At 66.9% G+C, this 44,965-nt stretch carries 41 protein-coding genes and 1 pseudogene; 19 read left to right on the top strand and 23 right to left on the bottom strand.

Features of this window, described 5'->3' with window-relative positions; translation table 11 throughout:
- Positions 1–186 precede the first annotated feature (186 nt).
- The 4 genes from ACIPEK_RS18050 to ACIPEK_RS18035 all read right to left on the bottom strand — a co-directional run bounded on the left by ACIPEK_RS18050 (position 187) and on the right by ACIPEK_RS18035 (position 3,312).
- Positions 187–726: a GNAT family N-acetyltransferase gene (locus ACIPEK_RS18050; protein ID WP_401996880.1), complete on the bottom strand. Its 540-nt coding sequence runs from the start codon at positions 724–726 to the stop codon at positions 187–189.
- Between the two features lie 41 nt (positions 727–767).
- Complete coding sequence (locus tag ACIPEK_RS18045) at positions 768–1,292, bottom strand: LysR family transcriptional regulator (protein WP_401996878.1); 525 nt, start codon at positions 1,290–1,292, stop codon at positions 768–770.
- Complete coding sequence (locus tag ACIPEK_RS18040; protein WP_401996876.1) at positions 1,286–2,428, bottom strand: TnsA-like heteromeric transposase endonuclease subunit; 1,143 nt, start codon at positions 2,426–2,428, stop codon at positions 1,286–1,288. The genes ACIPEK_RS18045 and ACIPEK_RS18040 overlap by 7 nt, the downstream gene beginning before the upstream one ends.
- Before the next feature lie 314 nt (positions 2,429–2,742).
- Positions 2,743–3,312 (bottom strand): TetR/AcrR family transcriptional regulator, encoded by a 570-nt coding sequence (locus tag ACIPEK_RS18035; protein ID WP_401996874.1) that lies wholly within the window; start codon positions 3,310–3,312, stop codon positions 2,743–2,745.
- A 71-nt stretch (positions 3,313–3,383) separates the two neighbouring features.
- Between ACIPEK_RS18035 and ACIPEK_RS18030 the strand changes: the two genes are divergently transcribed.
- The 3 genes from ACIPEK_RS18030 to ACIPEK_RS18020 all read left to right on the top strand — a co-directional run bounded on the left by ACIPEK_RS18030 (position 3,384) and on the right by ACIPEK_RS18020 (position 6,495).
- A complete protein-coding gene (locus ACIPEK_RS18030) occupies positions 3,384–4,277 on the top strand; it encodes an NADP-dependent oxidoreductase (protein ID WP_401996871.1) in 894 nt (297 codons plus the stop codon).
- A 97-nt stretch (positions 4,278–4,374) separates the two neighbouring features.
- The gene (locus ACIPEK_RS18025) at positions 4,375–5,499 is read left to right on the top strand and encodes an FAD-dependent oxidoreductase (RefSeq protein WP_401996868.1); all 1,125 of its coding nucleotides are present in this window, start codon (positions 4,375–4,377) and stop codon (positions 5,497–5,499) included.
- 69 nt (positions 5,500–5,568) lie between these two features.
- Positions 5,569–6,495 carry an NADP-dependent oxidoreductase gene (locus ACIPEK_RS18020; RefSeq protein ID WP_401996865.1) on the top strand — a complete coding sequence of 309 codons (927 nt, stop codon included), beginning with the start codon at positions 5,569–5,571 and terminating at the stop codon, positions 6,493–6,495.
- Between the two features lie 83 nt (positions 6,496–6,578).
- On the opposite strand, the pseudogene ACIPEK_RS18015 reads toward ACIPEK_RS18020, so the two are convergent.
- From ACIPEK_RS18015 to dnaB, 3 genes and pseudogenes are all read right to left on the bottom strand, one after another.
- A pseudogene (locus ACIPEK_RS18015) lies at positions 6,579–6,755 on the bottom strand (AAA family ATPase); the annotation flags it as partial.
- A gap of 456 nt (positions 6,756–7,211) precedes the next feature.
- A complete protein-coding gene (locus ACIPEK_RS18010; RefSeq protein ID WP_401996863.1) occupies positions 7,212–7,955 on the bottom strand; it encodes a GNAT family N-acetyltransferase in 744 nt (247 codons plus the stop codon).
- Positions 7,956–8,202: 247 nt separating this feature from the next.
- Positions 8,203–9,681 carry a replicative DNA helicase gene (gene dnaB, locus ACIPEK_RS18005; RefSeq protein WP_401996860.1) on the bottom strand — a complete coding sequence of 493 codons (1,479 nt, stop codon included), beginning with the start codon at positions 9,679–9,681 and terminating at the stop codon, positions 8,203–8,205.
- A 459-nt stretch (positions 9,682–10,140) separates the two neighbouring features.
- On the opposite strand from dnaB, the gene ACIPEK_RS18000 reads away from it, so the two are divergent.
- Positions 10,141–11,478 carry an MATE family efflux transporter gene (locus ACIPEK_RS18000; RefSeq protein WP_401996857.1) on the top strand — a complete coding sequence of 446 codons (1,338 nt, stop codon included), beginning with the start codon at positions 10,141–10,143 and terminating at the stop codon, positions 11,476–11,478.
- A gap of 90 nt (positions 11,479–11,568) precedes the next feature.
- Here ACIPEK_RS18000 and rplI read toward each other — a convergent pair whose 3' ends face one another.
- The 4 genes from rplI to rpsF form a co-directional block, all read right to left on the bottom strand.
- A complete protein-coding gene (gene rplI / locus ACIPEK_RS17995) occupies positions 11,569–12,015 on the bottom strand; it encodes a 50S ribosomal protein L9 (RefSeq protein ID WP_093895069.1) in 447 nt (148 codons plus the stop codon).
- A gap of 18 nt (positions 12,016–12,033) precedes the next feature.
- Positions 12,034–12,270 carry a 30S ribosomal protein S18 gene (gene rpsR / locus ACIPEK_RS17990; RefSeq protein ID WP_003967857.1) on the bottom strand — a complete coding sequence of 79 codons (237 nt, stop codon included), beginning with the start codon at positions 12,268–12,270 and terminating at the stop codon, positions 12,034–12,036.
- A gap of 43 nt (positions 12,271–12,313) precedes the next feature.
- The gene (locus ACIPEK_RS17985) at positions 12,314–12,928 is read right to left on the bottom strand and encodes a single-stranded DNA-binding protein (protein WP_189276614.1); all 615 of its coding nucleotides are present in this window, start codon (positions 12,926–12,928) and stop codon (positions 12,314–12,316) included.
- A 74-nt stretch (positions 12,929–13,002) separates the two neighbouring features.
- Positions 13,003–13,293 carry a 30S ribosomal protein S6 gene (rpsF, locus tag ACIPEK_RS17980; protein ID WP_383071091.1) on the bottom strand — a complete coding sequence of 97 codons (291 nt, stop codon included), beginning with the start codon at positions 13,291–13,293 and terminating at the stop codon, positions 13,003–13,005.
- A gap of 277 nt (positions 13,294–13,570) precedes the next feature.
- Between rpsF and ACIPEK_RS17975 the strand changes: the two genes are divergently transcribed.
- The 3 genes from ACIPEK_RS17975 (at position 13,571) to ACIPEK_RS17965 (ending at position 16,380) form a co-directional block, all read left to right on the top strand.
- The gene (locus tag ACIPEK_RS17975; RefSeq protein ID WP_383071089.1) at positions 13,571–13,885 is read left to right on the top strand and encodes a hypothetical protein; all 315 of its coding nucleotides are present in this window, start codon (positions 13,571–13,573) and stop codon (positions 13,883–13,885) included.
- A gap of 239 nt (positions 13,886–14,124) precedes the next feature.
- Entirely contained in the window at positions 14,125–15,243 is a 1,119-nt protein-coding gene (locus ACIPEK_RS17970) for a lipid II:glycine glycyltransferase FemX (RefSeq protein WP_382899527.1), read from the top strand.
- A gap of 105 nt (positions 15,244–15,348) precedes the next feature.
- Positions 15,349–16,380 carry an alanine racemase gene (locus tag ACIPEK_RS17965; protein WP_401996851.1) on the top strand — a complete coding sequence of 344 codons (1,032 nt, stop codon included), beginning with the start codon at positions 15,349–15,351 and terminating at the stop codon, positions 16,378–16,380.
- A 51-nt stretch (positions 16,381–16,431) separates the two neighbouring features.
- On the opposite strand, the gene ACIPEK_RS17960 is transcribed toward ACIPEK_RS17965, so the two are convergent.
- Complete coding sequence (locus tag ACIPEK_RS17960; RefSeq protein WP_401996848.1) at positions 16,432–17,925, bottom strand: glycosyltransferase family 87 protein; 1,494 nt, start codon at positions 17,923–17,925, stop codon at positions 16,432–16,434.
- A gap of 118 nt (positions 17,926–18,043) precedes the next feature.
- On the bottom strand, positions 18,044–20,323 hold the full coding sequence (locus ACIPEK_RS17955; RefSeq protein ID WP_401996915.1) for a transglycosylase domain-containing protein: 2,280 nt from the start codon (positions 20,321–20,323) through the stop codon (positions 18,044–18,046).
- Positions 20,324–20,476: 153 nt separating this feature from the next.
- On the opposite strand from ACIPEK_RS17955, the gene ACIPEK_RS17950 reads away from it, so the two are divergent.
- The 4 genes from ACIPEK_RS17950 to ACIPEK_RS17935 all read left to right on the top strand — a co-directional run bounded on the left by ACIPEK_RS17950 (position 20,477) and on the right by ACIPEK_RS17935 (position 24,368).
- Positions 20,477–20,614: a hypothetical protein gene (locus tag ACIPEK_RS17950; RefSeq protein WP_401996845.1), complete on the top strand. Its 138-nt coding sequence runs from the start codon at positions 20,477–20,479 to the stop codon at positions 20,612–20,614.
- Between the two features lie 509 nt (positions 20,615–21,123).
- Positions 21,124–21,831, top strand: coding sequence for a helix-turn-helix transcriptional regulator (locus tag ACIPEK_RS17945; protein ID WP_401996843.1), 708 nt, complete (start codon positions 21,124–21,126; stop codon positions 21,829–21,831).
- 61 nt (positions 21,832–21,892) lie between these two features.
- A complete protein-coding gene (locus ACIPEK_RS17940) occupies positions 21,893–22,975 on the top strand; it encodes an inositol-3-phosphate synthase (protein ID WP_401996840.1) in 1,083 nt (360 codons plus the stop codon).
- A 124-nt stretch (positions 22,976–23,099) separates the two neighbouring features.
- Positions 23,100–24,368 (top strand): MFS transporter, encoded by a 1,269-nt coding sequence (locus tag ACIPEK_RS17935; protein WP_401996837.1) that lies wholly within the window; start codon positions 23,100–23,102, stop codon positions 24,366–24,368.
- Between the two features lie 132 nt (positions 24,369–24,500).
- Here ACIPEK_RS17935 and ACIPEK_RS17930 read toward each other — a convergent pair whose 3' ends face one another.
- Entirely contained in the window at positions 24,501–25,943 is a 1,443-nt protein-coding gene (locus ACIPEK_RS17930; RefSeq protein ID WP_401996834.1) for a CCA tRNA nucleotidyltransferase, read from the bottom strand.
- Between the two features lie 183 nt (positions 25,944–26,126).
- On the opposite strand from ACIPEK_RS17930, the gene ACIPEK_RS17925 reads away from it, so the two are divergent.
- The 7 genes from ACIPEK_RS17925 to trxA all read left to right on the top strand — a co-directional run bounded on the left by ACIPEK_RS17925 (position 26,127) and on the right by trxA (position 35,735).
- On the top strand, positions 26,127–28,412 hold the full coding sequence (locus ACIPEK_RS17925) for a DUF6049 family protein (RefSeq protein WP_401996831.1): 2,286 nt from the start codon (positions 26,127–26,129) through the stop codon (positions 28,410–28,412).
- Positions 28,413–28,461: 49 nt separating this feature from the next.
- The gene (gene murJ, locus ACIPEK_RS17920) at positions 28,462–30,621 is read left to right on the top strand and encodes a murein biosynthesis integral membrane protein MurJ (RefSeq protein ID WP_401996828.1); all 2,160 of its coding nucleotides are present in this window, start codon (positions 28,462–28,464) and stop codon (positions 30,619–30,621) included.
- Between the two features lie 127 nt (positions 30,622–30,748).
- On the top strand, positions 30,749–32,464 hold the full coding sequence (locus tag ACIPEK_RS17915) for a protein kinase family protein (protein WP_401996825.1): 1,716 nt from the start codon (positions 30,749–30,751) through the stop codon (positions 32,462–32,464).
- Positions 32,465–32,611: 147 nt separating this feature from the next.
- Positions 32,612–33,316 carry an RNA polymerase sigma factor SigM gene (sigM, locus tag ACIPEK_RS17910; RefSeq protein WP_401996822.1) on the top strand — a complete coding sequence of 235 codons (705 nt, stop codon included), beginning with the start codon at positions 32,612–32,614 and terminating at the stop codon, positions 33,314–33,316.
- A complete protein-coding gene (locus ACIPEK_RS17905) occupies positions 33,313–34,263 on the top strand; it encodes a hypothetical protein (RefSeq protein ID WP_401996819.1) in 951 nt (316 codons plus the stop codon). Before sigM ends, ACIPEK_RS17905 begins: the two co-directional genes overlap by 4 nt.
- A 133-nt stretch (positions 34,264–34,396) precedes the next feature.
- Complete coding sequence (gene trxB, locus ACIPEK_RS17900; RefSeq protein ID WP_401996816.1) at positions 34,397–35,359, top strand: thioredoxin-disulfide reductase; 963 nt, start codon at positions 34,397–34,399, stop codon at positions 35,357–35,359.
- Positions 35,360–35,402: 43 nt separating this feature from the next.
- Positions 35,403–35,735: a thioredoxin gene (gene trxA, locus ACIPEK_RS17895; RefSeq protein WP_383080274.1), complete on the top strand. Its 333-nt coding sequence runs from the start codon at positions 35,403–35,405 to the stop codon at positions 35,733–35,735.
- Between the two features lie 81 nt (positions 35,736–35,816).
- Here the strand turns inward: trxA and ACIPEK_RS17890 are convergent, their stop codons facing one another.
- The 9 genes from ACIPEK_RS17890 to rpmH form a co-directional block, all read right to left on the bottom strand.
- Positions 35,817–36,434: a GNAT family N-acetyltransferase gene (locus ACIPEK_RS17890; protein ID WP_401996813.1), complete on the bottom strand. Its 618-nt coding sequence runs from the start codon at positions 36,432–36,434 to the stop codon at positions 35,817–35,819.
- A gap of 301 nt (positions 36,435–36,735) precedes the next feature.
- Positions 36,736–37,836: a ParB/RepB/Spo0J family partition protein gene (locus tag ACIPEK_RS17885; RefSeq protein WP_401996810.1), complete on the bottom strand. Its 1,101-nt coding sequence runs from the start codon at positions 37,834–37,836 to the stop codon at positions 36,736–36,738.
- Positions 37,833–38,909, bottom strand: coding sequence for a ParA family protein (locus tag ACIPEK_RS17880; protein ID WP_383080295.1), 1,077 nt, complete (start codon positions 38,907–38,909; stop codon positions 37,833–37,835). The genes ACIPEK_RS17885 and ACIPEK_RS17880 overlap by 4 nt, the downstream gene beginning before the upstream one ends.
- 291 nt (positions 38,910–39,200) lie before the next feature.
- Complete coding sequence (gene rsmG / locus ACIPEK_RS17875) at positions 39,201–39,917, bottom strand: 16S rRNA (guanine(527)-N(7))-methyltransferase RsmG (protein ID WP_327274146.1); 717 nt, start codon at positions 39,915–39,917, stop codon at positions 39,201–39,203.
- A 109-nt stretch (positions 39,918–40,026) separates the two neighbouring features.
- Positions 40,027–40,536, bottom strand: a complete 510-nt coding sequence (locus ACIPEK_RS17870; protein WP_114245516.1) for a R3H domain-containing nucleic acid-binding protein — start codon at positions 40,534–40,536, stop codon at positions 40,027–40,029.
- Between the two features lie 14 nt (positions 40,537–40,550).
- Positions 40,551–41,816 (bottom strand): membrane protein insertase YidC, encoded by a 1,266-nt coding sequence (yidC, locus tag ACIPEK_RS17865; protein ID WP_401996807.1) that lies wholly within the window; start codon positions 41,814–41,816, stop codon positions 40,551–40,553.
- Between the two features lie 3 nt (positions 41,817–41,819).
- Entirely contained in the window at positions 41,820–42,179 is a 360-nt protein-coding gene (gene yidD / locus ACIPEK_RS17860) for a membrane protein insertion efficiency factor YidD (RefSeq protein ID WP_383080289.1), read from the bottom strand.
- Positions 42,176–42,547, bottom strand: a complete 372-nt coding sequence (gene rnpA, locus ACIPEK_RS17855) for a ribonuclease P protein component (protein ID WP_093895046.1) — start codon at positions 42,545–42,547, stop codon at positions 42,176–42,178. Before rnpA ends, yidD begins: the two co-directional genes overlap by 4 nt.
- 18 nt (positions 42,548–42,565) lie before the next feature.
- A complete protein-coding gene (gene rpmH / locus ACIPEK_RS17850) occupies positions 42,566–42,703 on the bottom strand; it encodes a 50S ribosomal protein L34 (RefSeq protein WP_030930485.1) in 138 nt (45 codons plus the stop codon).
- Positions 42,704–43,084: 381 nt separating this feature from the next.
- On the opposite strand from rpmH, the gene dnaA reads away from it, so the two are divergent.
- On the top strand, positions 43,085–44,887 hold the full coding sequence (gene dnaA / locus ACIPEK_RS17845) for a chromosomal replication initiator protein DnaA (protein ID WP_383080292.1): 1,803 nt from the start codon (positions 43,085–43,087) through the stop codon (positions 44,885–44,887).
- Positions 44,888–44,965 lie beyond the last annotated feature (78 nt).

Below are 44,965 nucleotides of genomic sequence, written 5' to 3'. Positions count from 1 at the left end.
TTCCCATTGATCGTCCTTGAGGTCCGAAGGATAGGCACGTCGCTCAGTCATAGAATGATCGAAACCGATGACCCAGGTGTCGCGCTACGAGATCACGGAAACAAGTCCGTCTCGCCGCAGCGCAGATCGGACAGATAGGGGGTTCCCCTATCGAACGCCCTCTCAGGAACGTGTCATTTCCTCAGATCAGAGATCGACGAGCATGAGGACTTCGTCGCGATCGTCGCCAGACCCGAAACGGAGGGCTCCTGGCCAGCGCCCGATCTCCTTCCAGCCGAGGCTTCCGTAGAAGGTCTCCAGCCCCTCTCCAGCACGTGCAGCCAGGTGCAGTTGCTCAAGGGCCATGTCCTCACGCGCGATGCGATGAGCTTCCTTCACCAAGGCGCTGCCGATCCCCTGTCCGCGTCTGCTGGTGGTGGTTTGAACGTGATGCAGCGTTCCCCAGTGGGCGATGAGGGCGTAGGTATCGCAGCGAATGTTGAGCCAGCCCACCAGTTCGTCATCGTCCAGGGCCATCAGGAGGCGGCTGGTTCGGGGGGCGAGGCTTTCGAGGATGGTCTCAAGGGCCGGGGCGGCATCCCGTTCGTCGATGGGAGGGAACGGGAAGCCGGCAGCGCCGCCGGCGTTGGAGACATCGATCCAGCAGTTGATGAGGGCCTGGCGCCGGTCTTGGCCGATGTCCTGCGCGGTGGTCGCCTGTGCGAAGCGGAGCGAGTCGGAATGCATGCAGGGAGGGTCCCAGCAACCACTGACAACGGACGGCTCCGTCACTTCCGGTGCTTCTTGACCGCATCAGCCACGCGTTTCCCGAATTGGGTGGGCTTCATGGGCCGTCCGCGTTCAGCGCGTTCGAGAAGGGGCTGTCCCAGCTCGCGTTCCAGGCGTGTGATCTGCGCGGTGAGAACAGGTTGGGTCGTGCCGAGGGCATCGGCTGCCTGCCGGAGGGTGGGGTAGGGCAGTGCAGCGGTGAACCGTTCGAGCCGATGCCAGCCTGAGGGGCTGCTGAGGGCGCCGCGGAGAAGTGCGGGTGTGCGGGGCGACCGATCGTTGGCGCGCAGGGCAGTGTCGTGGCTGGCTCCGCCGCGGGGCCGCAGTGGGATGTTGTGGGTGCGGGCCCAGCGGGCCGTGTTGGCGGTGCTCATGCCGGTTTCGCGGGCGAGGTCCGGCAGAGTTCGGCGGCGGTGGACGTACTGCTCGATGAGCCAGTCCCGTTCGACGGCGCCGTGGCGCTTGTAGTCCTGTGGACCCTCGCGGAGCAAGATGCCGTACTCCTCGGCGAGATCGGTCAGCACCCTGCGGGAGAAACCGGTGAGGTTGCCGATCTGCTGGAGGGCCGGTGTTCGTCGAGGTAGAGGTGGGTGAAGCGCTCTGCCGGGATGGCTTGCCGGGCTTGCTGCCGAATGCGGCCGGTGGCTCTGGCAGCGTTCTTCGTCAGCGGAGGTGCGGGGGCTGGGTGTTCGTCGAGGACATGCCGGATGGCCTCGACGGTCGTGCCCAGGACCTGGGCAGCGTGCTGAACGGGGTGCTTGCGCCTTCGGACGAGCTGGTGCAGGCGGGGCAGGTCGACGTGCGCCGGGTCAGGTCCGGGAAGGGAGAGCCCGGCCAGCAAGGTGGTAGGAGGCTGCCAGGTCACGGGCTCGTCGTGGATGTGGTGCGAGGCCAGGAAATCGAGGGCTTCCTGCTGGAGGGCGTGTGCGAGTTCGGGGGGCTGAAGCGCGGTGAACCGCAAGGACCTCGCCCGGAACTCTGCGCCGTCGAGCCCACCCAGGTCATCGGGGACGAACTCGGCAGGCAGGCCGCTGAGACGTCGGAAGAGCTGGCTGCGAGCGATAACGGTCGTCACGTGCCCGGACCACAGCAGGTGCAGCACCGCCGACTTCACCAGCGGGCGAGGACAGTCAGGCAGCAGCCGAAAGGCACTGGCCAGCAACATCCCGTCCAGATCCGCAGCCCTCAAGGCGCCGACCATGTCGGGGTCGAACAGCCAGTCGCGTCGGTGGCCAGCGAGAAACCGGATGTTCTCCAGCACGGCTGGGTCCGGCTCGCTCCACACCTTGTACCGCCACCCCCGCGAAGTGACCGCCTCCCGCGTCCAGAAGAACGTGAGGACGACCTCCGGCTTCTCCAGCCGGTGGCGAGGCTTGACGTCCACGACCAGCGGACCGGCATCGGTCAGCAGCAGGTACTCCGGGATGTGTTTGCGGACCTTGCCGTCGATATCGGCCTTGAGCAGGAACGGCTGGGCGACAATGTGCCGCACCTCCGGGGCGAAGTCGGCGAACAGCAGCCGCCCCAACTCCAGCCGGGACTCGTAGATCACATGATCGCGCACGGTCGCCGACCAGTACGTGCCTGAGTAGTGCTGCTGCCCCTTGTACCAGCGAATCGTCCGCCACGGCCGAGCCTCCTGCAGCAGTCCGAGCGGCACAGACTGTCACTCCAGGTCCTCCGCCATGGACTCGTCACTGCGCCGGACGCTCAGCCGTAGACGAGTTGGCTCGTGCGGAACCATTCGTGCTGAGGCCCCGTCCGGCTCTGGATTCACTGCTCGCTGGCAGCCTCACCGGATGGCTGCTGCCGGCCTTCGGCCAGTAGGTCCTTGGCTGTGCCGTTCCCCAGGCAGCTGGCCGGGCACCCTGCGCCGGCCCCGCCGGAGTAGTTGCTCTGCAGGAGATCCTGACGTCCTTGAGCCTGCCGCCAGGGTGGGCCCGACCTCGCGGGCAATGCTCGCAGAGTGGTAGGTCAGGTGACTTCCCAGGCCGCCTCGATCATCTGGAAGATCTCGTCCACCGCGGCCTGCGGATCGTCCGCCTCACGGGCCAGCGAATAGGCGTCGATCACGAACCTCGCGATCGTCCGGCAGGCCGTTGTGGTCTGTGACAGGCCGGGATCGGCAGCGATGGCCGTTGCCAGCGAGTCTGCATGACGCAGCCGCATCGACTCCTCGTACTCCCGCAGGGCACGTGACTCGTCGATCATGCGGTAGATCGGGACGGTGCCGTCCGCCGTGCAGTGCCGGACCATCTCCTGGATCTCGCGGCGCAGTGCGGGGATGAGCGGTTCGTGCGGTGCGCGGTTGGTGACCGCCTGCGTGAGGCGTTGCTCGAAGTTGTCGTCCTGCTCGAACACCAGGGCCTCTTTCGAGGCGAAGTGGGAGAAGAGCGTGGTGACGGCCACGTCGGCCTCGGCGGCCACATCGCGGATGCCCACCGCGTCGTACCCGCGATCCAGGAAGAGCCGCAGGGCGGTGTCGGCGATCTTCTGTCGGGTCGCGGCCTTCTTGCGCTCACGGCGTCCGGGCGGCTCGGTCATGTCGCTGACACTATCAAATCCAAAGGAGTAACTGTTTCTAAATAACAACCGTTAGTGTTACGGTCGGCTGCATGAAGAGAGTGAGCTTCGCCGAGTTCGGCGGTCCCGACTTTCTCCACCTCGAAGGCGCCGAGGAGCCCCACGCGGGCCCCGGCCAGATACGCATCGCCGTGCGGGCGGCGGGCGTGAACCCCGTCGACTGGAGAATCCGTGAAGGCCAGTTCCAGAAGGTCCGCCCGGTCGTCCTGCCCGCCGGAGTCGGGCAGGACGCCTCCGGGGTGGTGGACGAGGTCGGCGAGGGCGTCGAAGGAGTCGAGGTCGGCGACCACGTGTTCGGGCGAGGCTCGAGCACCTATGCCGAGTTCGCCGTGCTGTCGGCCTGGGCCCGAATGCCCGAGGGGCTGACCTTCGAAGAAGCGGCCGGATACCCCTCCGTGGTGGAGACCGCGCTGCGCATCATCCGCCAGGCCGGTGTGCAGCCCGGCCAGACGCTGCTGGTCAGCGGAGCGTCCGGCGGAGTCGGATCGGCGGTGCTGCAGATCGCCCGCGACCGCGGCATCACAGTGATCGGCACGGCCGGGGCCGCGAACCAGGACTACCTGCGCAGCCTGGGCGCCCTCGCCACGACATACGGCGAGGGCTGGGCCGAGCGGGTGCGGCAGCTCGGCCATGTCGACGGAGCGCTCGATCTGGCCGGCTCCGGCGTGATCCGCGAACTCGTCGAATTGACCGGGGACCCGCAGAAGGTGATCTCCATCGCCGATCTCGGCGCGCCGGAACACGGTGTCCGGTACTCCGGCGTGACCGGGAACGTACCGGAAGCCCTCGCCGAGGCCGTCGGCCTCATCGCGCGGGGAAAGCTCCACATCCCGGTCGAGAAGTCGTACACGCTCGCCGAGGCCGCGGCCGCGCACATCGACAGCCGGGCCGGTCACACGCGCGGGCGCCGGGTCATCGTCGTCTGAGCCGTTTCCTGCCCGATGGCACGGCCCGGCAAGCCGCCTTCCTTCCAGCGATCCTGCCCAGCCCCACCCGGCAGGTGGGCCACATGCAAGGAGCTTCATGCACACTCCTGTCACGATCACCGGCGCCGGACTCGGCGGCCTCGTCCTGGCCCGCGTCCTGCACCTCCACGGCATCCCCGTCACGGTCTACGAGGCGGAGTCCTCCCCGACGGCGCGTTCGCAGGGCGGGATGCTCGACATCCACGACCGCAACGGCCAACTCGCCCTCAAGGCTGCCGGTCTGACGGACGAGTTCCGCAGCATCGTCCTGGAGGGCCGCCAAGCAATACGGCTCCTCGGCCGAGACGGGACCGTCCTGTTCGACAAGGCCGACGACGGCACGGGCGGAAGTCCCGAGGTACAGCGCGGCGAACTGCGACAGATCCTGCTCGACGCACTCCCTGCCGGCACCGTCCGATGGGGCCACGAGGCCACCGGCGTCCGCGCCCTCACCAAGGGCCGCCACGAGGTGTCCTTCGCAGGTGGCGCCGCCGTCGCCACGAGCCTGCTGGTCGGCGCGGACGGTGCATGGTCACGAGTGCGACCGCTGCTCTGCGACACCACGCCCGCATACGTCGGCCGGTCCTTCGTCGAGACCCACCTGCACGACGCCGACACCCGACACCCGGCCACCGCGAAAGCGGTCGGCGACGGAACGCTTGTAGCGCTCGACCCGGACGGGAACGGGAAGTGGTTCGTGGCGCACCGGGAGAAGGGCGGGACCCTCCACACCTACATCACGCTGACCAAGCCACAGGACTGGTTCGCGACCATCGATTTCACCGATGCCGCCGCAGCCGCCGCGCGGATCGCGGAGGAGTACGACGGCTGGGCACCGGAACTCACCGCCCTGATCACCGCCGGCGAGACCGCGCCGGTCCTGCGCCCCCTGCACGCCCTGCCGGTCGGGCACCGCTGGGACCGGGTGCCGGGAGTGACCCTGCTCGGCGACGCCGCCCACCTCTCGACCCCCAACGGCGAGGGCGCCAACCTGGCCATGCAGGATGGCGCCGAACTCGGCAAGGCCCTCGCCGCACACCCCGATGACATCGAAACCGCCCTCACCGAGTACGAACGAGGGCTGTTCCCCCGCAGCGCCGCGGCCGCTGCCGCAGTCGCCCACAACCCCACGTCCCAGGAGGTGATCAAGTTCTTCACCGAACGAGAACCAGCGGGAACCTGACAGTGCCGCAGAGGTGAGCGACTGCAAGCTCTCCTGCTGAACGACTTGCTACGTATACGGAGTTTGCCCATGTTTGCTGTGCAATACCACCGCTACGGCGGTTCCGAGGTCCTCTGCGTGGAGGAGGTCGAAGAGCCGCACGCCGGGCCCGGTCAGGTCCGCATCGCGGTGCGTGCCACCGGCGTCACTCCTGTTGACTGCTACCTGCGTTCAGGGTTGCTGCGGGACATCGCCACCCTGGACTTCCCCCACATCCCCGGCATGGATGCCGCCGGAATGGTCGACGAGGTGGGAGAGGGGGTGACCGGCACCGCCGTGGGGGACGAGGTCTTTGGCCTCGTCCCCTTCGTAAATAAGGGAGGCGCTGCAGCCCAGTACGCCGTGTTGGAGGCATGGGCACCCAAGCCCCGGTCGTGGTCCTTCGAGGAAGCGGGCGGCGCCGCAGGCAACATCGACACGGCCACGCGGGTACTGGAGGCCCTGGAAGCCGCCGAGGGCATGACTTTGCTGATCGAGGGTGCCGCCGGAGGCGTCGGCACCATCACCGCACAACTCGCCCAGGCCCGCGGCCTCACCGTGATCGGCACCGCGAGCGAAGGCAACCACGGCTTCCTTGACCAGCTCGGCGTCGTACCGGTCACCTACGGGGCGGGGCTGGCCGATCGCCTTGCCCCACTGGCTCCGCGCGGCGTCGACATGGTTCTGGACGCGGCCGGTAAGGGCTCTCTGGCCGAACTGGTGGCCATCGCCGGCGATCCGCATCGCGTGGTGACCATCGCGGACTTCGACGCCGACCGACACGGAGTGCGGTTCTCCCGCTCCGAAGCAGGGGAGTCGCCGGGCTGGGCAGGGCTGCCACTGGCGGCCGATCTCGCCGACCAAGACCGCCTCACCGTCCCGCTGCACGCCGTGTTCCCGCTGAAGGAGGCCGCCACGGCTCACGACGTCAGCGCCACCGGCCATGCGCGCGGCAAGATCGTCATCGCCGTGCCCTGACAGCCGTGGGCCTGGTCGGGCTCGCCGCCTACCGCCCCTTTCCGTCAGCACCTGGAAGAGGAGCTCAGCGCCCCGGCGATCAAGCGGCGGCGGGCCCGGTCGTCGCACTCGGCCAGCAGCAGTTCCGCGAGGAAACCCCGGTACGACATCTGCTCACGCAACGCAGCCCCGGCGAGATCGGGAAACCGCCCTCGGGCGGTGGGGAGCCGCAGCATCCGGCATGCCTGGTCAATGACGGTAGGCGCGGCTTCCCCGGTCAGCCTCTCCTCGGACGGCCCGGGTAGGACCCGGCGGGGCGGGAGCACCGACTCGAACGGAACCCAGGACACCGCCGCCAGTACGGACTTCCTCAGTCCGCCGCCCTCACCGTCGGCCCACTCGACATCGACCAGACCCGGATCCATCGCCACCCCCGGCTCCGCGTACCTGCCGCAAACGACCGTGACAGGTACAGAGAGAACCGGGCCAGGCAAGTGGGATCAAACCCCAAGTACGAGGCAAACGCCGCCGCTCAGCGCGCGACGCAATGAGAATCCGACAGCACAAACGAGAAGCGGTGAGAATCCGACAACCTCAGTACGACAGGACAGGCATGTGTCCTGTCGCAGCGTAATTGGCGGGATCCACGATGCTGACCTGCGCTGTTGCCATGCCGTTTGAGAATCTCGGGCTCGCTGTTCTCAAACGATATGGCATTCGCGGAAGAGGACCCGTCCTTACCGGTCCTGGTCGACGGGGATGTCGCCAAGCCGAACGCTGAGCTGGGCACCCAGTTCCTGGAACCCCAGAGCTACAGCCACACGCTGTGATGGATAGGGCCGTGCTCTCCACTGCGGCAGCAACCTGGCATCGAGGGCATGGGCCACTGCTGCGGACGCCACGGCCCGGGCCAGGCGCCGGCCCCGATAGTGCGGGGCAACCAGCACACTCAGTTGGGCCACCGACCGCGGCCAGGACCGATACCCGGCCGCGGCTACTACCTCATCGCCCCGGCGAAGACAGAACGCGGGAGAAGAGATGTCCTCCAGACCGCTCTCGCCGACCTCCTCCTCCCCGGTCAGAGCCAGCAGCGCGGCCAGGCCGCCGTCACCGATCGGCAACTGCTCGACCCCGGTACCTTCATGCGCAGGAAGAAAGCCGTCCCGGCCGAGATAGAAGAGCGAAGCCGGCCCGAGGACATCGAGAACAGGCAGCACCGCACGCAAACGAGCGATGTCGACGAGCTCTTTGTGGGTCATCTTCCGCGCGGCGTCGTCCACCATCCTGGCAGCCCGCACGCTCGGCGCAGTGACGATGGCAGCGTCACCGATCCGTACGATCCCGGTCCACGACGGCGGAGACAACCGCGACCTGGGCGCGACCACAACCTTTGCCCCTTCTGAGGGACAGAACTCGACCGGTGTGTCCGCCAGCTCCACCCACAGCTCCCGGGCGCGAACGAGCAAGAGATCGTCAGCCACGGCCGCATCCTGACGCCTCTGCAGCCAGAGCGCGACCGGATTCCTCCCGGACGGACAGCCCGTACCGCAGAACTCGGCCCAGCCGCGACCCATTGAGAATCCGCCACGTCGCGTGAGATGTCACGAGAATCTGCCAACTTGCATGAGACAGGACAGCATGATTCTCACCTCCATGTCCTATTGGACACGCGGTGGACATCCCGGATGAGAAAAGGACACGGCATCTGAGACCCTACAGACCGCCTGCTCAGGTCTGTGCCATGTCCACGAAGCGCGAGTAGTGGCCCTGGAAGGCCACGGTGATCGTCGCCGTCGGGCCGTTACGGTGCTTGGCAACGATCAGGTCGGCCTCGCCGGCTCGGGGGGACTCCTTCTCGTACGCATCCTCGCGGTGCAGCAGGATCACCATGTCGGCGTCCTGTTCGATGGATCCGGATTCACGCAGGTCGGAGACCATCGGCTTCTTGTCCGTGCGCTGTTCGGGGCCACGGTTCAGCTGGGAGAGCGCGATGACCGGGAGCTGCAGCTCCTTCGCGAGCAGCTTGAGGTTTCGGGACATGTCCGAGACCTCCTGCTGGCGGCTCTCTGCACGCTTCGAGCCGCCGGACTGCATCAGCTGCAGATAGTCGATGACCACGAGCTTGAGGTCGTTGCGCTGCTTGAGCCGACGGCACTTCGCCCGGATCTCCATCATGGAGAGGTTCGGGGAGTCGTCGATGTAGAGGGGGGCTGCCGAGACATCCGGCATCCGGCGAGCCAGCCGCGTCCAGTCCTCGTCGGTCATGGTGCCGGAACGCATGTGGTGCAGCGCGACTCGCGCCTCGGCCGAGAGCAGTCGCATCGCGATCTCGTTGCGACCCATTTCGAGGGAGAAGATCACGCTGGGCAGGTTGCTCTTGATCGAACAGGCCCGTGCGAAATCCAGCGCCAGAGTGGACTTACCCATGGCCGGACGGGCCGCGATGACGACCATCTGGCCCGGGTGCAGGCCGTTCGTCAGGGCGTCGAGGTCGGTGAAACCGGTCGGCACCCCGGTCATCTCACCGCTGCGCGAACCGATCGCCTCGATCTCATCGAGAGCGCCTTCCATGATGTCGCCGAGCGGCAGGTAGTCCTCGCTGGTGCGCTGCTCGGTGACGGCGTAGATCTCGGCCTGCGCGGAGTTCACGATGTCGTCGACATCGCCGTCGGCCGCGTATCCCATCTGCGTGATCTTCGTCCCGGCTTCCACGAGCCGCCTGAGGACCGCCCGTTCGTGGACGATCTCCGCGTAGTACGAGGCATTGGCCGCGGTCGGCACGGACTGGACGAGGGTGTGCAGATACGGAGCTCCGCCCACCTTGGTGATCTCGCCCCGCTTGACCAGTTCGGCCGCCACCGTGATCGGGTCGGCCGGCTCCCCCTTGGCATAGAGGTCGAGGATCGCCTGGTAGACGGTCTCGTGGGCGGGGCGGTAGAAGTCGTGCCCCTTGATGATCTCCACGACGTCGGCGATGGCGTCCTTGGACAGGAGCATGCCGCCGAGAACCGACTGCTCGGCATCGAGGTCCTGGGGCGGCACCCGCTCGAAACCGGGGGAACCGCCCTCCCATCCGCTGCTCTCCCTGCCGCGTTCGTGCTGCTCGCCGCGGTCCCGGCCTTCGCCGCGGCGCTGGCGGGAAACGGGCAGACGGTCACTGGGACCGGTGTCGGCCCAGGGGTCGTCCAAAGGCTCGGAAATGCTCACCGGGCCACCTCCTCCCGTCCGCTCCGCGGACCTCACCGTGCCACTCTTTCTTACGGCACAGCACCGACAAACAAGACGCCCGACTCCGGTTCCGGCACGTCGAGTTCTGCGGGGTTCCAGGGCCGGAACGGGGTGCGGGCGCCGGACCACGGTAGGCCGCTCAGCACCGTCAGCCAATCTGGTTATCCACAGGGCATGTGGACGACGGACCAGATGCTGTGGAGAACTCTGCGGAACCTGTGCACGGAGCGGGGGACAGCACTGTGGACAAACTCATAGCACCCACACCATCAAGGCTCTGACCTGGAGTTTCTCCATCCACGGGCTGTGGGGGAGAAAAACTTTCCGAGTCAGCACAAGATCACGACAAACAGCGCACGAGAGAATGCCGGGTAGCAATAAATGTAAGGGCCGCATAGGCATTGCATCTATTACCTGTGGAAGATTAGATTGACCCCCGTGATCCAGGCCCCGGCACCTCTGCCGCCCAGTCGTCGACGGCACGACCGCGAGATCATCTCGCTGGCCGTCCCTGCCTTCGGCGCGCTCGTCGCCGAGCCGCTCTTCGTGATGGTCGACAGTGCCATCGTCGGCCATCTCGGCACACCGCAACTGGCCGGCCTGGCCGTCGCCGCAGCCCTGTTGACCACCGCCGTCAGCGTCTTCGTCTTTCTCGCGTACGCCACCACCGCGGCAGTGGCAAGGCGGGTCGGAGCGGGCGATCCGGCCGCCGCGATCCGGCAGGGCATGGACGGCATCTGGCTGGCCCTACTGCTCGGCATCTTCGTCATCGCCATCACGCTCCCCACAGCGCCCTGGCTCGTGGACGCCTTCGGCGCCTCCGACACCGCAGCCCCCTACGCCACCACATATCTGAGGATCTCCAGTCTCGGCATTCCGGCGATGCTCGTGGTGATGGCCGCGACCGGCGTACTCCGTGGCCTGCAGGACACCCGAACCCCGCTCTATGTCGCCATCGGAGGCTTCGCGGCCAACGGAGCCCTCAATGCAGGACTCGTCTACGGCGCCGGCCTCGGCATTGCCGGATCGGCCTGGGGCACTGTGATCGCACAGATCGCCATGGCCGCCGCATATCTCATCGTGGTGGTACGGGGAGCACGTCGGCACGGCGCTTCGCTGCGGCCCGACGCCGAAGGCATCAAGGCCAGCGCTCAGGCAGGCGTTCCGCTGCTGGTCCGTACGCTGTCGCTCCGTGCCGTGCTGATGATCGCCACAGCCGTCGCCGCACGCCTCGGCGACACCGAGATCGCCGCGCACCAGATCGTCCTCTCCCTCTGGACCCTGATGGCCTTCGCCCTCGACGCCATCGCCATTGCAGGGCAGGCCATCATCGGCCGCTACCTGGGAGCCGATGACGCCAAGGGCGCACGCGAGGCTTGCCGCCGCATGGTCCAGTGGGGCATCGCTTCCGGGGTCGTGTTCGGGGCACTGATCGTCCTTGCCCGGCCGTTGTTCGTGCCCCTGTTCACCGGCGACCAGACCGTTCAGGACACGCTGTTCCCGGCGCTGCTGGTGGTGGCGCTGTCCCAGCCGATCGCCGGCGTGGTCTTCGTCCTGGACGGAGTACTGATGGGTGCCGGAGACGGGCGGTATTTGGCCTGGGCCATGCTCGTGACTCTGGCCCTCTTCGCTCCGGTCGCCCTGCTGGTGCCGACGTTCAGCGGCGGCCTGGCCGCGCTGTGGTGGGCTATGGCCCTGATGATGACCGTCCGCATGGTGACGCTCTGGCTGCGCACCCGATCGGGCAAGTGGATCGTCACCGGAGCCACCCGCTGAGCCACCGACCGACGCCCCGTTTCACGTGAAACAGCAAAGGGCCGTACCCCGCGGGGTACGGCCCTTCACCTGCTCTGGTGAGCTCTGCCCTTAGGCAGCAACGACCTCGATGCCGAGCTTCGCCGCGACCTCGGGGTGCAGACGCACGGACACCTGGTGTCCGCCGAGCGTCTTGATCGGCGAGCCGAGCTCGACGCGACGCTTGTCGACGTCGGGGCCACCGGCAGCCTTGATCGCCGAGGCGATGTCGGCCGGGGTCACGGAGCCGAAGAGACGGCCGGCGTCGCCGGAGCGAACGGCCAGACGGACCTTCACGGCCTCGAGCTTGGTCTTGATCTCGTTGGCCTGCTCGATCGTGGCGATCTCGTGGATCTTGCGGGCGCGGCGGATCTGCGCCACGTCCTTCTCGCCACCCTTGGTCCAGCGGATGGCAAAGCCACGCGGAACCAGGTAGTTACGGGCGTACCCGTCCTTGACGTCGACGACGTCGCCCGCAGCACCGAGGCCGGAGACCTCGTGGGTGAGGATGATCTTCATGATTCGGTCACCCTTCCCTTATCGCGCGGTGGACGTGTAGGGCAGCAGCGCCATCTCACGGCTGTTCTTGACTGCCGTGGCGACGTCACGCTGGTGCTGCGTGCAGTTGCCGGTCACGCGGCGGGCACGGATCTTGCCGCGGTCGGAAATGAACTTCCGCAGCATGTTCGTGTCCTTGTAGTCCACGTACTGGGTCTTGTCCTTGCAGAACGCGCAGACCTTCTTCTTAGGCTTGCGCACAGGCGGCTTCGCCATGGTGTTTCTCCTGTGTGATCAAGAAGTGGGAGTACGAGCTGCCCTAGAAGGGAGGCTCGTCCGAGTAGCCGCCGCCGGAGCCGCCGGAGCCGCCGGAGCTTCCACCCCAACCGCCTCCGCCGCCCTGCTGGCCCCCGCCCTGCTGGCCGCCGGCAGGCGCGCTCGTGGCCCACGGGTCGTCGGCGGGAGCGCCGCCGCCACCCTGCTGGCCACCGCCGCCGGGACCGCCGCCCCAGTTGCCGCCGCCCTGCTGGCCGCCGCCGTATCCACCCTGGCCGCCCTGACCACCGCGACCAGTGGTCTTGGTGACCTTGGCCGTGGCGTTCTTGAGGCTGGGGCCGACTTCCTCGACGTCCAGCTCGTAGACCGTGCGCTTGACGCCCTCGCGGTCTTCGTACGACCGCTGCTTCAACCGGCCCTGCACGACTACGCGCATGCCTCGCTGAAGCGACTCGGCGACGTTCTCCGCCGCCTGCCGCCAGACCGAGCAGGTGAGGAACAGGCCTTCGCCGTCCTTCCACTCATTGGTCTGCCGGTCGAAGATGCGGGGAGTGGACGCGACACGGAACTTCGCGACCGCCGCACCGGACGGAGTGAAGCGCAGCTCGGGGTCGTCGACGAGATTGCCGACGACCGTGATGACGGTCTCGCCTGCCATGGGTGAACCTCTCGGCGGGGATTGCTTCTGGCTGCTTGCTGCTACTCGAACCCGATGACCGCTGAGCTAGATGCTCAGTGGTTCTCGGGACGGAGGACCTTGGTCCGGAGGACCGACTCGTTCAGGTTCATCTGGCGGTCGAGCTCCTTGACGACCGCAGGCTCGGCCTGCAGGTCGATGACCGAGTAGATGCCCTCGGGCTTCTTCTTGATCTCGTAAGCGAGACGACGACGGCCCCAGGTGTCGACCTTCTCAACCTTTCCGTCGCCCTCACGGACGACGGAGAGGAAGTTCTCGATCAGCGGGGAGACAGCGCGCTCCTCGAGATCGGGGTCGAGGATGACCATCACTTCGTAGTGACGCATGTGGAACCCACCTCCTTTGGACTCAGCGGCCACGGTCGTTCCGTGGCAGGAGGGTCGTGATGCGTAAGCAACAGTGTCTCCGAGTAAAACAGCCGCCACTGACAGCACCCTCTGTCGAGAGGGGCCGCCGTGCTGGCCTGGGCAGACACCGGTGCAGACGTTACAGACTACCCGCACACCGGCTTCCGGTTGAAATCCGGTGCTCAGGAGACGCAATCTGTACACATCGGGTGTGAGCGGCGCCACGATGCGCCGCCTTTCGGCCAGGAGGTACTCCATGGCACAGGCAATTCGACCCCGTCCTCCCGTCTCCCTTCTCGCCACGGACGGCAAGACCCATCCACTCCAGGAAGCCCTGGTGGTGGTGACTCTGGTCCTCGGTGCGCTCGCCTTCGTGACGGCGATGTTCCACAGCCTGCATCTGATCAGTTCGTGGGCCGGACTCATCGGGATCCTCACGGCTGCGTACGGGCAGTACGTCTCGGTGACCACGCGTGAGAGGTTCCCGCTGATCATCGGCCTGGGCGCATCCGCCATCGGGTTCTTCCTCGGCATGGCCCACGGCGGCCTCTTCGGCGGCCTGGTGGGCTGATTCGAGACAGACGCAACCAGGCACAACCAGACACAGCCGGACGTACGGGCCCGGCGCGAGGACCCCGTTCAGGGGCCTGGCGCCGCCCCCCGTACAAGGACGGGGCCATCCGGGTCCCGGCGGGACGGACCGGCAAGGGCCCATAGGGCCAGACGGCGCGCTCCCCGGTCGCAGTAGGCTTCGGCGCGAGAGCCGGAGCCCCTGACCGATGGGGACACACCTGCCGAGGAGCGCCCCGCATGAGCCTGACCCTGAGGACCATCAGCCGAGAGCAGCATCTGGCGTACATCCAGAATCTGCCTGCGGCGAGTCACTGCCAGGTCCCGGCGTGGGCTGATGTGAAGACCGAATGGCGCTCTGAGAATCTGGGATGGTTCGACAAGAGCGGCGAGTTGGTCGGTGCCGGTCTGGTGCTGTACCGCCAGCTGCCCAAGATCAAGCGGTACCTCGCGTACCTTCCCGAGGGCCCGGTCATCAACTGGCACGCCCCCAACCTGGACGACTGGCTCCAGCCCATGCTGGCGCATCTCAAGCAGCAGGGCGCCTTCTCCGTGAAGATGGGCCCGCCGGTCGTCATCCGCCGCTGGGACGCGGCCGCCATCAAGTCCGGTATCCAGGACCCCGATGTGAAGCGCCTGCGCGATGTCGAGGCCACCCACATCGAACCGCGCGCCTTCGAAGTCTCGGACCGGCTGCGGAAGATGGGCTGGCAGCAGGGCGAGGACGGCGGCGCCGGATTCGGTGACGTACAGCCGCGCTATGTCTTCCAGGTCCCGCTGGCCAACCGGTCGCTCGAAGATGTCCTCAAGGGCTTCAACCAGCTGTGGCGACGCAACATCAAGAAGGCCGAGAAGGCCGGTGTCGAGGTTGTCCAGGGCAGTTACGAGGACCTCGCCGAATGGCAGCGGCTGTACGAGATCACCGCGGTCCGCGACCGCTTCCGGCCGCGCCCGCTCTCTTATTTCCAGCGCATGTGGACGGTGCTCAATTCCGAGGACCCCAACCGCATGCGGCTCTATTTCGCCCGGCACAACGGCGTCAACCTGTCCGCGGCGACGATGCTCGTCGTCGGTGGCCACGTCTGGTACTCGTACGGCGCTTCCGACAACATCGGACGCGAGGTCCGGCCCTCGAACGCGATGCAGTGGCGCATGCTGCGCGACTCGTACGCGATGGGCGCGACCGTCTACGACCTGCGCGGTATCAGCGACTCGCTCGACGAGACGGACCACCTCTTCGGTCTGATCCAGTTCAAGGTCGGTACCGGGGGCGAGGCCGTCGAGTACATCGGCGAGTGGGACTTCCCGCTCAACAAGCTGCTGCACAAGGCCCTCGACATCTACATGTCGCGCCGCTGATACACGTCGTCCCGCTGACGAAACCGGATTCATTCGTTTCAATGGGGACTTCGACTCCGCACACCTCCCACACACCGCAGCCACCAGAAGGGTTCCGGACCGGCCATGGCGCTCTCCCTCTACGTCGACACCGCGCGCTGGCGGGCGCACCAGAAATCCGTCCTCGACCAGTTCCCCGGCCTCGTCCCGGTCTGCAAGGGCAACGGATACGGCTTCGGTCACGAGCGGCTCGCCGACGAGGCCATCCGCTTCGGTTCCGACACGCTCGCCGTCGGCACCACCTATGAGGCGGCCCGCATAAAGGACTGGTTCAGCGGCGATCTGCTGGTCCTCACCCCGTTCCGCCGGGGCGAGGAACCGGTGCCGCTGCCCGACCGTGTCATCCGGTCCGTCTCCTCCGTGGACGGCGTGCACGCCCTGGTGGGCGCACGGGTCGTCATCGAGTGCATGAGCTCGATGAAACGCCACGGTGTCAAGGAGGAGGAGCTCGGGCAGCTGCATGCCGCCATCGAGGACGTACGCCTCGAAGGCTTCGCCCTGCACCTGCCGCTGGACCGCACGGACGGCTCGGACGCGGTCGAGGAAGTCATCGGCTGGATGGACCGGCTGCGCGCGGCCCGGCTGCCGCTGCACACCATGTTCGTCAGCCATCTGCGCGCCGAGGAGCTGGGCCGTCTCCAGCAGCAGTTCCCGCAGACCCGTTTCCGCGCCCGCATCGGCACCCGGCTGTGGCTCGGCGACCATGAGGCGACGGAGTACCGGGGCGCCGTTCTGGACGTCACGCGCGTCGTCAAGGGCGACCGTTTCGGCTACCGCCAGCAGAAGGTCGCCTCGGACGGCTGGCTGGTGGTCGTCGCCGGCGGTACGTCGCACGGTGTGGGCCTGGAGGCCCCGAAGGCCCTGCACGGTGTGATGCCGCGCGCCAAGGGTGTCGCCCGCGCGGGCCTGGCCACCGTCAACCGCAACCTGTCACCGTTCGTCTGGGCCGGCAAGCAGCGCTGGTTCGCCGAACCGCCGCACATGCAGGTGTCGATCCTGTTCGTCCCCTCGGACGCGCAGGAGCCGAAGGTCGGCGACGAACTGGTGGCCCATCTGCGCCACACGACCACCCAGTTCGACCGCCTCGTGGACCGGTAGGAGGCGCCGGGACGCTCTTCAGGGGGCCTCGGCCCCCTGAAGAGACCCGTCTCAGTCGGCGGCCGGTCCGTGCCCCGCTCCCCATTCCACCCGCGGTCCTTCGACGGCGGGAACGGCATGCCGCGGCGGATGCGCCGCCCGCCTCAGCACGAATGCGTCCTCGGCCCCGTCCAGCACCCCGCCGGACGGATCGTCCGACCCGTCGCGCCGCACGACGTCCCGCTCCGGCATGAGGATGTCCCGTACGACAACGGCGCAGAGGTACAGCGTGCCCAGCAGATGCAGGATGATCGCCAGCTGATACCCCTCCGTGGGCAGCCCCTGGTGCTTGTCCCCGCTCATCGTGTACGCGAGGTACATCCAGATACCCAGGAAGTACATGACCTCGCACGTCTGCCAGATCAGGAAGTCGCGCCAGCGCGGCCTGGCCAGGGCGGCCAGGGGGATCAGCCACAGCACGTACTGCGGCGAATAGACCTTGTTGACGAGGATGAACGCTGCGACGACGAGAAAGGCGAGCTGCGCGAAGCGCGGCCTGCGCGGTGCCGTCAGCGTCAGCACGGCGATGGCCGCGCACAGCAGGGCCATCAACAGCTCCGAGACGTGGTTGACGGTCGGGGTCTCGATGGTCATGCCGGTGCGCTGGGTGATGATCAGCCAGAAGGAGCCGAAGTCGATGCCCCGTTCCTCGCTGAAACCGTAGAACTTGCTCCATCCCTCGGGCGCGAAGATCATCACCGGCAGATTCACCACCAGCCAGGAAACCGCCGCCCCGAACGTCGCCAGGCCGAACTCCCGCCATTTGCCCGCCCGCCAGCACAGCACGAAGACAGGCCCCAGCAGGAGCACGGGATAGAGCTTGGCGGCCGTGGCAAGCCCGATGAGGACGCCGAACGCCAGCACCCGCCCCCGGGACCACATGAGCATCGCCGCGGCCGTCAACGCGACGGCCAGCAGGTCCCAGTTGATCGTCGCGGTGAGCGCGAAGGCGGGCGCGAGAGCGACCAGCAGTCCGTCCCAGGGGCGGCGCCGGTGTGTACGGGCGACGCAGACGGCGATGATCACGGCGCAGATCATCAGCATGCCGGCGTTGACCATCCAGTACATCTGCTCGCGGTGCTGAATGGATCCGCCTGGTGTCAGCCAGGACGCGATCTGCATGAACACGCCCGTCAGGACGGGGTACTCCAGGTACTGCATGTCGCCGGGCAGCCGGTCCAAGTACGGCACGAGACCGTCGGAGAAGCCACGTCCGACATAGAGATGCGGAATGTCCGAGTAGCAGGCGTGCGTGTACTGCGAACTGGCACCCCTGAACCACGCCCAGTTGTAGCAGGGCAGCTTCTGCACCATGCCCAGCGCGAACATCCCGAGGGCCACCAGCGCGATGACGCCCACGGGCGTGAGTGCCGTGCTGCCGACCCGTGTCCAGCGTCCCGACCGGCCGCCGATCAGCTCGCTGCCTGCCTCGGCGATCTCGTCCTGGTGCGTGGGCCGTACGACGGGCCGTTCCTGGTGCACACTCGTGTCTTCTGCGCTTGGCATGCCGCTCATCCTGCCGTACGGGACTGTGGAAACGACGAGGGCCGCCGCACCATGTGGTGCGGCGGCCCTTGACCAGGTCCGGTCGGCCGGATCGCCGGTCTATCCGGCCGGAGGGACGTTAACCGGCCGGGCCCCCGAAGAATCCGCCGTTGCTGTTGCCGTTGCCGTTGCCGTTGCCGTTGCCACCGCCCGGTGGCGAGGAGGACGGCGGCGGGCTGGTGCCGGGACCGCCTGTGGCTCCGCCGTTGTCAGCGCCGGTGTTGGCCCCGCCGTTGGTGTTCTGGCAGTTCCAGTCCCATGCGCTACAGGTGTCGCTGGGGTCGGGCGCCGGCGGGGACGGGCTCATCGCGGGCGACTCGGTCGCCGACGTGGACGGCGAGGGCGACTCCACCGTGGTGGGCGACGGCTTGGGGCTCTGCGCGCCGCCACCGTAGACCTTCTCACCGATCGGCCCCGGCTTCGGGAATGTCACGACCGGCTTACCCTGCATCGCCTCCGCCATGTAGTCGTGCCAGATCTGGGCCGGGAACGAGGCACCGTGGATCGTCTTCTCACCACCCGTGCCGTACATCTTCTCGAACTTGCGGTTCGCGTTCTTCTCGTCGTCGTCCAGCCGGTACATGCTGATGGCCGTGGACAGCTGCGGGGTGTAGCCGACGAACCAGGCCGACTTGTTCTCGTCCGTCGTACCGGTCTTGCCCGCCACGTCGCGGCCGGGGAGCTGCGCGGGGGTACCGGTTCCCTTCTCGACGACGTTCTTCAGGACGTCGGTGACGTTGTCGGCGATGTCGGCATCGAAGGCGTGCTTGAAGACGTCCTTGTGCCGGTAGATGGTTTTGCCCTCGTGCTTCACCTCGGTGACCGAGTAGGGCTCGCGCTGCTGTCCGCTGGCGGCGAAGGTCGCGTACGCACCGGCCATACGGATCGCACTGGGCGAGGACGTACCGATCGAGAACGACGGCACATGTGAATCCGCCATGTTCTCGTCGTCCTTGAGACCGGCGGCAATGGCGATGTCCTTCACCTTGTCGGTGCCGACGTCCATGCCGAGCTGGACATACGGGGAGTTGGCGGACCACTGCATCGCCTCACGAAGGGTGATGTTGCCCTTCGACTCATGGCCGTCGTTGGCCTGCAGCCACTCCTTGCCGTTTTCGTCGGTCCAGATCTCGCCGTTGTACTTCTTGATCTTCAGCTTGTCGTCGGCGTTGTAGATGCTCAGCGGCGAGACCTTCTCACGCTGCGACAAGCCCTGGTCCGCGTCGAGCGAGGGGTCGCGCTTGCCGTACTCCATCGCTGCCGCCAGCACGAACGGCTTGAAGGTCGAACCGACCTGCGCACCCGTGGGGTTGGCATTGTTGGTGTAGTGCCTGGTCGCGTCCTGACCGCCGTAGATCGCCACGATGGCACCGGTCTTGGCATCCACCGACCCACCGCCGAACTGGACGTGGGTGTCCGTCTCGGGGCGCTTCTTCGGATTGATCTTGCTGTCGTAGACCTTCTGGACCGCGGCGTCGAGCTCCTTGACCTTCTTCTTGTTGAACGTGGTGTGGATCTCGTAGCCGCCCTGGGCCAGCTTGGCCGCCGTCATACCCTTGACGTTGTTCAGGGCGTACGACTTGGCGAGGTCGACCAGATAGCCGGTCTGACCGCCCAGCTGGGCGCTCTTCCTCGGCGGATCGGGCATCGGGAACTCGGTGTACTTGTCGCGCTCCGCCTGCGAAAGACGCTTGTCCTTCACCTCTTCATTGAGGATCCACTCCCACCGCTCCTTGGCCCGTTTGGTGTTCTTCGCCTTGGTGGCCTGCTTCGCATCCTCCTCGGGGACGCCCGCCGGGTCGAAGTAGGTAGGACCCTTGAGCAGCGTGGCCATGAACGCGCACTCGCTGGCGTTCAGGTCCTTGGCATCCTTGCCGTAGTACGTACGGGCCGCCGCCTGGATCCCTGAGGCACCTCGCCCGTAGTAGGAGATGTTCAGGTAGTCACGGATGATGTCCTTCTTGTCCTTCTCATTCGTGACCTTGAGCGTGATGAAGAGTTCCTGGAACTTCCGGCTCAGGGTCTGATCCTGAGAAAGGAACGAGTTCTTGACGTACTGCTGGGTGATCGTCGAGCCACCCTGGGTCTGGCCGCCCCTGGCCATGTTGAACAGGGCACGGGCGATGCCCATGGGGTCGATGCCGCTGTCGTGCTCGAAGGACTTGTTCTCCGCCGAGATGACGGCATTCCGCATGGCTTCGGGGATCTGCTCGTAGCCGATGATCTGGCGGTTGACCTCACCGCCCGTGGCGACCATCTGCGTGTCGTCGTCCCAGAAATAGACGTTGTTCTGCGCTTTCGCGGTGTCTTTCACAGTGGGCGTGTCGACCATCGCGTACGCGAGGCCGGCCAGGCCCATGAGCAGGCCCATGAAGCCGATACAGAGGCTGGAGACCAGCTTCCACGACGGCACCCAGCGCCGCACGCCGTACTTCCCGGCGCGCGGATAGTCGATGAAGCGCTTCTTGACAGGACGCTGACTACCGCGGCCACGCCCCCTGCCCGGGCCCTCGTGTCCGCTGTCGCCACCACCACCACGACGACGACCACCACCGCCGCCGCCACGGCTCCCGCCGCCGCGCTGGGCGGCTCGTCTCGCCTCGGCGCGTCCGCCGTACGGGCTGTCCCCGCCATGCGAACCGGAAGGTGACTCGGAAGTTACTCCGCGTGACGGAGCGGCGCGGCGTCCTGAGGACTGCTGGGCGGCTCGTCTGGCCGCTGCGCGCCCACCACCCTGCGGTTGCGGCGTTTTGCGACGGTGCTCGCTCATGGAACGACTACTCCTCGGGCAGGCGAGAACGCCTGGAAGCGGCAGTTGAGATCCGGTCCCCCCGAATTACGGACCAGCCCTGCGACAGGCTCATCCGCAGTGCATCCGGCTAGTCCGCGAAGACTGACGCGCACAGGCGTCTCACGGTTCCCGGTGGTCTGCATGCCGCACAGACTACGCACGGTCAAAACCCTCCTAGGGCCGAACTTCACCCCAAACGACGCAAGTCGGTGCCTACGAATTCACGATGTGACGCCGTTCACGATGACCCCTCTTGTCGCAGCGCGACGACCGATCTATCGTCATGATGTATCGAGTCGATACATCAGCTCGGCACATCAGCTCGGTACAGGGCTCCGCAGGAGCACTCGGAGAAGGAGGAGGCGAAATTGAGCAGACGCTCAGGCATCCTCGAATTCGCCGTTCTCGGTCTGCTCCGCGAGTCCCCGATGCACGGGTACGAGCTGCGCAAACGTCTCAACACCTCGTTGGGGATCTTCCGCGCCTTCAGCTACGGCACCCTCTACCCCTGCCTCAAGACGCTGGTCGCCAACGGCTGGTTGATCGAGGAGCCGGGAAGCTCCCCGGCCGACCTTCCGCCTGCTACCAGCCGTGCGGTCGCCCCCGCCTCCTCGCTGGCCGGGCGCCGCGCCAAGATCGTCTACCGGCTGACGGCAGAAGGTAAGGAGCACTTCGAGGAGCTGCTCTCCCACACCGGGCCCGACTCCTGGGAGGACGAGCACTTCGCAGCCCGTTTCGCCTTCTTCGGGCAGACGGAGCGCGAGGTGCGGATGCGGGTCCTGGAAGGCCGGCGCAGCCGGCTGGAGGAGCGCCTGGACAAGATGCGGGCCTCTCTGGCCCGCACCCGCGAGCGCCTCGACGACTACACACTTGAGCTGCAGCGACACGGCATGGAGTCCGTGGAGCGCGAAGTGCGCTGGCTGAACGAGCTCATCGAGAGCGAGCGGTCGGGACGGGATCAGCGACGGTCCTCGCCCGGGAGCGAAGCTCCGCAGAACACAGCAGGAGAGACGGACGGCCTGCCCCGGCACCGGGGTAACACCCCGCCGGATCCGTCCGACGACACCTCAAAGTGAGGTCCCCGCAGATCCGCGGGGCTTCATCGGGAACATCCATTACACACAGGGAGCAACCGGAATGGGTTCGGTTCGCGTAGCCATCGTCGGCGTGGGCAACTGCGCCGCCTCGCTGGTCCAGGGCGTCGAGTACTACAAGGACGCCGATCCGGCCGGCAAGGTGCCCGGTCTGATGCACGTCCAGTTCGGCGACTACCACGTGCGGGACGTCGAGTTCGTCGCCGCCTTCGACGTCGACGCGAAGAAGGTCGGCCTCGACCTCGCGGACGCCATCGGTGCCAGCGAGAACAACACCATCAAGCTCTGCGACGTGCCGAACGCCGGCGTCACCGTCCAGCGCGGCCACACCCACGACGGCCTGGGCAAGTACTACCGTCAGACCATCGAGGAGTCGACCGAGGCCCCGGTCGACATCGTCCAGGTCCTCAAGGACCGTAAGGTCGACGTCCTCGTCTGCTACCTGCCGGTCGGATCCGAGGTCGCTGCGAAGTTCTACGCGCAGTGCGCCATCGACGCCAAGGTCGCGTTCGTCAACGCTCTCCCGGTCTTCATCGCCGGCACCAAGGAGTGGGCGGACAAGTTCACCGAGGCCGGTGTCCCGATCGTCGGCGACGACATCAAGTCGCAGGTCGGCGCCACCATCACGCACCGCGTGATGGCGAAGCTCTTCGAGGACCGTGGCGTCGTCCTGGACCGCACGATGCAGCTGAACGTCGGCGGCAACATGGACTTCAAGAACATGCTCGAGCGTGAGCGCCTGGAGTCCAAGAAGATCTCCAAGACGCAGGCCGTCACCTCCCAGATCCGTGACCGCGAGCTCGGCGCGGACAACGTCCACATCGGCCCGTCGGACTACGTGGCCTGGCTGGACGACCGCAAGTGGGCGTACGTGCGCCTCGAGGGCCGCGCCTTCGGTGACGTTCCGCTGAACCTGGAGTACAAGCTGGAGGTCTGGGACTCCCCGAACTCCGCCGGTGTCATCATCGACGCCGTCCGCGCCGCGAAGATCGCCAAGGACCGCGGCATCGGTGGCCCGATCCTCTCTGCGTCCTCGTACTTCATGAAGTCCCCGCCGGTCCAGTACTTCGACGACGAGGCCCGCGAGAACGTTGAGAAGTTCATCAGGGGCGAGGTCACCAACTGACGCGACCGGACACGGCGCGTCGGCGCGGACCGGTGATGAGCGGCAACGCTCTTTCTCTTCCGCACCGTTGAGGGTCCCCGGGTAATCCGCCCGGGGACCCTCAACGTATGTGACCCTTGATCACATGCCTGTCGTAGGTGATCTGCGCGTACTTCTGCGACTTCGGAACTTCCGTCGTCTGCTCGCCGTACGACTTCTCTCCCAGTCGGCCGACGGCGTCTACCAGGTGGCACTGGCGGCTCATGTCGTCTTCTCTCCGGAGAAACAGGCGTCGGCGGCAGCCATCGCCTCCGCAATGGCCGTGTTGCTGCTGCCGTACTCGCTCATCGGCCCCTTCGCCGGCGTCCTGCTGGACCGCTGGCCGCGCCGTCAGGTTTTTCTGTACGGCAACCTGCTGCGCGCCGCACTCGCCTGCTGCACCGCACTCCTGATCCTCGGCTCCGCACCCGACTGGCTCTTCTACGCCTCGGCGCTCTGCGTCACCGCGGTCAACCGTTTCGTGCTGGCCGGGCTCTCCGCCGCGCTGCCGCGTGTCGTCGACAGGGACCGACTGGTGGTGGCGAACTCACTCTCACCGACCGCGGGCACCCTCGCCGCCACGGCCGGCGGTGGCCTCGCCTTCATCGTGCGGCTGCTACTCGCCGACTCCGATGCGGCGGTGGTATTGCTGGGCGCGGCTCTCTACCTCGCTTCGGCGCTGGCATCCCTGAGCCTTGCCACCGGGCTTCTCGGACCGGATCAGGACGGGGCCCGCATCCGACTGAGGGAGGCTCTGGTCATCACCGCACAGGGGCTCGCCGACGGACTGCACCATCTGGCGGAACGGAAGCAAGCGACCCGGGCCCTGGCCGCCATGACCGTGATCCGCTTCTGCTACGGGGCACTGACCGTGATGGTGCTGATGTTGTGCCGGTACGCCTGGTCCGACAGCGAATCCGAGGGCCTGGCCCTCCTCGGACTGGCTGTGGCGGTCTCCGGTGCGGGGTTCTTCGCGGCAGCCGTGGTGACACCTTGGGCGGTGGGGCGGCTCGGCCGATTCCACTGGATGGCGGTGTGCGCGGCGGCGGCCGCCGTCCTCGAACCCGCACTGGGGCTGTGGTTCATCCCCGTACCGATACTCGTCGCGGCATTTGTCCTCGGACTCGTCACCCAGGGGTCGAAGATCGCGACGGACACAGTGGTGCAGACCTCGGTGGACGATGCCTTCCGCGGCCGGGTCTTCTCCCTCTACGACGTGCTGTTCAACGTGGCATTCGTGGGCGCTGCCGCAGCCTCCGCTCTCATGCTGCCCCCTGACGGTCAGTCGTTCGTGGTCGTGATTGGGGTAGCCGTGCTCTATGCGGTCATCGCCGTACTGCTGTTCCGGTGGGGCCGCACCGGCAGGCCGCTCTAGCGTGCCCGATACGGCGAGGGGCGCTGTTTCACGTGAAACAGCGCCCCTCGCCGTATCGGGTCGCGGTCATGTTTCACGTGAAACATGACCGCGACCCGGTCCTCACCCCTGCCGGTCGGCCCTCCGGCGGTCTCAGGTCTGCGCCGCCCACCACTTCTTGAGCTTCTCGACCGCCACGTCATGCTCCATCGGCCCGTGCTCCAGCCGCAGCTCCAGCAGGAACGCGTAGGCCTTGCCGATAACCGGCCCAGGACCGACACCCAGGGTCTTCATGATCTCGTTACCGTCGAGGTCGGGCCGAATGGCATCCAGCTCCTCCTGCTCCTGCAGCTGTGCAATGCGCTCCTCAAGCCCGTCATAGGTCCGCGAGAGGGCAGCAGCCTTGCGCTTGTTCCGCGTGGTGCAGTCCGAGCGGGTCAGCTTGTGCAGCCGCCCCAGCAGAGGTCCCGCATCACGCACATACCGGCGCACCGCGGAGTCGGTCCACTCGCCGTCGCCGTAGCCGTGGAAGCGCAGATGAAGCTCCACGAGCTTCGAGACGTCCTTGACCATGTCGTTGGAGTACTTGAGCGCGGCCATCCGCTTCTTGACCATCTTGGCGCCCACCACCTCGTGGTGATGGAACGAGACGCGCCCGTCCTTCTCGAAACGCCGCGTCCTCGGCTTGCCGATGTCATGGAGGAGAGCAGCAAGGCGCAGAACCAGATCAGGGCCGTCCTCCTCCAGGTCGACCGCCTGCTCCAGGACGGTCAGCGAGTGCTCATAGACATCTTTGTGACGGTGATGCTCGTCACTTTCCAGACGCAGAGCGGGGAGCTCCGGCAGCACCTGCTGCGCCAGCCCCGTATCGACGAGCAGCGCCAGACCCTTGCGGGGGTTGGCGGAGAGCAGCAGCTTGTTGAACTCCTCCCTGACCCGCTCGGCGGAGACGATCTCGATGCGCCCGGCCATTTCCGTCATCGCCGTGACCACATCGGAGGCGACACCGAAGTCCAGCTGCGCAGCGAAGCGAGCAGCACGCAGCATGCGCAGCGGATCGTCGGAGAACGACTCCTCGGGGGTGCCGGGAGTGCGCAGTACACGCTCGGCCAGGTCCTCAAGACCGCCGTGGGGATCGATGAAGTCCTTCTGCGGAAGCGCTACCGCCATCGCGTTGACCGTGAAGTCACGACGGACGAGGTCTTCCTCGATGGAATCGCCGTAGGACACCTCGGGCTTGCGCGAGGTCCTGTCGTACGCCTCCGACCTGTATGTGGTGACCTCGATCTGGTAGCCGTCCTTCTGGGCACCCACGGTGCCGAAGGCGATCCCGACCTCCCATACCGAGTCGGCCCACGGCCGGACGATCTTCAATACGGCCTCGGGGCGGGCGTCGGTCGTGAAGTCCAGGTCGTTCCCGAGCCTGCCGAGAAGCGCATCCCGGACCGAGCCGCCGACCAGGGCGAGGCTGAATCCGGCATCCTGGAAACGGCGGGCGAGGTCGTCGGCGACCGGGGACACCCGCAGCAGTTCACTGACTGCGCTGTGCTGCACCTGGGTCAGGGCACGGGAGCTTTCTTCATTGGCGTTCGACACAACAGAAAAGGGTACGTGCCCGGACCGGCCCGGTCGTCCTGGTTTCGTCCCGCCCTGCGAGACTCTTCCGATCATGTAACGGACTCCCCAGCACTTGGCACCCACGCACATCGTTACCATGCGGGGACGCAGCAACCGACAACCATCGACACCAGCTGACAACGACGAGGGACGGGTAGGCGCGTGGCCGAGGCGGCAGACATTCAGGGAATCGGTCCCTCTCCTGCCCGCCGGTGGCTGCGGCGCACAACCTCCTTGATCATCGGGGCACCGCTCGTCGCAGCTCTGCTGGCCGGACCGGCCGCACCCACCGCACAGGCCGGCGGGACCGCCAAGGCCCCGACCGGCTCCGAAACAGTCAGTGTGTCCCTGGACACCCTCGCTCCGAGCGCGCCGGTGAAGGGGGACACCCTGACCGTCTCCGGCACCGTGACCAACAGGGGCAAGGACACGATCACGCAGGCGGAGGTCGACCTGCGAGTCGGCCCGAGGCTCTTCAGCAGGACGTCGATCGACACCGCTGCCAAGCGCACCGGGTACGTCCCCGGCAGCGATCCCGCCCCGCTCGGCGGCAAGTACACGGTGAAGTTCGCGAAGCTTCCTTCCGGAATAAGCCAGGACTTCACGCTGTCCGTCCCGGTCGGCAAACTGGGGCTCGGCGACGACGGCGTCTACCAGCTCGGCGTCTCGCTGTCGGGGCAGACTTCCCGGACCCCGTACGGGGTTCTGGGAATCCAGCGCACCTTCCTGCCCTGGCAGGAAGAGGAGCGTAACTCCAAGACGAAGGTCACCTATCTCTGGCCGCTCATCGCATCGCCCCATGTCACTGCCGAGACCGGCTCCGACGATCAGCAGACGCCTGTGTTCGCGGACGACAACCTGGCCGCCGAACTCGCTCCGGGCGGACGCCTCGAACAGCTGGTCTCGCTGGGCAGCCAGCTGCCCGTGACATGGGTCATCGACCCGGATCTGCTGGCCAGCGTCGATGCGATGGCGAGGAACTACCGCGTCAAGTCGGGCGACACCACCGTCGCGGGGAAGAACCAGGCCGTCGCCAAGAAGTGGCTCACCTCGCTGGAGGCCGCGGTCTCGGACGGCAAGGTCGTCGCGCTGCCGTTCGCCGACCCCGATCTGGCGTCCATCGCACACCGCGGCAAGAACGTGTCGGGCACCCTCAGCCACCTGCAGACCGCCACGGAGGTGGCCGGGACAACGGTGCAGACCATCCTTCATGTGAAGCCGTCGACCGACTTCGCCTGGCCCGTCGACGGAGCGATCGACCCGTCGATCGTCGACGTCGCCACCTCGGCCGGCGCCCACAACGTGATCGCCCGCAGCGACAGCCTTCAGGAGACCGGCGGCCTGTCGTACACGCCCACCGCGGCCCGGCCGATCGGCGGCGGCACAACCGCGGTGGTCTCCGACGCCCGGCTCTCCACGGCCTTCCAGGGCGACATGTCGAAGGCGGGGAACTCCACCCTCGCCGTGCAGAAATTCCTCGCTCTGACCCTCGCTCTGACCCAGCAGGACACCGACGCGGAACGGAGCATCGTCGTCGCACCGCAGCGGATGCCGACTGTCGCCCAGGCCCAGTCGATGGCCGACGCCCTGCACGCCCTCGACGACGAACGCTGGACAGAACCCCTCGGGCTCGTGGACGCGGCCGAGGCGAAGCCCGACACGGACGCGACGACCAGCGTCCCCGGATCGTCCCAGTACCCGAAGAAGCTCCGCAACCAGGAGCTGCCCACCCAGGCGTTCCAGGACATCAAGTCCACCCAGGTCTCGCTCAACAACTTCCAGGTCATCCTCACCCATCCCGAGCGGGTGGTGACTCCCTTCGGCAACGCGGTCAACCGCTCCATGTCGACGTCATGGCGTGGCAAGCCGCTGGAGGCCCAGCAGTACCGGGACTCGGTACGCACCTATCTGCAGGGCCTCATCAACGAGGTCCAGCTCATCTCGAAGTCGGACGTCACCCTGTCCGGCCGCAGCGCCACAATCCCGGTGACCGTGCAGAACAGACTGTTGCAGGGCGTGGACCATCTGGTCCTCCGGCTCAAGTCGGAGAACGCGACCCGGCTCAAGCTGAACGACGGCGGGGCCGTGGCGGAGCAGCCGATCCGGATCGCCGGCGGCCACAGCCAGTCCGTGAAATTCGACGCCGCGGCCAACGTCAATGGCCAGGTGCAGATGACCGCACAGCTCTACACCGAGGACGGCACACCGTACGGCGGAGAGATGACCTTCACCGTGAAGGTCTCCGAGCTCACCCCGACCGTGCTGCTGGTGATCGCCGGTGGGCTGCTCCTTCTGGTCCTCGCAGGCATCAGGATGTACACCCACCGCAAGCGCGCCAACGCGAGCGGGGACAACGGCGGCGAACCCGAGCAGCCGAGTGACCCGACCCCGGACACCGGTCCGGAAAACGGGGAGCCGTCGGGCTCGGGTGAGAAAGTGGAACGTTGAGCGATGTCTGTCGTGGCCTGTCGGCCGGGGACGATGAGGTGGGGTTTCGATGAACGCGCCGTACGACGGTGACCGCGGTCAGGGGGCGGACGGAGCAGGGTCTTCCGGCGTGCCCCCGATGCCGCCCGGACCGGGCCAGGTTCCGCCGACGCCTGATCCATACCTGCAGGCTGCGTACGACCACGATCCCTACCGGTCCCAGGATCTGTCCGTCCAGGACCCGGTGACCGAGGCGCTGTACGACCGCTCCGCGCACCCGCCGCCACCCCCTGGCACCTACCAGCAGCCCCAGCCGCTCTACCAGCAGCCGCCCGCGGCGCAGTACGCACCTGATCCGCGTATCTGGGCTCAGACCCCGCCGCCCGAGCCCGACGGCCCATCGCGATACCTGCCGTACGGCGATGATCCGGTGACCACCCAGTTCGTCGGGGTGGACGATCTCGTCAGCCAGGCGTCCCAGGACCACGAGCAGCCGGATGCCTTCGCGCACCTGTTCCGGGACCAGGAAGGCCCGGCAGGATCCTCCCCCGCTCCCGCGGAACCCGAACCGGCCCCGGCGCCCGCACCGCCCAAGTCCGGCGGCCGGGCCTCCGGCCTGCTGAAGTCCAGTGCGGTGATGGCGGCCGGCACGCTCGTGTCCCGGCTCACCGGATTCGTCCGCAGCCTCGTGATCACGGCCGCGCTCGGTGCGGCACTGCTCGGCGACAGTTTCACCATCGCGAACACACTGCCGACGATGATCTACATCCTCACCGTCGGTGGCGGGCTGAACTCGGTCTTCGTTCCCCAGCTCGTGCGATCCATGAAGGACGACGAGGACGGCGGCGAGGCCTATGCCAACCGCCTGCTGACTCTCGTGATGGTCGCGCTCGGTGTGATCGTCGCGATCGCGGTCTTCGCCGCTCCGTGGCTGATCCACATGATGTCGCCGACGATCGCCGGGGACGCGGCAGCCAACAGCGTCGCCGTGACGTTCGCCCGCTACTGCCTGCCGACCATCTTCTTCATGGGCGTGCATGTCGTGATGGGCCAGGTCCTCAACGCCCGCGGCAGGTTCGGCGCGATGATGTGGACCCCGGTCCTCAACAACATCGTCGTGATCTTCACGTTCGGCATGTTCATCTGGGTCTACGGCACCTCCGCCGAATCCCAGATGGGGGTCCAGACGATCCCGCCGGAGGGCGTCCGGCTGCTGGGCATCGGCACGCTGCTCGGTCTGGTCGTCCAGGCCCTGGCCATGGTCCCGTATCTGCGTGAGGCCGGCTTCCGTTTCCGCCCGCGCTTCGACTGGAAGGGGCACGGACTCGGCAAGACGGTCAAGCTGGCCAAGTGGACCGTCCTGTTCGTCCTGGCCAACCAGGCGGGCGTGATCGTCGTCACACAGCTCGCGACGTCGGCGGGCAAGCTGTCCGGCAAGGACGGCACCGGCTTCCTCGCGTACTCCAACGCCCAGCTCATCTGGGGCATGCCGCAGGCGATCATCACCGTGTCGGTCATGGCGGCCCTGCTGCCCCGCATCTCCCGTGCCGCCCACGACGACGACCCGGGCGCAGTCCGCGACGACATCTCCCAAGGACTGCGGAACTCGGCCGTGGCGATCGTGCCGGTGGCCTTCATGTTCCTCGCCCTCGGTCTGCCGATGTGCACCCTGCTGTACGCCTCCGCGGGCACCGAAGCGGCCCGGTCCATGGGCTTCATCCTCATGGCATTCGGTCTCGGCCTGATCCCGTACTCCGTGCAGTACGTGGTGCTGCGAGGCTTCTACGCCTACGAGGACACCCGGACGCCCTTCTACAACACGGTCATCGTCGCCGCCGTCAACGCGGCCGCCTCGGCCCTCTGCTACGTGATCCTGCCGGCCCAGTGGGCCGTGGTCGGCATGGCTGCCTCGTACGGCCTCGCCTACGCCGTCGGCGTGGGCATCGCCTGGCGACGGCTGCGCAACCGGCTGGGCGGCGATCTGGACGGCGCCCACGTCGTACGCACCTATGCCCGTCTGTGCCTGGCCGCCATCCCGGCAGCGGTACTCGGAGGCGGCGTCGGCTTCGCTGTTCTCCTGGGCCTCGGCGAAGGCGCCTTCGGGTCACTCGTCGCGCTGATCTGCGGTGGGGCCGTTCTGCTGGGCGTCTTCTTCGTCGCCGCCAAACGGATGCGGATCGAAGAGATCAACGGCATGGTCGGCATGGTCCGCGGGCGGCTCGGGCGCTGAGGATCACCGGCCGCACAACCATCACCGCCCTTTGCGTGTCGTGCATAGCGCCGGAGTGTGGGCACAATTGGCGTGACTGTGCAGAGCTGGCTGGCATCGCGCAACGGATGGGGAGGCAGGAACGACGGTGGCGGAACGTAGCACGGCTGCCGTCGACGTGGCCGACAACAGCGGTGATGAACCGCTGGCCGCCAAGGCGGACGAGGCCACGACCGACGGGACGGCAGAAGCTCAGGACACAACGGGCACAAAGCCGCAGGACACGGATGGTGAGCGCATCAGCACCGAGGCCACCCTGCCGACCCCGGATCTGCACAGCGGGCACAAACTCGCCAAACGCTACCGGCTTGAAGAGTGCGTCACCCGTCTGGACGGATTCAGCAGCTGGCGCGCTGTCGATGAGAAACTGCGCCGCGCGGTGGGCGTGCATCTGCTTCCCGCCGACCACCCCCGAGCCCGCTCCGTGCTGGCCGCAGCCCGCTCCTCCGCTCTGCTCGGCGACCCGCGCTTCGTGCAGGTACTCGACGCGGTGGAGGAGGACGATCTCGTCTATGTCGTCCATGAATGGCTTCCCGACGCCACCGAGCTCACTTCTCTGCTGGCCGCGGGGCCGATGGACGCGCACGACGCGTACCAGCTCGTCAGCCAGGTTTCCCAGGCCATGGCAGCCGCACATCGAGAAGGTCTCGCACATCTGAGGCTGACCCCGGGCGCGGTGCTGCGGAGCTCGACCGGGCAGTACCGGATCCGCGGCCTCGCGGTGAACGCCGCCCTGCGGGGCATCACCAGCGATGGCCCGCAGCGCGCGGACACCGAGGCCGTCGGCGCCCTGCTCTACGCCGCCCTGACCCAGCGCTGGCCGTACGAGGCTGATGCCTACGGCCTGTCCGGGCTTCCCAAGGGAGTGGGGCTGATCGCCCCCGACCAGGTTCGGGCCGGTGTTCACCGCGGTCTTTCCGAGCTCGCCATGCGCGCACTCGCCAATGACGGCGCCACTGCCTCCCGGCAGGAGCAGCCGTGCACCACCCCAGACGAGCTGGCCAAGGCCGTTGCCGCGATGCCCCGCATCCGCCCTCCGGAGCCCACTTTCACGGCACCCCCGGAGTACCAGCGCACGACCTACCAGCAGGGCACCTACGGGCGCCCGCCCACCGGCCCCGGGGTCACCACTCAGCTGGTGATCGCCGTGCCCCCGGCCCCACTCCAGAGCCGCACCGGCAAGGTCCTCAAGTGGGCGGTGTCCGCACTGCTCATCGCCGCGCTGGGCCTCGGCAGCTGGCAGCTCGCCGAGACGCTCCTCGGCGGCAACGACTCGGGGAGCGACGACACCACGCAGACGACCCCGGAGAGCGGCGACAACAAACCGCGCCCCCCGGCCAAACCGCTGCGGATCGCCGGTGCGACAGAGTTCATGCCCAGTGGCACCGGAATAAGCGAGAAGGACGTACCCAAGGCGATCGACGGAAACCCTGACTCAGCCTGGGTCACCAAGCGGTACCTGGGCTACGCCAACTTCGGCAACATCCCGAATCGCAGGGACGGCAGCGGCATAGTCGTCGACCTGGGCAGCGTTCAGAACGTCACCGGCATCAAGATCGCGATGTACCGCAGCGGGCAGAAGGCCGAGGTGCTCGCAGCAGATGAGAACGCCTCCGCGCTGTCCTCGCTCTCGGACTTCCCCAAGCGGCTCACGAAGCTCGCTACGGCAGGAAGCAACCTGAACGAGGAGTTCACCGAGCCCGTACGAACCCGCTACATCCTGATCCATGTCACCGAACTGCCGTCGGATGGATCAGCTGACGGCTACCGAGGCGGGATCTCGGAGATCTCTGTACTTGGCTGACAGGGCAGGCCTGTGGGAGCCACCCTCCCGCCGGCCTGACTGAACCGGGCCACCCGCATCACTGTGCGTCGTCCGCCCTCTGCCGCTACTCACTCGAATCGTGATAGACAGACGCACCTTGACGCAGAGAAAGGGAGGGAGGGGGAGGTGGCCGCCGAGCCGTCAGAAGCACTCAGCGACTCAGACCTCCTCGCTCGCCATGTGGCCGGTGAACCCGACGCCTTCGGCGAGCTCGTACGGCGCCACCGCGACCGGCTGTGGGCTGTGGCACTCCGGACCCTGGGCGACCGCGAGGAAGCTGCCGACGCCGTCCAGGACGCCCTGGTCTCCGCCTTCCGGGCCGCCCACACCTTCCGCGGCCAGTCCGCCGTCACCACTTGGCTGCACCGCATCACCGTCAATGCCTGCCTCGACCGGGTCCGCAAGGCGGCCACCCGAAGGACCTCACCGGTCGATGACACCGAACGCTTCGAGCAGCTCCTTGAGCCGCACGAGTCGGCAGAGGCACCGGCAGAGCGCCAGGATCTGCACCGCGAGCTCCTGGCCGCACTCGCCACTCTCCCCGCCGAGCAGCGTGCCGCACTTGTCCTCGTGGATATGCAGAGCTACCCCGTGGCCGAGGCGGCACGCATCCTCGATGTACCGACAGGCACCGTGAAGAGCCGCTGTGCACGGGGCAGAGCCCGGCTCGCCCCTCTACTCACTCACCTCCGGCGTGAGGGCGCAGAAGCCGATGAAACCACCACGGGAAGGAACCGGACGCCGCGCGCATCCGTCCCACCCGCATCGGGACCGAAGGACGCAGGGACGAGCAATCCTGCTGCAGTGAAGGGCGGAGGTGGGCGCGCATGACATCAGCGACCGACACGACCCGGCACCCGGACGTCTCGGAGATCTCCGATCTCGTGGAGGGGCTGCTCCCGCCGTCACGTGCGGCAGAGGTACGCAGTCATGTGGACGGCTGTGAGCTCTGCGGCGATGTCCATTCCTCACTCATGGAGATCCGCGAGCTGCTCGGCACCGTGCCCACGCCACAGCACATGCCCGAGGATGTCGCAGACCGCCTCGACGCCGCGCTCGCCGCCGAGGCTCTCAGCACCGCGGCGCCCGTCGGAGCGATGCATGTTTCACGTGAAACAGAACCCTCTATGGCACAGAAGCCGGAAACGGAGCTCAGTCTCCCAGACCGCCCTGCCGGGCGTCCCCGGGCTACCACCGGTCCCGGCCGTCGGCCGGCTCGGCGCCGCCGCACAGCCGTGCTCGGCACCGCTCTCGGTGCAGCCGTGGTCGGTGTGGGCGTCTTCATGCTGCAGAACTTCCAGCCGTCCCAGGAGGATGCCAGCCTCAAGGCGGCGGACCGAGGCTCCAGCTCCGCAGCGAAAGGTGCAGGAACCTTCTCGGCCTCCACCCTCGAAGGCCGGGTCCAGACGCTCCTTCTGAGCGCGGGCACGGAGCCGTCGAGTTCGAACGGCACCAGCACCGAGAAGAAGGCGCCGCCGTCCGTCGACATTCAATCGACGCCCAAGAGCGACTCTCCCGGGTCCGAGTCGCCTCGAACGCCGTTGCGCGCACCCGTCGTGTCCGTCCCGCTCTGCGTGGAGCAGGGCATCGGGCGGAAGACCGCGGCCCTCGCCATGGAGGAAGGCACCTACGAGGGCGCGGATGCCTTCCTCGTCGTCCTGCCGCACCCCTCCGACGCGACCCGCGTCCAGGCGTATGTCGTCGATGCGGCCTGCGTCCGGGAAAAGCCCGCCGCCAAGGGGAAGCTACTGCTGACCCGCGCCTACTCGCGCCCCTGAGAATCGCGCCGGACGCCGCCCCGGCACGTCGGGAATGCATCCCCCGTAGGATTCGTTGGGTGGGGTGAGTGTCGTTGAATCGACCCCAGTAGGCGTGGACAGTAGGCAGTCTGCAGAGACGAGGAAGAAACCCGTGAGCGACGTCCGTAATGTGATCATCATCGGCTCCGGCCCCGCGGGCTACACGGCCGCCCTTTACACCGCACGCGCCTCACTGAAGCCGCTGGTGTTCGAAGGCGCCGTCACCGCCGGCGGCGCGCTGATGAACACCACCGACGTGGAGAACTTCCCGGGCTTCCAGGACGGGATCATGGGCCCCGAGCTCATGGACAACATGCGCGCCCAGGCCGAACGCTTCGGCGCCGAGCTCGTCCCCGACGATGTCGTCTCCGTCGACCTCACCGGAGACATCAAGACGGTCACCGACACGGCCGGCACGGTGCACCGCGCCAAAGCCGTCATCGTGACGACCGGCTCCCAGCACCGCAAGCTCGGCCTGCCCAACGAGGACGCCCTCTCCGGCCGCGGCGTCTCCTGGTGCGCCACCTGTGACGGCTTCTTCTTCAAGGACCAGGACATCGCCGTGGTCGGCGGCGGCGACACCGCGATGGAAGAGGCGACCTTCCTCTCCCGCTTCGCGAAGTCGGTCACCATCGTCCACCGCCGCGACTCGCTGCGTGCCTCCAAGGCCATGCAGGACCGCGCCTTCGCCGACCCGAAGATCAAGTTCGCCTGGGACAGCGAGGTTGCCGGAGTGCACGGGGAGCAGAAGCTGTCCGGCCTGACCCTTCGGAACACCAAGACCGGCGAGACGTCCGAGCTCGCGGTGACCGGCCTGTTCATCGCGGTGGGCCACGACCCGCGCACCGAACTCTTCAAGGGTCAGCTCGACCTCGACGAGGAGGGCTACCTCAAGGTCGAAGCTCCCTCGACGCATACCAACCTCACCGGTGTCTTCGGCGCCGGTGACGTCGTCGACCACACCTATCGGCAGGCCATCACCGCTGCCGGCACGGGTTGCTCGGCCGCTCTTGACGCCGAGCGCTTCCTCGCCGCGCTCGCCGACGACAAGAAGGCCGCTGCGGTCACCGTCTGATCCACGCCTCACCCCCACACCCCAAGTAGTTAAGGAGGCCGCCGTGGCCGGCGCCCTGAAGAACGTGACCGACGACTCCTTCGACGAGGTCGTCCTGAAGAGCGACAAGCCTGTGCTGGTGGACTTCTGGGCCGCGTGGTGCGGCCCGTGCCGCCAGATCGCGCCGTCTTTGGAGGCCATCGCTGCTGAGCACGGTGACCAGATCGAGATCGTCAAGCTCAATATCGACGAGAACCCGGACACGGCCGCCAAGTACGGCGTCATGTCCATCCCGACCCTGAACGTCTACCAGGGTGGCGAGGTCGCCAAGACCATCGTCGGCGCCAAGCCGAAAGCCGCGATCCTCCGCGACCTCGAAGCCTTCATCGGCGAGTAGGACCGTGGTCCGCTGTTTCACGTGAAACGGGTCCATCCCCTCGGGGGATGGACCCGTTTCACGTTGTCATGGGCTCTCGGGTCAAAGAGGCCGCAGCGCGGGCTCCTTCTGGACGGCACCCAGCAACCGGTCCAGCGCCAGCTCGACGTCCTCCTTCCAGGAGAGCGTCGTACGCAGTTCCAGTCTCAGCCGCGGATGAACGGGATGCGGCCGTACAGTCTTGAAGCCGACCGCGAGGAGATGATCTGCCGGAAGCACACAGGCAGGCTCCTTCCACCGGGCGTCACCGAAAGCCTCGATCGCCCTGAATCCCCGACGCAGCAAGTCCTTGGCGACGGTCTGCACCATGACTCGGCCCAGGCCTTGTCCCTGGTACGGCGGCATGATCCGGGCAGTCATCAACTGCACGGCATCGGGGGAGACGGGGCTCGTCGGAAAAGCCGTCGAGCGCGGCACGTAGGCAGGCGGTGCATAGAGAACGAAGCCCGCCGGCACATCGTCGACATAGACAACGCGGCCGCACGATCCCCACTCCAGTAGAACGGCCGAGATCCATGCCTCTTTCTCCAGCTCGGGCGTTCCCGCCTTTACTGCAGCTTCCCCACTGACCGGATCAAGCTCCCAGAAGACACACGAGCGGCAACGCCTGGGGAGATCGGAAAGGTTGTCCAGTGTGAGCGGTACGAGCCGACGCCCCATGAAGGCTGTTCCTCGCTTCCTTCGCCCGCCGCACCGCGTGCGGCAGTCAGTGCACTCCGTTCAAGGAGCAGGCTGCCGACGAACCCTCCAACAGCCCCCAGGCCCAGCCCCACTGTCATCAGTCGGCTGCGGCTCGCTGCTCGCATGGCCCTCCCTCCGCCGAGGTGACTCAAGCCGGATGTGCCATACCAGAACGCATCGTATCCACCCAGGGATGAAGCCGACACCGAGAGAAAGCAAAGGGCGGGCTGTATTCCGGTATCCCCCGGAACACAGCCCGCCCCCAGTCCATCGGCAGAGGTCAGCTCTCGTCGCCCTCGGCAGGATCCTCGGAGGAGGCCTGATTGAGCACGCGCCCCTCACCCGGTGCCAGGCTGCCGAGAATGCGGTCCAGATCCTCCATCGATGCGAACTCGACGACGATCTTTCCCTTCTTCTGGCCGAGGTCGACCTTCACCCTGGTCTCAAAGCGGTCCGAAAGCCGGGAAGCAAGATCGGACAACGCTGGCGACACCCGGCCACCGGCCCGCGGCCCCTTGGCCTTGGCAGTGCTCGTGGGACTGGATCCCATGAGGGTCACAATCTCTTCGACCGCACGCACCGACAGCCCCTCGGCCACAATGCGATGTGCCAGCCTGTCCTGCTCCTCCGAGTCGTCCACGGACAGCAGCGCCCGTGCATGACCGGCCGACAGCACCCCGGCCGCGACCCTCCGTTGGACCGGATGCGACAGCCTCAGCAGTCGCAGCGTGTTGGACACCTGCGGGCGAGAACGCCCGATCCGGTCAGCCAGCTGATCATGCGTGCACTTGAAGTCCTTGAGCAACTGGTCGTACGCGGCTGCCTCCTCCAACGGGTTCAGCTGAGCCCGGTGCAGGTTCTCCAGGAGCGCGTCCAGGAGAAGCTTCTCGTCGTCCGTGGCCCGGACAATGGCGGGGATCCGCTCCAGACCGGCCTCACGGCAGGCCCTCCAGCGCCGCTCGCCCATGATGAGCTCGTAGCGCTCCGGACCCATCTTCCGCACCACGACGGGCTGGAGAAGGCCCACCTCCTTGATGGAGGTCACCAACTCGGCAAGCGCGTCCTCGTCGAATACCTCACGGGGCTGACGAGGATTCGGGGTGATGGAGCCGAGAAGAACCTCGGCAAAATACGCTCCTGCGGCTCCCGCAGATTCTGCCGCTGTCTCGGTCTCCGAAACCGGCGCACTCGACTCCGGCACAACCGGAGCGGGCGCAAGCGTGGCCACCTTCGCAGCGGCCACCCCCCGCTCTGCCGTCATGACAGGACCCGCCCCAGGAGAGGCCGAGCCCACACCCGTGGACGGCACCTGCTTCTCCTGCGGAGCGGCGGGGATCAGGGCACCTAGCCCACGCCCCAACCCTCTTCGACGCTCACTCACTGGATCCCCTCCGAAATGCTCTGCTGACTGTTCCCACTGCCCGTGTGGGCCTGTTGGGCCTCGTACTGCACCCCGACCCCCCGCAGGGCGATCTCACGCGCCGCTTCGAGGTACGACAGCGACCCACTCGAACCCGGGTCGTAGGTAAGCACGGTCTGCCCATAGCTCGGTGCCTCCGAAATCCGCACCGACCGCGGAATACTCGTCCGCAGCACTTCCTTACCGAAGTGGCTGCGCACCTCCTCCGCGACCTGCGAAGCGAGCCTGGTCCTGCCGTCGTACATGGTGAGCAGGATCGTCGATACATGAAGATCGGGGTTGAGATGCCCCCGTACCAGGTCCACATTGCGCAGCAGCTGCCCCAGCCCTTCCAGTGCGTAGTACTCACACTGGATAGGGATCAGCACCTCGGCACCGGCAACCATGGCATTGACCGTCAGCAGACCGAGCGAAGGCGGGCAGTCGATCAGGATGTAGTCCAGCGGCTGCTCATATCCCTGGATCGCCCGCTGCAGTCGGCTCTCCCGCGCCACCAGCGACACCAGCTCGATCTCCGCACCGGCGAGATCGATAGTGGCGGGGGCGCAGAAGAGGCCTTCAACGTCCGGAACAGGCTGAACCACCTCGGAGAGCGGCCTACTCTCCACCAGGACGTCATAGATGGAGGGGACTTCGGCATGGTGATCGATACCCAGGGCCGTGGAGGCATTCCCCTGCGGGTCAAGGTCGACCACCAGAACACGTGCGCCGTGAAGCGCGAGCGAGGCGGCAAGATTGACCGTCGTGGTCGTCTTGCCCACCCCACCCTTCTGGTTGGCCACCACCATGACGCGCGTCCGGTCAGGACGGGGCAGGCCCTCGCCGGCGCGGCCAAGGGCCTCGACCGCCAGCTGGGCCGCGCGACCGATGGGTGTGTCATCCATCGGCGGCGGTGTTTCACGTGAAACACCCTCCCCCGCCGATTCGGCTCGGGGACCGGGGACCGGATCGGTCATCGGTCCCGCGATGTTGGCGTCGGACCGCAAGGACTCACTCTCCTCGACTTCAGGCTCACAATGAGCAGAGCCTGCCATGCTTTCGGGGTCGTGAACCAGCGAGGCCCGCTCTTCTGTGGATGAATCCACTTCTGTGGACAACTCCGTAGCCCTAACGGGCCTGCGGTGCCGCGGCGCGGCAGCCGCGCGACCGCGGCTGATGATCCCATGCAGCAGAGAGCGACGTTTCACGTGAAACACGATGCCCCTGCAGCCTAGCTACAGGGGCACGACACTCCGCGTGAGGTATGTATGGCTGCTTGCCAGGAGCATCGCCGACAAGCAACCAAACTGTATGCAACGGTCGATTTCGCAGCGTGACCAGACGTGTCAGCGACGACGCCTCGTGCGGCTCGTCCTCGCCGCCTTGGCCCTCTTTGCGGCGAACCTCACACCGCCCGGGCTCTCCCCGACCACCACACGCACCACCGTGGACATCGGATCGACAACGCCCTCTCCGACGTGCAGCACCTCGGTCTCCACCACACCGAGCTTACTCAAGGCCGCACGGGCGCCGACGATCTCCTCTTCGGCGGTATCCCCCTTGAGCGCCAGCATCTCTCCGTATGGACGCAGTAGCGGAACTCCCCAGCCGGCCAGCCGATCGAGCGGCGCCACAGCCCGAGCCGTCACAACGTGAACCGGCTGAAGCGTCCCCAGAACCTCCTCGGCCCGACCACGTACAACCGTCACATGGTTCAGGCCCAGCAGCTCGACGACTTCCTGGAGGAAATTCGTCCGCCGGAGCAAGGGCTCCAGCAAGGTGATCTTAAGATCCGGACGCACCAGCGCCAGCGGGATACCCGGAAGCCCCGCACCGGAGCCCACATCGCAGACCGTGACGCCCTCAGGCACGACCTCGGAGAGCACCGCGCAGTTCAGCAGATGCCGCTCCCACAGCCGCGGCACCTCACGCGGACCGATCAACCCCCGCTTCACCCCGGCATCCGCCAGCAGTTCCGCGTACCGGACAGCCTCTGGGAAGAACTCACCGAAAACTGCCCGCGCCCCTTCGGGCGCCTGGGGAAGCTCTACTTCCGCCGTCACGGGAACCGTCCTTCCATACCGCACTACCGCACTGTGGGTGGCTGACTATCAGGCTGACAAAGATCGGCCCCGCCTGATAACAGACGGGGCCGACAGAACAAGGGTCCGGTCAGGCCGGGAGAACGACGACGAAGCGCTGCGGCTCCTCGCCCTCGGACTCGCTGCGCAGACCAGCGGCCGCGACCGCATCGTGCACAACCTTGCGCTCGAACGGCGTCATCGGGTCCAGCTTCACCGGCTCACCGGTGCTCTTGACCTCGTCCGCGGCCTTGGCACCCAGCTCGGCGAGCTCAGCCCGCTTCTTGGCCCGGAAGCCCGCGATGTCCAGCATCAGCCGACTCCGGTCACCGGTCTCCCGGTGCACAGCAAGCCGCGTCAGCTCCTGGAGCGCCTCCAGCACCTCACCGTCGCGGCCCACGAGCTTCTGCAGATCACGTGCCGAGTCGCTGATGATCGAGACCGCGGCCCGGTCCGCCTCGACGTCCATGTCGATGTCGCCGTCGAGATCGGCGATGTCGAGCAGGCCCTCGAGGTAGTCCGCTGCGATCTCGCCCTCCTGCTCAAGGCGGGTCAAGGTGTCGCTGCCCTCAGCGGCCGTGGAGGTGGTGCCTTCCGTCACGGATGGACTCCTTCTTACTTCTTGGACGGGTGCTTGGGCCGCTGCGGGCCCTTGCGCTGTCCGGACTTGGCTTGGCGTGAGGAGCCGGACGCGGGCTTGCCCGCCGGCTTGGGCTTGTCGTCCTGCGATGCGTCCGGCTTCTGCAGGGAGGTCTTGGAACCCGACTCGGTGGAGTCGGTGTCCTTGGCCCCCGTCTGCTGGGCGGCACCGGTCTGACGCTGGGCCTTGGTCTGGCGCTTGGGCTGCTGACGCCGCTGCGCGGCTCCGCCCTCGGACTCGGCAAGAGCCGTATCGCTCTTGATCACCGTGCCGTCCTCCTGGGCCGCGAAGCCCAGCTTGGCCAGTCCCGTGATGAACTTCCGCTCGATGTCATTGCGATCCGGGCCCTTGGACACGATCCGCTTGACCGTATTGCGCTTGGTCCTGCCGCGAACCTCACCGTGAGCAGTGACGCTCTTCAGCAGACGTCCCAGGTAATGGTCCTGCGCCTTGCTGCCCGGGGTCGGGTTCTGGTTGATCACGTACATCTGCTGACCCATGGTCCAGACGTTGGTGGTCAGCCAGTAGACGAGGACACCGACGGGGAAGTTGATGCCCATGACGGCGAAGATCAGCGGGAAGATGTACATCAGCATCTTCTGCTGCTGCATGTAGGGCGTCTTGACCGTCAGGTCGACATTCTTCGTCATCAGCTGGCGCTGGGTGAAGAACTGCGACGCCGACATCATCACGATCATGACCGCGGTGACGACACGGACGTCCAGCAGCGAGGCACCGAGTGCGTGGACCGTCGCTTCGCTGTCCATGAACTTGGCAGCGAGCGGAGCACCGAAGATGTGTGCCTTACGGGCGCTGTCCAGCAGCGGCTGGTCGATGACACCGATCGTCTTGCCCGAGGCGATGGCCGAGAGCACGTGATACAGGGCGAAGAAGAACGGCGACTGCGCCAGGATGGGAAGGCACGAGGAGAGCGGGTTGGTACCCGTCTCCTTGTACAGCTTCATCATCTCTTCGGACTGACGCTGCTTGTCGCTCTTGTAGCGCTCCTGGATCGCCTTCATCTTCGGCTGGAGCACCTGCATGTTCCGGGTCGACTTGATCTGCTTAACGAAAAGCGGGATCAGGCAGATCCGGATCAGCACCACCAGGGACACGATGGACAGGCCCCAGGCCCAGCCCGTGTCATCGCCGAAGATCGCTCCGTACAACGTGTGGAACTGGACGATGACCCAGGAAACAGGCCAGGTGATAAAGCTGAACAGACTGGCAATCGTGTCCACTAATCAGGCTCCTTGAGCTTTGGGCGAAGTCTCTGCGGCCGGGCTCGGGGGTTCGGAAACCGACCCCCCGGGAGGCACATCAGCGGCGGAGTCCCCGCCCTTGCTGCCACGTATTGCATTACGCAGCAGTTCGTGCCAACGCGGGCGTTTGCGTGGCGGGACGTGATCCACGCCGCCGGGTGACCACGGATTGCATCGCAGGATGCGCCAGGCCGTCAGCGCAGTTCCCTTGATCGCTCCGTGCCGGTCGATCGCCGTATATCCATAGTGGGAACACGACGGGTAGTAACGGCAGACAGGCCCGAGAAGTGGGCTGATCGTCCACTGATACAGCTTGATAAGAGCCAGCAGCGGGTACTTCATCGCGCGCCCCCTCCCAGCAGCCGCTGCAGAGCGGCGTCCAGGTCTCGGGCCAGCTGTTCATGGTCGGCGTCGCCCGCTCCGGGCAGCGCTCGTACGACAACCAGGCTACCGGGGGGCAGCAGGGCCAGTCGCTCGCGGACCAGATGGCGAAGCCTGCGCTTCACCGCTGTGCGTACAACCGCTCCACCCACAGCTTTGCTGACAACGAAACCCGCACGCGGCGGGGGAGCGTTCTCCCCAGTCACGTGCGGGTCCGTTGCACCGCTGCGTAGATGAACGACGAGAAGCGGGCGGCCGGCCCGGCGTCCTCGACGTACTGCGGTCGCGAAGTCCTCGCGCCGCCTCAGCCGATTCTCGGTAGGCAGCACGTCATGACCTGTAAGCGATCAGGCGGACAGGTTGGCGCGACCCTTGCCACGGCGGGACGCGAGGATCGCGCGGCCGGCACGGGTGCGCATACGCAGCCGGAAGCCGTGGGTCTTCGCGCGACGACGGTTGTTCGGCTGGAAGGTGCGCTTGCTCACTCGGGGGCTCCAGAAATGACTCGTGTGTTGGCGGGACATCGCCTGGCTGTCACCGTGCGCCCACGAGAGACTCGCGTAAACGCCCTAGTGCACCGCTTCACAATCACAGATCGTGATCTTTGCCCATCGGAGGCAGGCGGCAGCAGCCATCGACAACTCGACCTGGTCACGGTACGCGCGGCTACGCCATCCGGTCAAACCGGCTCCACGGCACCCCCCACTGTGCACAGCCTGTGGACAACAACTTGAACCTCGCGGGTCGGCCTGACTACCGTGGCTGAACTCCGGTTCTTTTTCTTCCTGCCTGCCGGTCCTCACCCATCCCGACCCACCCCGTCCCGAGAACCACACATTCGTGGGACCAGCGAGAGAGCGTGCCTTGTGGCTGATGTACCTGCCGATCTTGCCGCAGTGTGGCCACGAGTGCTGGAGCAACTCCTCGGGGAGGGCCAGCAGGGCATCGAGCCGAAGGACAAGCAGTGGATCGAGCGCTGCCAGCCGCTCGCGCTGGTCGCCGACACGGCGCTGCTCGCCGTCCCCAATGAATGGGGCAAGCGAGTCCTGGAAGGCCGGCTCGCGCCGCTCATCAGCGAGACGCTGAGCCGCGAGTGCGGCCGCCCGATCCGCATCGCGATCACCGTCGACGACTCCGCGGGCGAACCTCCGAGCCCGCCCGCGCCTCCGATGCACCAGTCCCAGCAGCCTCAGCAGCACCGCTACCAGGGACCGCAGCACGACGAGCGTCAGCACAACGACGCATACGACGGATACGGACACCGGCCCTCCGACGACGGCATGCCGACCGCCCGGCCCGCCTACCCCGACTACCAGCAGCAGCGCCCCGACCCCGGTGCGTGGCCGCGCACCCAGGAGGACCTCTCCTGGCAGCAGCCCCGGCTCGGCGGATTCCAGGACCGCGACACCTCGCCGGAACAGTGGCGCGAGCCGTACGCCGGCGGCCGCCCCCAGCAGCCGCAGCACGACTACCGGTCACAGCCGCCCGAGCGTCAGAGTTACGAGCAACAGCGCTCCGAGCGCCACGACATGCAGGACCCCCAGCACCGCCAGGGCGGCGCCGGCACCGGACGGCCCGGCGGCGCCACCCGGCCGATGGGCGCACAGCCCGCCGCCACTCCCGGCCCCGGCGAGCCGGCGGCCCGGCTGAATCCGAAGTACCTCTTCGACACCTTCGTCATCGGTGCGTCCAACCGATTCGCGCACGCCGCAGCGGTCGCCGTCGCCGAAGCACCCGCCAAGGCCTACAACCCGCTCTTCATCTACGGGGAGTCCGGACTCGGCAAGACCCACCTGCTGCACGCCATCGGGCACTACGCCCGCAGTCTCTACCCGGGCACCAGGGTGCGGTACGTGAGCTCCGAGGAGTTCACCAACGAGTTCATCAACTCGATCCGCGACGGCAAGGGCGACACCTTCCGCAAGCGCTACCGCGATGTGGACATCCTGCTGGTCGACGACATCCAGTTCCTGGCGAGCAAGGAGTCGACGCAGGAGGAGTTCTTCCACACCTTCAATACGCTCCACAACGCCAACAAGCAGATCGTGCTGTCCTCGGACCGGCCGCCCAAGCAGCTGGTGACCCTGGAAGACCGGTTGCGGAACCGTTTCGAGTGGGGTCTGACCACCGATGTGCAGCCGCCGGAGCTGGAGACGCGGATCGCGATCCTCCGCAAGAAGGCGGTGCAGGAACAGCTCAACGCCCCGCCGGAGGTGCTGGAGTTCATCGCCTCCCGCATCTCCCGGAACATCAGGGAGCTGGAGGGGGCGCTGATCCGGGTCACGGCCTTCGCCAGTCTCAACCGCCAGCCGGTGGACCTCGGGCTGACCGAGCATGTGCTGAAGGATCTGATCCCGGGTGGCGAGGACTCGGCTCCGGAGATCACGGCGACGGCCATCATGGCGGCGACCGCGGACTATTTCGGTCTGACGGTCGACGATCTCTGCGGAACCTCGCGCAGCCGCGTGCTGGTGACGGCCCGGCAGATCGCCATGTACCTCTGCCGGGAGCTGACCGATCTCTCGCTGCCCAAGATCGGTGCGCAGTTCGGCGGCCGCGACCATACGACGGTGATGCACGCGGACCGGAAGATCCGTGCGCTGATGGCGGAGCGACGCTCCATCTACAACCAGGTCACCGAGCTCACCAACCGCATCAAGAACGGCTGACGGACCACCGGCACACGCTCTCCATGCGCGCAGAAGGGCGCCTGGGGAACCCTCACAGGGTTCCCCAGGCGCCCTTCT

The organism is Streptomyces sp. NPDC088246 (assembly GCF_044741025.1).
Classification (GTDB): domain Bacteria; phylum Actinomycetota; class Actinomycetes; order Streptomycetales; family Streptomycetaceae; genus Streptomyces.
Note: the sequence above shows the minus strand (reverse complement) of the source record. Positions and strands in the feature narration are given on the sequence as shown.

Coding starts and splice junctions, on each gene's coding strand:
- ACIPEK_RS17965 (WP_401996851.1), top strand. CDS start 15,349: ATGGCGCTCTCCCTCTACGTCGACACCGCGCGCTGGCGGGCGCACCAG.
- ACIPEK_RS17905 (WP_401996819.1), top strand. CDS start 33,313: ATGACATCAGCGACCGACACGACCCGGCACCCGGACGTCTCGGAGATC.
- ACIPEK_RS17955 (WP_401996915.1), bottom strand. CDS start 20,323: ATGGGCCTGGCCGGCCTCGCGTACGCGATGGTCGACACGCCCACTGTG.
- rpsF (WP_383071091.1), bottom strand. CDS start 13,293: ATGCGTCACTACGAAGTGATGGTCATCCTCGACCCCGATCTCGAGGAG.
- rpsR (WP_003967857.1), bottom strand. CDS start 12,270: ATGGCGAAGCCGCCTGTGCGCAAGCCTAAGAAGAAGGTCTGCGCGTTC.
- ACIPEK_RS18030 (WP_401996871.1), top strand. CDS start 3,384: ATGAAGAGAGTGAGCTTCGCCGAGTTCGGCGGTCCCGACTTTCTCCAC.
- ACIPEK_RS17880 (WP_383080295.1), bottom strand. CDS start 38,909: ATGGCAGGCTCTGCTCATTGTGAGCCTGAAGTCGAGGAGAGTGAGTCC.
- ACIPEK_RS18035 (WP_401996874.1), bottom strand. CDS start 3,312: ATGACCGAGCCGCCCGGACGCCGTGAGCGCAAGAAGGCCGCGACCCGA.
- ACIPEK_RS17975 (WP_383071089.1), top strand. CDS start 13,571: ATGGCACAGGCAATTCGACCCCGTCCTCCCGTCTCCCTTCTCGCCACG.
- ACIPEK_RS17985 (WP_189276614.1), bottom strand. CDS start 12,928: ATGGCAGGCGAGACCGTCATCACGGTCGTCGGCAATCTCGTCGACGAC.
- rplI (WP_093895069.1), bottom strand. CDS start 12,015: ATGAAGATCATCCTCACCCACGAGGTCTCCGGCCTCGGTGCTGCGGGC.
- ACIPEK_RS17940 (WP_401996840.1), top strand. CDS start 21,893: ATGGGTTCGGTTCGCGTAGCCATCGTCGGCGTGGGCAACTGCGCCGCC.
- yidD (WP_383080289.1), bottom strand. CDS start 42,179: ATGAAGTACCCGCTGCTGGCTCTTATCAAGCTGTATCAGTGGACGATC.
- ACIPEK_RS18025 (WP_401996868.1), top strand. CDS start 4,375: ATGCACACTCCTGTCACGATCACCGGCGCCGGACTCGGCGGCCTCGTC.
- ACIPEK_RS18020 (WP_401996865.1), top strand. CDS start 5,569: ATGTTTGCTGTGCAATACCACCGCTACGGCGGTTCCGAGGTCCTCTGC.
- ACIPEK_RS17890 (WP_401996813.1), bottom strand. CDS start 36,434: ATGGGGCGTCGGCTCGTACCGCTCACACTGGACAACCTTTCCGATCTC.
- murJ (WP_401996828.1), top strand. CDS start 28,462: ATGAACGCGCCGTACGACGGTGACCGCGGTCAGGGGGCGGACGGAGCA.
- ACIPEK_RS17935 (WP_401996837.1), top strand. CDS start 23,100: ATGCCTGTCGTAGGTGATCTGCGCGTACTTCTGCGACTTCGGAACTTC.
- ACIPEK_RS17960 (WP_401996848.1), bottom strand. CDS start 17,925: ATGCCAAGCGCAGAAGACACGAGTGTGCACCAGGAACGGCCCGTCGTA.
- ACIPEK_RS18050 (WP_401996880.1), bottom strand. CDS start 726: ATGCATTCCGACTCGCTCCGCTTCGCACAGGCGACCACCGCGCAGGAC.
- ACIPEK_RS17970 (WP_382899527.1), top strand. CDS start 14,125: ATGAGCCTGACCCTGAGGACCATCAGCCGAGAGCAGCATCTGGCGTAC.